This is a genomic window from Paenibacillus ferrarius, from assembly GCF_002027705.1.
GTDB lineage: Bacteria > Bacillota > Bacilli > Paenibacillales > NBRC-103111 > Paenibacillus_E > Paenibacillus_E ferrarius.
On sequence record NZ_MBTG01000023.1, the window covers coordinates 57,672 to 115,342 of the forward strand.

At 47.3% G+C, this 57,671-nt stretch carries 47 protein-coding genes and 3 pseudogenes (2 of these 50 cut by a window edge); 18 read left to right on the top strand and 32 right to left on the bottom strand.

Annotated elements, in window-relative coordinates; genetic code table 11:
• On the bottom strand, positions 1 to 715 hold the 5' portion of the coding sequence (gene ilvA, locus BC351_RS22890) for a threonine ammonia-lyase IlvA (RefSeq protein WP_079415285.1). It extends 542 nt beyond the left edge of the window; only the first 715 of its 1,257 coding nucleotides appear in the window; it begins with the start codon at positions 713 to 715; the stop codon falls past the left edge of the window.
• A gap of 171 nt (positions 716 to 886) precedes the next feature.
• Between ilvA and BC351_RS42790 the strand changes: the two genes are divergently transcribed.
• On the top strand, positions 887 to 1,048 hold the full coding sequence (locus BC351_RS42790) for a hypothetical protein (RefSeq protein WP_167388041.1): 162 nt from the start codon (positions 887 to 889) through the stop codon (positions 1,046 to 1,048).
• A 1,216-nt stretch (positions 1,049 to 2,264) separates the two neighbouring features.
• Here BC351_RS42790 and BC351_RS22895 read toward each other — a convergent pair.
• Entirely contained in the window at positions 2,265 to 4,625 is a 2,361-nt protein-coding gene (locus tag BC351_RS22895) for an S-layer homology domain-containing protein (RefSeq protein WP_158082198.1), read from the bottom strand.
• A gap of 180 nt (positions 4,626 to 4,805) precedes the next feature.
• Positions 4,806 to 5,519, bottom strand: a complete 714-nt coding sequence (rluF, locus tag BC351_RS22900; protein WP_079415289.1) for a 23S rRNA pseudouridine(2604) synthase RluF — start codon at positions 5,517 to 5,519, stop codon at positions 4,806 to 4,808.
• Positions 5,520 to 5,714: 195 nt separating this feature from the next.
• Between rluF and BC351_RS22905 the strand changes: the two genes are divergently transcribed.
• Together BC351_RS22905 and BC351_RS22910 are read left to right on the top strand one after the other, a co-directional pair.
• The gene (locus BC351_RS22905; RefSeq protein WP_079415291.1) at positions 5,715 to 6,044 is read left to right on the top strand and encodes a hypothetical protein; all 330 of its coding nucleotides are present in this window, start codon (positions 5,715 to 5,717) and stop codon (positions 6,042 to 6,044) included.
• 84 nt (positions 6,045 to 6,128) lie between these two features.
• The gene (locus tag BC351_RS22910) at positions 6,129 to 6,749 is read left to right on the top strand and encodes an NAD(P)-dependent oxidoreductase (RefSeq protein ID WP_079415293.1); all 621 of its coding nucleotides are present in this window, start codon (positions 6,129 to 6,131) and stop codon (positions 6,747 to 6,749) included.
• A 238-nt stretch (positions 6,750 to 6,987) separates the two neighbouring features.
• Here the strand turns inward: BC351_RS22910 and BC351_RS22915 are convergent, their stop codons facing one another.
• Together BC351_RS22915 and BC351_RS22920 are read right to left on the bottom strand one after the other, a co-directional pair.
• A complete protein-coding gene (locus tag BC351_RS22915) occupies positions 6,988 to 9,042 on the bottom strand; it encodes an ABC transporter ATP-binding protein (protein WP_079415295.1) in 2,055 nt (684 codons plus the stop codon).
• Positions 9,043 to 9,081: 39 nt separating this feature from the next.
• Complete coding sequence (locus BC351_RS22920; protein WP_079415297.1) at positions 9,082 to 10,827, bottom strand: ABC transporter ATP-binding protein; 1,746 nt, start codon at positions 10,825 to 10,827, stop codon at positions 9,082 to 9,084.
• 512 nt (positions 10,828 to 11,339) lie between these two features.
• Between BC351_RS22920 and BC351_RS22925 the strand changes: the two genes are divergently transcribed.
• Entirely contained in the window at positions 11,340 to 11,522 is a 183-nt protein-coding gene (locus BC351_RS22925; RefSeq protein ID WP_079415299.1) for a hypothetical protein, read from the top strand.
• Positions 11,523 to 12,074: 552 nt separating this feature from the next.
• On the opposite strand, the gene BC351_RS22930 is transcribed toward BC351_RS22925, so the two are convergent.
• The 3 genes from BC351_RS22930 to BC351_RS22940 all read right to left on the bottom strand — a co-directional run bounded on the left by BC351_RS22930 (position 12,075) and on the right by BC351_RS22940 (position 13,987).
• Positions 12,075 to 12,578 (bottom strand): DUF2231 domain-containing protein, encoded by a 504-nt coding sequence (locus tag BC351_RS22930; protein WP_079415301.1) that lies wholly within the window; start codon positions 12,576 to 12,578, stop codon positions 12,075 to 12,077.
• A gap of 147 nt (positions 12,579 to 12,725) precedes the next feature.
• The gene (locus BC351_RS22935) at positions 12,726 to 13,568 is read right to left on the bottom strand and encodes a M56 family metallopeptidase (RefSeq protein WP_079415303.1); all 843 of its coding nucleotides are present in this window, start codon (positions 13,566 to 13,568) and stop codon (positions 12,726 to 12,728) included.
• Positions 13,569 to 13,570: 2 nt separating this feature from the next.
• The gene (locus tag BC351_RS22940; RefSeq protein ID WP_079415305.1) at positions 13,571 to 13,987 is read right to left on the bottom strand and encodes a BlaI/MecI/CopY family transcriptional regulator; all 417 of its coding nucleotides are present in this window, start codon (positions 13,985 to 13,987) and stop codon (positions 13,571 to 13,573) included.
• A gap of 168 nt (positions 13,988 to 14,155) precedes the next feature.
• On the opposite strand from BC351_RS22940, the gene BC351_RS22945 reads away from it, so the two are divergent.
• Positions 14,156 to 14,920, top strand: coding sequence for a pirin family protein (locus BC351_RS22945; RefSeq protein WP_079415307.1), 765 nt, complete (start codon positions 14,156 to 14,158; stop codon positions 14,918 to 14,920).
• Positions 14,921 to 15,351: 431 nt separating this feature from the next.
• Here BC351_RS22945 and BC351_RS22950 read toward each other — a convergent pair whose 3' ends face one another.
• The 7 genes from BC351_RS22950 to BC351_RS22980 all read right to left on the bottom strand — a co-directional run bounded on the left by BC351_RS22950 (position 15,352) and on the right by BC351_RS22980 (position 23,557).
• A complete protein-coding gene (locus BC351_RS22950; RefSeq protein ID WP_079415309.1) occupies positions 15,352 to 15,606 on the bottom strand; it encodes a hypothetical protein in 255 nt (84 codons plus the stop codon).
• Between the two features lie 58 nt (positions 15,607 to 15,664).
• Positions 15,665 to 16,120 carry a VanZ family protein gene (locus tag BC351_RS22955; protein WP_244209145.1) on the bottom strand — a complete coding sequence of 152 codons (456 nt, stop codon included), beginning with the start codon at positions 16,118 to 16,120 and terminating at the stop codon, positions 15,665 to 15,667.
• A gap of 132 nt (positions 16,121 to 16,252) precedes the next feature.
• Positions 16,253 to 18,754, bottom strand: a complete 2,502-nt coding sequence (locus tag BC351_RS22960; protein WP_079415310.1) for a trypsin-like peptidase domain-containing protein — start codon at positions 18,752 to 18,754, stop codon at positions 16,253 to 16,255.
• Between the two features lie 79 nt (positions 18,755 to 18,833).
• Positions 18,834 to 19,670 (bottom strand): formate dehydrogenase accessory sulfurtransferase FdhD, encoded by an 837-nt coding sequence (gene fdhD, locus BC351_RS22965; RefSeq protein ID WP_079415882.1) that lies wholly within the window; start codon positions 19,668 to 19,670, stop codon positions 18,834 to 18,836.
• 5 nt (positions 19,671 to 19,675) lie between these two features.
• Positions 19,676 to 22,030 carry an FdhF/YdeP family oxidoreductase gene (locus tag BC351_RS22970; protein ID WP_079415312.1) on the bottom strand — a complete coding sequence of 785 codons (2,355 nt, stop codon included), beginning with the start codon at positions 22,028 to 22,030 and terminating at the stop codon, positions 19,676 to 19,678.
• Positions 22,031 to 22,250: 220 nt separating this feature from the next.
• Positions 22,251 to 22,616 carry a Na-translocating system protein MpsC family protein gene (locus BC351_RS22975; protein WP_079415314.1) on the bottom strand — a complete coding sequence of 122 codons (366 nt, stop codon included), beginning with the start codon at positions 22,614 to 22,616 and terminating at the stop codon, positions 22,251 to 22,253.
• A 419-nt stretch (positions 22,617 to 23,035) separates the two neighbouring features.
• Positions 23,036 to 23,557: an NADPH-dependent FMN reductase gene (locus tag BC351_RS22980; protein ID WP_244209146.1), complete on the bottom strand. Its 522-nt coding sequence runs from the start codon at positions 23,555 to 23,557 to the stop codon at positions 23,036 to 23,038.
• Positions 23,558 to 23,846: 289 nt separating this feature from the next.
• Here BC351_RS22980 and BC351_RS22985 point away from each other — a divergent pair, with 289 nt between their 5' ends.
• The 7 genes and pseudogenes from BC351_RS22985 to BC351_RS42395 form a co-directional block, all read left to right on the top strand.
• Positions 23,847 to 25,193, top strand: a complete 1,347-nt coding sequence (locus tag BC351_RS22985) for an ABC transporter substrate-binding protein (RefSeq protein ID WP_079415316.1) — start codon at positions 23,847 to 23,849, stop codon at positions 25,191 to 25,193.
• A 90-nt stretch (positions 25,194 to 25,283) separates the two neighbouring features.
• Complete coding sequence (locus BC351_RS22990; protein ID WP_144028499.1) at positions 25,284 to 26,168, top strand: carbohydrate ABC transporter permease; 885 nt, start codon at positions 25,284 to 25,286, stop codon at positions 26,166 to 26,168.
• Positions 26,165 to 26,980, top strand: coding sequence for a carbohydrate ABC transporter permease (locus BC351_RS22995; protein ID WP_079415320.1), 816 nt, complete (start codon positions 26,165 to 26,167; stop codon positions 26,978 to 26,980). Before BC351_RS22990 ends, BC351_RS22995 begins: the two co-directional genes overlap by 4 nt.
• A gap of 108 nt (positions 26,981 to 27,088) precedes the next feature.
• Entirely contained in the window at positions 27,089 to 28,846 is a 1,758-nt protein-coding gene (locus BC351_RS23000; RefSeq protein ID WP_079415321.1) for a sensor histidine kinase, read from the top strand.
• Positions 28,843 to 30,465, top strand: coding sequence for a response regulator transcription factor (locus tag BC351_RS23005; RefSeq protein ID WP_079415323.1), 1,623 nt, complete (start codon positions 28,843 to 28,845; stop codon positions 30,463 to 30,465). The genes BC351_RS23000 and BC351_RS23005 overlap by 4 nt, the downstream gene beginning before the upstream one ends.
• Positions 30,466 to 30,516: 51 nt before the next feature.
• Positions 30,517 to 31,665 (top strand): galactonate dehydratase, encoded by a 1,149-nt coding sequence (dgoD, locus tag BC351_RS23010; protein ID WP_079415326.1) that lies wholly within the window; start codon positions 30,517 to 30,519, stop codon positions 31,663 to 31,665.
• A gap of 119 nt (positions 31,666 to 31,784) precedes the next feature.
• Positions 31,785 to 31,955, top strand: a pseudogene (locus BC351_RS42395) (transposase); the annotation flags it as partial.
• A 195-nt stretch (positions 31,956 to 32,150) separates the two neighbouring features.
• Here the strand turns inward: BC351_RS42395 and BC351_RS23020 are convergent.
• The 8 genes and pseudogenes from BC351_RS23020 to BC351_RS41725 all read right to left on the bottom strand — a co-directional run.
• Positions 32,151 to 33,482: an ABC transporter substrate-binding protein gene (locus tag BC351_RS23020; protein ID WP_079415328.1), complete on the bottom strand. Its 1,332-nt coding sequence runs from the start codon at positions 33,480 to 33,482 to the stop codon at positions 32,151 to 32,153.
• Between the two features lie 38 nt (positions 33,483 to 33,520).
• Positions 33,521 to 34,195 carry an ABC transporter ATP-binding protein gene (locus BC351_RS23025; RefSeq protein WP_079415330.1) on the bottom strand — a complete coding sequence of 225 codons (675 nt, stop codon included), beginning with the start codon at positions 34,193 to 34,195 and terminating at the stop codon, positions 33,521 to 33,523.
• The gene (locus BC351_RS23030) at positions 34,195 to 35,433 is read right to left on the bottom strand and encodes an ABC transporter permease (RefSeq protein ID WP_079415332.1); all 1,239 of its coding nucleotides are present in this window, start codon (positions 35,431 to 35,433) and stop codon (positions 34,195 to 34,197) included. The genes BC351_RS23025 and BC351_RS23030 overlap by 1 nt, the downstream gene beginning before the upstream one ends.
• A 12-nt stretch (positions 35,434 to 35,445) precedes the next feature.
• On the bottom strand, positions 35,446 to 36,573 hold the full coding sequence (locus tag BC351_RS23035) for an ABC transporter permease (RefSeq protein ID WP_079415334.1): 1,128 nt from the start codon (positions 36,571 to 36,573) through the stop codon (positions 35,446 to 35,448).
• A gap of 8 nt (positions 36,574 to 36,581) precedes the next feature.
• On the bottom strand, positions 36,582 to 37,535 hold the full coding sequence (locus tag BC351_RS23040) for a hypothetical protein (RefSeq protein ID WP_079415336.1): 954 nt from the start codon (positions 37,533 to 37,535) through the stop codon (positions 36,582 to 36,584).
• Between the two features lie 86 nt (positions 37,536 to 37,621).
• Positions 37,622 to 38,020: a hypothetical protein gene (locus BC351_RS23045; protein ID WP_079415338.1), complete on the bottom strand. Its 399-nt coding sequence runs from the start codon at positions 38,018 to 38,020 to the stop codon at positions 37,622 to 37,624.
• Positions 38,021 to 38,458: 438 nt separating this feature from the next.
• Positions 38,459 to 38,722 (bottom strand): hypothetical protein, encoded by a 264-nt coding sequence (locus BC351_RS23055; RefSeq protein WP_079415342.1) that lies wholly within the window; start codon positions 38,720 to 38,722, stop codon positions 38,459 to 38,461.
• Positions 38,723 to 38,886: 164 nt separating this feature from the next.
• Positions 38,887 to 39,006: pseudogene (locus tag BC351_RS41725) on the bottom strand (DUF72 domain-containing protein); the annotation flags it as partial.
• A gap of 82 nt (positions 39,007 to 39,088) precedes the next feature.
• On the opposite strand from BC351_RS41725, the gene BC351_RS23060 reads away from it, so the two are divergent.
• Positions 39,089 to 39,637, top strand: a complete 549-nt coding sequence (locus BC351_RS23060) for a hypothetical protein (protein WP_079415344.1) — start codon at positions 39,089 to 39,091, stop codon at positions 39,635 to 39,637.
• A 237-nt stretch (positions 39,638 to 39,874) separates the two neighbouring features.
• On the opposite strand, the gene BC351_RS23070 is transcribed toward BC351_RS23060, so the two are convergent.
• Genes BC351_RS23070 through BC351_RS23080 form a run of 3 tightly spaced genes read right to left on the bottom strand, consistent with a single transcriptional unit; the run spans position 39,875 to position 45,772 of the window.
• Positions 39,875 to 42,184, bottom strand: coding sequence for a glycoside hydrolase family 95 protein (locus BC351_RS23070; RefSeq protein ID WP_079415348.1), 2,310 nt, complete (start codon positions 42,182 to 42,184; stop codon positions 39,875 to 39,877).
• 12 nt (positions 42,185 to 42,196) lie between these two features.
• The gene (locus BC351_RS23075) at positions 42,197 to 44,605 is read right to left on the bottom strand and encodes a glycoside hydrolase family 2 TIM barrel-domain containing protein (RefSeq protein WP_079415350.1); all 2,409 of its coding nucleotides are present in this window, start codon (positions 44,603 to 44,605) and stop codon (positions 42,197 to 42,199) included.
• Positions 44,606 to 44,617: 12 nt separating this feature from the next.
• The gene (locus tag BC351_RS23080; protein WP_144028500.1) at positions 44,618 to 45,772 is read right to left on the bottom strand and encodes a glycoside hydrolase family 88 protein; all 1,155 of its coding nucleotides are present in this window, start codon (positions 45,770 to 45,772) and stop codon (positions 44,618 to 44,620) included.
• 136 nt (positions 45,773 to 45,908) lie between these two features.
• Here BC351_RS23080 and BC351_RS23085 point away from each other — a divergent pair, with 136 nt between their 5' ends.
• Both BC351_RS23085 and BC351_RS23090 read left to right on the top strand, forming a co-directional pair.
• Positions 45,909 to 46,775 carry an AraC family transcriptional regulator gene (locus BC351_RS23085; RefSeq protein WP_079415354.1) on the top strand — a complete coding sequence of 289 codons (867 nt, stop codon included), beginning with the start codon at positions 45,909 to 45,911 and terminating at the stop codon, positions 46,773 to 46,775.
• Positions 46,776 to 46,782: 7 nt separating this feature from the next.
• Positions 46,783 to 47,928: a winged helix DNA-binding domain-containing protein gene (locus tag BC351_RS23090; protein ID WP_079415356.1), complete on the top strand. Its 1,146-nt coding sequence runs from the start codon at positions 46,783 to 46,785 to the stop codon at positions 47,926 to 47,928.
• A gap of 78 nt (positions 47,929 to 48,006) precedes the next feature.
• Here BC351_RS23090 and BC351_RS23095 read toward each other — a convergent pair whose 3' ends face one another.
• The 4 genes from BC351_RS23095 to BC351_RS23110 form a co-directional block, all read right to left on the bottom strand.
• The gene (locus BC351_RS23095) at positions 48,007 to 48,654 is read right to left on the bottom strand and encodes a hypothetical protein (RefSeq protein ID WP_079415358.1); all 648 of its coding nucleotides are present in this window, start codon (positions 48,652 to 48,654) and stop codon (positions 48,007 to 48,009) included.
• Positions 48,655 to 48,718: 64 nt separating this feature from the next.
• Positions 48,719 to 50,137: a sensor histidine kinase gene (locus BC351_RS23100; protein ID WP_079415360.1), complete on the bottom strand. Its 1,419-nt coding sequence runs from the start codon at positions 50,135 to 50,137 to the stop codon at positions 48,719 to 48,721.
• Positions 50,131 to 50,835: a response regulator transcription factor gene (locus tag BC351_RS23105; RefSeq protein WP_079415362.1), complete on the bottom strand. Its 705-nt coding sequence runs from the start codon at positions 50,833 to 50,835 to the stop codon at positions 50,131 to 50,133. Before BC351_RS23105 ends, BC351_RS23100 begins: the two co-directional genes overlap by 7 nt.
• Before the next feature lie 184 nt (positions 50,836 to 51,019).
• Positions 51,020 to 52,681 (bottom strand): glutamine--tRNA ligase/YqeY domain fusion protein, encoded by a 1,662-nt coding sequence (locus BC351_RS23110; protein ID WP_079415364.1) that lies wholly within the window; start codon positions 52,679 to 52,681, stop codon positions 51,020 to 51,022.
• A gap of 84 nt (positions 52,682 to 52,765) precedes the next feature.
• Here BC351_RS23110 and BC351_RS23115 point away from each other — a divergent pair, with 84 nt between their 5' ends.
• Entirely contained in the window at positions 52,766 to 53,995 is a 1,230-nt protein-coding gene (locus BC351_RS23115) for an aminopeptidase (RefSeq protein WP_079415366.1), read from the top strand.
• Positions 53,996 to 54,344: 349 nt separating this feature from the next.
• Here the strand turns inward: BC351_RS23115 and BC351_RS23120 are convergent, their stop codons facing one another.
• Positions 54,345 to 55,160 carry a hypothetical protein gene (locus tag BC351_RS23120; RefSeq protein WP_079415368.1) on the bottom strand — a complete coding sequence of 272 codons (816 nt, stop codon included), beginning with the start codon at positions 55,158 to 55,160 and terminating at the stop codon, positions 54,345 to 54,347.
• Between the two features lie 238 nt (positions 55,161 to 55,398).
• Here BC351_RS23120 and BC351_RS23125 point away from each other — a divergent pair.
• A pseudogene (locus BC351_RS23125) lies at positions 55,399 to 55,614 on the top strand (NAD(P)H-dependent oxidoreductase); the annotation flags it as partial.
• A gap of 142 nt (positions 55,615 to 55,756) precedes the next feature.
• On the opposite strand, the gene BC351_RS23130 reads toward BC351_RS23125, so the two are convergent.
• Complete coding sequence (locus BC351_RS23130; RefSeq protein WP_244209147.1) at positions 55,757 to 57,238, bottom strand: amidase family protein; 1,482 nt, start codon at positions 57,236 to 57,238, stop codon at positions 55,757 to 55,759.
• 145 nt (positions 57,239 to 57,383) lie between these two features.
• On the opposite strand from BC351_RS23130, the gene BC351_RS23135 reads away from it, so the two are divergent.
• Positions 57,384 to 57,671, top strand: the start of a protein-coding gene (locus tag BC351_RS23135; RefSeq protein WP_244209148.1) for a helix-turn-helix transcriptional regulator. 645 nt of this gene lie beyond the right edge of the window; only the first 288 of its 933 coding nucleotides appear in the window; it begins with the start codon at positions 57,384 to 57,386; its stop codon lies off the right edge, out of view.

The following is a 57,671-nucleotide window of genomic DNA, read 5'->3' on the forward strand; positions in this document are numbered from 1 at the left end:
CATCTACAAACTTCTCAATCGTGGGCAACGTCACGACTTTACCTTGCTGCAAGGACTCCGTCATGCTGGCTGCGCCCTCTGGCTCGACCCCGATGATTCGTGTGCGAGGCGACACGCTGTCTACATACGTCGCTACGCCCGCTACAAGACCGCCGCCGCCGATTGTGGCGAATATGTAATCAGGGGTCTCTGACATTTGATTCATAATCTCCAGGCCCACAGTGCCTTGTCCCGCAATCGTCCGCACATCATCGAAGGGGTGAATGAACACTTTATTTTCTTGTTCGCAATAGGCTTTGGCCTGAGCGGAGGAATCATCGAAAGAATCCCCAGTGAGAATAACCTCAACAAAAGAACCGCCGAAGAGCTTCACTTGGGAAATTTTCTGCCTAGGCGTCGTCGTCGGCATAAAAATTTTGCCCTCAATGCCAAGCTGCTTGCAAGAATAGGCTACACCCTGCGCGTGGTTGCCGGCGCTCGCACATACAACACCTGCCTCGCGTTCCTCCGCCGTTAAGCTTTGAATGACATTATAAGCTCCACGAATTTTGAAAGAGCGAACGATTTGCATATCTTCACGTTTGAGATAAACGTTGCATTCATACAAGTTCGAGAGCAGCTCATTGCGTTGCAATGGCGATGGTTCGATCACCTTGCTGAGCACATGATTGGCCCTAATAATATCTTCCAAACCTACTTTTCCGGAAACAACCATTATCTTCTACTCCCTTTCCATCACATCTTGAATAAAGTTTTAAAGTTTATTGTAGCATATCTCCTATCATCTGTAAGGAAATGTTGCTGGAAATACTTGGATAGGGGTGTTTCACCCCATGCTCAGCAGGGTATTAGTTAGCAAGATACCTTCAAAAAAGGAGTGATTCTCATGTCAACACAACCACGTAACATTGATATCGAAGAACGCCATGTGGAGAAGAAATCGGATTCAAGCTTAGTTGCTTCCACCTTTATCAAATATGCCGCTTATATTGTGATTATTTTCGGTATTCTGTACTTCCTGGTACGTTATGTCTTCCCGATGTTCTAGAATGGACTATTCGTGCTTCCGCGTTTATCGGGAACTTGGATTCCATCGAGCGAGGCAGATGGTTCATTAGATTCTGAAAAGCCTGCGATGGGAGGAGAAGTCTGCCATAGGAGGATTCTAAAAGCCTGCAATTGTGCAGGCTTTTTCAAGGAAATCGTGCGAAAAGCGGAAAAGCCTGCGATTGTGCAGGCTTTTTAGGCTTTTTCATCCTTGCAACCAGATTTGGCTTCAAAAGCATGCATTATTGCAGGAATTCCTTGATTTAGGCTATCTCAAGGGCAAAAAGGATGCATAATCGCAGGAATTTCGCGAAATATGCAAGACTGAGGCGGCTCTGACGAAATGCGGCCCGCACATGCGCGTTTATAAGGATGTTGGTCCCATCGAGCAGGGCAGCAGATGGTTCATTAGATTCTGAAGCCTGCGATGGGAGGAGAAGTCTGCCATAGGAGGATTCTAAAAGCCTGCAATTGTCAATTGTGCAGGCTTTTTCAAGGAAATCGTGCGAAAAGCGGAAAAGCCTGCGATTGTGCAGGCTTTTTAGGCTTTTTCATCCTTGCAACCAGATTTGGCTTCAAAAGCATGCATTATTGCAGGAATTCCTTGATTTAGGCTATCTCAAGAGCAAAAAGGATGCATAATCGCAGGAATTATTAGGAATTATGTAAATATGACAAGGTAGAGGCGCTTCTGACGAAACGCAGCCAAAAGCGCTAGCTTGCAGGACTAATCCAACTAACTCTAGTCACTTCAAATCACTTCAGATCACTCAGCTCACTTAGCTCACTCCATCCCACACAGCTCACTTCAGATCACTTCAACTCACTCTATCTCACTCTATCTCACTCTATCTCACTCTATCTCACTCCAGCTCACTCCAGCTCACTCAGATCACTCTGCTCACTTCAGATCACTTCAGATCACTTCAACTCACTCTAGCTCACTCAACTCACTCAAGCCCACCTAACTCACTTCAACTCACTTTACTCACTTCAGATCACTTCATTCTCACTCCAGCTCACTCAGCCCACTCAACTCACTCCGGTTCATTCCAAGCTCACCCAACTCATCCAATCATCATAAAAGCACAAAATAAAAAAACCTCTATCGAGACCACTCAAAGAGAAGCGACCGCGTTAGAGGTAGGTTGTATCGCCAAACAGAGCTGCCCTCAAGTAGATTTCCTACTCAAGGGCAGCCCTGTGTTCAACTTGCTTTAGTAATAAATTCGCGGCTGATCTTGATCCTGAAGCTCGGAACGCTTCTGCAAGAAGCGGTAGAACGCGCTAGCTGCTTGTGCTTTCGTTACTTCCTGCTGCGGCGCGAATTGCCCGTTAGTCAGCGTCATAATGTCCAGCCCCACTACAATGGCAGCGACACCTACCTGTTTGAGCTTGGCAGCATCGGCAAACTGTTGATTAAAGACACCATCGAACTTCGCTAAAGCTTTGTAGCCCAGCGCTTTCACAATGAGCTGCGCCATATCTTCGCGGTCCAGCGTAGCATCTGGGTTGAACTCCGTGCCGCCGTCCAGCAATCCGCGATCAACCGCATTTTCGACATATGCGAAATATGGCGAGGAATTGCTCACATCCGCAAAGGAAGCCTTCCGATCCGCTCCGTAATAAATGCCGCCGCCTCCGCCATTCATGGCGATGACGAGCATTTTGACCAGTTCGCCACGCTTAATCAGTTGATCCGGATTTACCTTGCCGTCCTTCACATCCAAGGCTTGATAATCCAGCATAAGCTGCAGCTCATTTTTAGCCCAATGATTGTCGATGTCGCTGACGACGATTTTGTCCAAGGAGATCGTCTCGCCTGTTTGGCTATTGCGCCAAACTCCGGTTTGTGCGTCCAACAGATAAGCATCACGGTTGTATTTGGGAATGAGCGAGTAGACAAGCTTAGCTACCTTTTTCTCACTCGTAGTCGAAGCAGAAGAAGGCGGAGTTTCTCCGGCTGCAATCATCACGCGATACTTCTCAATCGGTATGCCGCCAATGTATCCAGTATCCTCAAGCGTATAATTGAGCTGTATATCAAACTGTGCGAGCCAGAGATCTTTGGCTTTATTAATAGCCAGCACTTCCGGCTTCTGTTTCGGATACGGCAAAGAACTGATGGAGAAATTATAGTTCGTTATTTGACCGGTTACCCGATCAATACTCACGGACACTTCCTCATTGTTTGCACTGACTCCGTCGATGACACGATTGAAATGAATATCCCAATTCCGCAGCTGCTTCAGCTGCTCTGGCGTATAATCCTTCTCAGACTGCACGCGAAGCACCAACTGATCTGTGTAGGCAGGAAGCTGTTGTTTCACTAGATCAACGGCTTTGGCGACCGCATCCGCGTAGGCAACTTTGCCTTCAATATCTTTGGGAGCATCAGGACCAACTGGCATGTAACTGCTGAAGCTCATAATTTCTCCCGTCTTGCTATTCACATTGGCCCACGCGCTTCTACCTGGAACCTTGCTCACCATATCCTTCTCAGCCTCTATCGTCCAGCTTAAATTCCAGCTCGAGCTTGTTTCTGCTGTTTCAGGATTGGTACTTTCATTGTAGGAAGCATCTCTGAGCTTGAAATCCGCTGGCAGATTAAATACGGAAACTACTTTCTTCACAGCCTCTTCCTTCGTCAAATCCAAATTAGCCGGATGCGCAGCTGCGAGAGGTTTATCAGTCAAAGGCTTAACCCCTTGCTGGCCATTCATTGCTTTAATCGGGCTCCATACCTCACCAGTCTCAGCATTCAGCGAAAATGGATTCAACATATACGAAATAATCGGAAGCTTTTTGCCTCTAGCACTGTACGGAATCTGATACTGCAAAGAAAGCTCAGCCTTATCGTGGAACAATTGGGCCGCCTTCTCTTTGGATATCGGAGTTACCTGGGCCGGGAAAGTGATATCATCCTGCCAATTGTAGTTGTAGCTTGTAACCTGCCCATCCCCGTTAACGCTGACATTAATCCCATTCATGCCAAAAGGAACTCCGCCTACCGAGCGATCGTATCGAAGGTTATAAACATAATTGCCATTCAAAGGCGTGCGAAATGCCTTCTCCTCCGTATCATTATAGACAAGCTCCTTCTGCTTCTCGGGATTGATTTTGGCAATGAACGTGGAAGCCACCTCTTTGGCTGCTTTGAAATCTACCTTTGGCGGATAGCTCGGCTTATGTGCAGGATCATTGTCATTCAAAGAGAATGACATCAGCGTGCCGTCCATACCGTTAATGGACACACTCAGATACCCATAGTTCTGATCCTTCACTTTGCGTGTATACGAAATGTTCCATGTCGGCAAATTCTGACCATTCATGGTGTAATACCCATTCAGGCTGATTGATTGCAAAGCAAATCCATCCGGCAGCGTTATGTATGTCTTAGCTCGCTCCAGCGCTTGCTCTTTCGTAATCTTGGCATCCTGCATCTTGCCATCCCCCGGTGCTAACGGCATAGAAATCGCTTTGCCCTCCACGACCTCGTTCGCCCATACACCTGGAGCAGCGGTTAGCAGCAATGTGGAAGCAAGGACCAACGTTCCAGCTTGTTTGACAATATTCAATGTCATCTTCCTCCTTAGCGTTTGTACGCTTTTACCTAAAAGATATCTACAATCCCCTAACGAAACGTATTGGTAAAATGTTGCTTGGAAGTTGCCTGACAGGCTTTTTATTTTTTATCCAACCGCGCACAAAAAAAAGCACATGCCCGAGCCACCCTTAAGGCGTTCAGACACGTGCACTTATTTACTCGATTTGGAGCTTTCCTGACTAAGCGTCTGCATTAAATCCTGCATTTCGCCTTGCGTCAAATTCCGCCATTTCCCCACTTTCAGTGTCCCTAGATGGATATGCATAATCCGTACGCGCTGAAGTCGCACCACACGGTATCCAAACGCTTCGCACATCCGGCGAATTTGCCGGTTAAGCCCTTGGGTCAAAATGATGCGGAAAACACGGTCCCCAACCTGATAAATCTCACAAGGTTTTGTCATTGTTCCCAGAATACGAACGCCGCTTCCCATTCCTTGCAAAAACATGGGGGTTATCGGCCGATTAACCGTTACAATGTACTCTTTATCGTGATTATTTTCCGCTCGCAGAATCTGGTTCACAATATCCCCGTTATTGGTCAAAAGAATAAGCCCTTCCGAATCTTTGTCCAGTCGGCCTATGGGGAAAATGCGCTCCGAATGCCCGACGAAGTCGACGATGTTGCCTTTGATATGCGCTTCAGTCGTGCTGGTAATCCCTACTGGCTTGTTGAGCGCTATGTAGACATGCTCCTTCTTCTCCCCGATCACCTGTCCGTCAATGCGAACCTCATCGCCAGGCCCTACAACGCTTCCCAATCCGGCGAGCTCGCCGTTAATGGTAACACGCTTCGCCTCCACCCACTTGTCCGCTTCGCGTCTGGAGCAAACGCCGGTTTCACTAATAAATTTATTAATTCTCATACCTGGGAAATTCCCTTCTATGCCGTAATCAGACCACTCAAGTACTTCTTATTATGCTGGATTCGCGCATTCGGTTCAAGTAGCCCTGCCTGGAGAATTGTATTCTATGAAAATAGTATACATAAACTAGTAAATTCATCCACGCGAAATCTTCGAATCTAGCATCTATTAATTCTAGAACAGGAGGGATGCTAAATGAGTATGAAACCTATTAAAAAAACGCGCGCGACTTACAAAAAAGCTGTCGCCACAGCTAAACAAGCTAACCGCAAAACCGATTTGGGCAACGGATTCCAACGTTTCTTTTTTAACCGCACCATCACGCCTAACACGTATTTCACCTTTACCTTCAATGGGGGAAGCTTAAAACCGATTAGTGGCGGATTCTTTATCGCTAATCAGAACTCGTTGCCTGCCTATGCAACCAGCTTCTACAACCAAAGTGATTTTGTTTATGTGATAACCGTCTTCAATCCTACTTCTTTCACTCGTGCCATTTCCTTTACCTTTGTTGCTAAGCAGTAAGGGAGAAGCAGCCTGACACTTTTCTATCTATCTGAACGATGTTTGATATACTAAGAGAAACTATGCATCATCAGGAGGACAATTATGCGCATCCTGCTCTTGGGAGCCACAGGCCGAGTCGGCCAACGAATTATGCAACGGGCCTTGATGGACAAACACGAGGTCACTGCGCTTGTTCGCAGTCCGGACAAGATCACTCTCTCGTCCGATCAGCTCACTTTATTACGCGGAGACGCTTGTCATGCCGATGATATCCATGCTGCTGTCAGCGGCGTGGATGTGATCATAAGCTGCCTCGGAACCGATGGAGGTACCGTGTTGACTGAATTCACGCCCCTGCTGATCAGGGCGATGCAAGCTCACGGTGTGAGCCGCGTTGTCACCGTCGGCACAGCCGGCATCCTGCAGAGCCGGGAACACGCCGGCTTGCTTCGCTACGAAGCCCCGGACTCCCGGCGCTCTTCCACCCGAGCCGCGGAGGAGCACCGCAGAGCATGGGAAATGCTCGCTGCATCGGGCTTACGCTGGACGGTTGTCTGTCCGACGTACCTGCCGGATGGTGAGCCGCAAGGCAGCTTCCGCACCGAGCGGGACTACTTGCCGGAAGGTGGCATGTCGATCACTGTGGGGGATACCGCGGCGTTCACCTATCAAGTCGCCTGCGCGGATGAGTATGGCGAATGCCGGGTAGGGCTTGCCTATTGAGCGACTGCACGAAGTGATAGCCAGTAGCGCCATGACAAAAAAGGATGGAAGCCGATATAACGGCATCCATCCTTTTTTGGCTGCAAGCTCTTTCCTAGCCTCTGCTTCGTTCTTTCGCCAAGGCCGCGATATTGACCAAAGAAATCACAATACCAACAGCACGGAACACAGAGCGGGTTAGCCCGCACGCGCAAAGAGCCAACAGACGCGAAAGCTCCCCCGCGTCTGTTGGCTTCTTTTACAAACCGCTGCGCACTTCGTCTTCAGCGGCCGCTGCTGTTTCTGGATGTCCCTGCTGCAGCTGGTACATCTGGTAGTACCGACCGAGGAGCCCCATCAGCTCCTCGTGATTGCCTCGCTCGACGATTTCGCCGTGGTCGAGCACTAGAATTTGGTCGGCGCTTTTGATCGTCGACAGGCGGTGGGCAATGATGAAGGTGGTTCGCCCCTTCGACAGCACTTCAAGCGCGGCCTGAATAACGGCCTCGGTCTCCGTGTCGATGGAGGCCGTCGCCTCATCGAGAATCAAGATCGCCGGGTCGAACGCCAGCGCCCGGGCGAAGGAAATCAGCTGCCGCTGCCCGGCCGACAGCGTGCTGCCCTTCTCGACCACAGGCTCGTCGATGCCGTGCGGCAGGCCCTTGAACATCTCCGCTGCGCCAACCTCGCGCAGCGCAGCTTCTACCCGTTCCCGGGTGATGGACGGATCATCCAACGAAACGTTGGAGGCAATCGTCCCTGTGAATAGGAACGGGTCCTGCAGCACGATGCCCATATGCTGGCGCAGCAGCTGCTTAGGCATCTCGCGCACCTCGCGGCCGTCGATCGTGATCCGGCCATCGTTCACATCGTAGAAGCGGAAGAGCAGATTCAAGATCGAGCTTTTGCCTGATCCGGTATGCCCAACCAGCGCAACCGTCTGCCCTTGTTTGGCCTCAAACGAAATATCTTTCAGCACATCTTCGCCTTCTTTATAAGCAAAACGCACATGCTCAAACTTAACATTGCCCTTATAACGATCAGATTTCTCCGCAGCGACATCAATGCCTTGCTCATCGAGCAGCTCGAATACGCGATCCGCGGAGACAAGCGCCCTCTCCAGGTTCGGCAGCTGGTTCACGATGCCCACCATCGGATGAAACATCCGGTTCAGATAGTCAACGAAAGCGTACAACACCCCAACCGTAATCAGCGTATTCAAGCTGCTGCCGCCAACATACCAGATAAGACCGAAGAAGAATAAATTCCGAACTACGTTCATCAAATTATGCGAAGTTAGCGAGTTCAGGCTGAGCAATTTGTTTTGATACGACGTATATTCATCGTTCAATTGTTCGAATTCCTGAATCGTTTCCTTTTGCCGGCGAAAAGCCTGAATGATGGTCATCCCTTGAATCGACTCATTAATGATCCCATTGATGGACCCAATCCGCTCGCGAATCTCATGATTGAAGTAAGAAGCAAATTTACGATAAACAACAATCCAGACATAGAGCAAAGGAATGACCGGAAGTGTAAACAAAGCGAGCCTATAATCTAGAATGAATAATGCCGCGATAATGCCAACGATATAAATCGTGCCTGTAAAAAAGTTAGCCAACACCTGGATATACAGATCTTTGACAGACTCCGTGTCATTAGTAATTCGAGATACAATTTTGCCCGCTGGCTGATTATCAAAATAGTTGATCGGCAGCCGCTGAATTTGCGCGAACACATCGCTTCGCATGCGCTGGATGATCCGATTGGCTGCGGACTGAAGTAAATACCGTTGCCCGTAGGTGAAGGCAGCTCCAACTAAAATCAGTAAGAAGTAGAGACCTGCCAATTTCATTAAACTAATAAATTCAGGCTTATAGAATGCATAAAGTTCTTGTACGCCTAGCTTTTGAATATCATATTCTGCTTTCTCTGATCCTTGCGTTATGGTTAGCTTCCCAGTATCTGAAAGCTTGCGTACGCCATCAAATACAATGGGCTGATCCACCCATACGAATTGGCTGCCCACCTGCAAAATGCGAACTTCTTTCCCCTTCGGCTCCCCTTCAGGAAAGTTATCGCCCCGCATATAGAACGTGCCGCCTCTAGGAACGGACTTACCGGTTTGCGTCGCGGACTGCGTCTCATACCACGGCTTCTCGATACCGAGAATATGCGTATCAATCATTTGCCGCGCGATAAAAGGGCCTGCCAGCTCGGTCGCTACGGCTACAGATAAGAAAAGGAGCGCAATAAGCAGCGGCTTTTTGAATAGGGCTGCATATTGAAATAATCGTTTACCTGTTTGTTTCATTTGGTTTCTCACCTTCTTTTCAGCTTTATCTATAATCTGCTACGCCTGTGTTGTCTCCTCAAGCTGCTGACGGTCATACTGCTCTTTGTACCAGCCGCCAAGCGCAATAAGCTGCTCATGCGTGCCTTCTTCCACGATATAGCCTTCATCCAATACGACAATCCAGTCCGCATGCTGAACAGCTGATAAGCGGTGAGTGGTGATGAGTGTTGTTTTACCTGCACGTTCCGAGCGAATGCCGCGAATGATCTCCGCTTCTGTTTTGGCGTCCACTGCCGAGAGTGCGTCGTCCAGCATGAGGATTTCCGGATCTACATAAAGCGCCCGCGCAATGGAAACACGCTGCTTCTGGCCGCCGGATAAGGCTACGCCTCTTTCACCGACTAACGTCTGCAAACCTTCCGGCAGAAACTCAACGTCCTTGCGGAAGGCAGCAAGCTCAAGTGCTTGTTGGAGCTGATCTTCCGATCCTCCGCTTTGACCGAACATAATGTTCTCTCTGACTGTTTTGGAGAAAAGAACCGGTTCCTGCGGCACATAGCCAATCCATCCGAGGACCGTATCAATGCTCAGCTGCTCAATAGGCGTATCCGACAGCTTGATGGCTCCTTGCCCCGGCGGATATTCTCTTAAAAGCTGCTTGAGCAGCGTGGTTTTGCCGCTTCCTGTGCGGCCCACAATGCCAAGCGTTTGACCACGCTGCAAATGGAATGAAATATTAACTAAATTATCAATCGAAGAGGACGGATAACGGAAGGTGACATTTTGAAAGCTGATCGTATTCGGCAGCAAAAGCGTTTTGGCTTGCGGATCTTCTTTCACATCCGGCTTATAGCCAAGCGTCTCGTTTACCCGATCAAGGGAAGCATTCCCGCGCTGCATGATGTTCATCAGCTCACCGATGGCGAACATCGGCCAGATCAGCATACCCAAGAAGGTATTGAAGGAAACCAGCTCGCCGAGCGTCAGTTCACTATGGAAAACCATATAGCCGCCGTAGCATAATCCGATCAAATACGAAATGCCGACCAGAATTTTGACCGTTGGTTCAAAAAGAGCGTCGATAATGGCAACTGCGATATTTTTGCGGAATACATCGTCCGTCATCGTTTTGAAGCTTTGTTCACTCGCTTTCTCTTGCACGAAAGCGCGTATCACTCGAACGCCTGCGATCGTTTCCAGCACGCGGTCATTCATTTGCCCAAAAGCATCCTGTGCCCGTATGAATCTCTCATGAATACGACTGCCATAAACGGTAATCGCAATCGCCATGAAGGGCAGCGGAATAATGGCCGCCAAGGTCAGCTTCCAGCTAATGAAGAAGCCCATCATCGCCAGAATAGTTAACATGAACAAGGTTGAGTCGACGAATGTCAAAATACCGAAGCCCGCCGTCGTCGATACTGCCTGCAAATCATTGGTGGCTCTAGCCATCAGATCTCCAGTACGGTTGCGCTCGTAAAACGTTGGTGTCATGCGGAGCAGCTGTCTCATTAAGCGGGAGCGGAGAATACGCTCTAATACGAAAGCACCGCCAAACAGCTGGTACAGCCAAACATAAGATAGTCCGTAGCCCGCGACGATTAACGCGCCCCAGAAGGCGAGCAATTGCACCAGCTTGCTTCCTGTCAAAGTTCCCATGTGTATGCCATCAATCGCATAGCCGATCAGCTTCGGAGGAATTACGTCAATAATCCCGACGATAATCAGCAGTCCAATGGCAATCGTGTAACGCTTCCAGTTCATTCGAAAGAACCAAGCTAATTTCTTTAATACTGTAAACATCTATCTTTTCACTCCTCTCAAATGGCGCAAACGAATACCTACTTATCCACGCAAAAAGGGCACATCGCACGCCGCGATATGCCTTCTATTAAGCAGAAAAGCGCTCGTCACGAACTTGTTCGTAACCCGCGCTTTCCATTAGCGTTTATGATGGGGATCAGAGACTGAACAGACATTAGGCGTGTGTTCAGGCCAATAAGCGGGTTACTTCATATGAAATTGTATGGTCAAGATTCGGCTTGCCGTGATGGAATAATCGCTTCATAACCATATCAATCATCTTATAACCCCCCTTTTCCCAAAAGTTGTATATTTAAGCTTACAGTGGTGATCTTAACATCCTTCTCAAGTCTGTGTCAATCGGAGAGAAAGACTATAACGGAACTCTCTGAATGAGGAATTTCGGATCGTATTACTCACCTTTAGCTGGAAGCCAAATGTCACACATGTTTCAAAATCTCCCGGCATATTCATAACATATAGGTTCATTGCGCATAGGGGAGTGAATGTCCATGGTCGATAAAGTGTTTGCGTTGCTAGGATGGATCACGGCCTTTGGAATTGTGATTGGAGGCGTTACGGCTGCTATCGCCCGCTTCGTCAGCCGCGATTCAACGAAGTACGATATGGAGTTTCTGTGGGGGCATCGCTATACATTGGAGGAGCTGGAGTTGACGCTGCGGGAACCTGTTTGAGCTGCTTTGCGGCGCTGTGAGATGACAATGATCTGCTGTAAGCACGTTTTTTCAACGCTACAGAGGGGGAGGGCTGCGGTTTTACTCCTTGAGCGGTGCAAAATACCTCGTGATGCTGGGATTGCAACATAACTCTCCCTCGCGAATACAAGATAAGGCCGGACTCACGTTCGTCCCAATGGGAATTTGTAGAATTGCAGAAAAACCCATATGAAAAGGAAATATGATCCGCTATTTGGCTCAAAATGCGATATTCGCAGCTGAAAGGGAAATATGATCCCTTATTTCACCTTTATAAGGTGAATTTCCAGCAATTTAGACAAATTAGCGTACTATAGTTCCGTTTGATCAGCCAAATGGCCGTTGGACGATGAATAAGGGAACGTAGTTGCCTTCGGGCATCATGTCAGCATCCGCAAGACCCTCAACTAACCATGTGGGCTCAACTCCTCGGCAACCTCAAATAGCAAGCTTCGCTCTCCTCACAACATATAAATTATCTATTAAAAAGGGTAATCTGCCAGCTGCTCAGCTTCCAGATCACCCTTTTCTTTACTTGGCAGAGGCTTGTCCATTGGCTGCCGCTGGTGCTCCCACTCCAGAGGCACCTGGACCTTGTCCTGGGCCGGTTCCGGGACCGCTGCCTGGGACGCCGGTCATAGGTCGATGAACCATTTGACCTCCAAGGTGGCCCGTGTAGCTAACGAGAATAACCGCGGCCAGCGCGCCAATCAAATAAATGGGGTTGCGGCCCAATTCGAGCTTTTTCCAAATCAATAAGCCTACGCGAACGATGGCAAGCACAATGGCGAGGAACATAGTAAGGCGTGCATACAGCTCATGCGGAACAACCAGCGGATTGCGCCAAGGCGACGGGCCTGTAAGAACCGCTGCGACGGTACCCAAGGCGCCAACGATCATACACAGCATCCCTGCCGAATGCCAGTCGCGTTTTTTGAAAATCAAAGCAATCAAATCAAAAACAAAGCTAAAAATAAGAAGTGCGATAGGGACATGTGTCACGATGAAATGCAAATTATTCAAAATGTAATCCACTTCGTTTCTCTCCTCTATCTATTTATTACCGTTACACTACATAGTGTAGTGTTTAAGGCCTCTGAAGTCAATATTTACCTCTAAATAGGGTCGAAGTCCGTCAAGTTAGCTGACATGCTTCGACCCTAGGTTCTACAGTCCGTTAGTTTAAATAAGTCCATTAAGTACGATTACGATAAGCAAGGAACTGGCCATCCGTATAAGCGGCCAATGCAGCGACAATTTCATTTGAGGGTCCAAAATATGCTGAATTCTGACATTCATAGATGTTTCGGCAAAAGAGGCGTGGGATAGGGAGATGATCTGCGGTGTCGGCGCCTGTCTGAGCAGCTTGAGAAGGGCGCTGCCTAAATCTAAAGATTGCTTCATCTGGCTGATCGCGTACTTATCCGCTCTAAGTTCTATCATGATTGGATATTTCTCAGCCAGCCAAGCGAAAATAGGGATATACCACATCGCTTTGGATAGGGTAGAAAGCAGCAATCCGGCCAGCGGATCGCGGTAGCGCACATGGCATTTCTCATGCTCAATGACAGCTTTAAGCTCATTCGGCTCCAGCATGTCGAGTAGTCCCGTCGATAACAGAATACGCGGCTTCCATAACCCCACTGTCATCGCAATTGGAGCTTGATACGAAATCATGCTGAGGGCATTTGGACGAAGCCCAAATTGATCTTGATAATGCTGCGATAATGCGGATACTTCAGAGAGCTTCACAATCTTCTTGGCTTTCCATGTATCTCGTGCATGCTGCGCCATCAGCCATATCAGCAACCCGAATGTATGGAGAATCAGCGTATTTATCACGTACCAAGCAAGCGGTGCCGGCACATGCAGCTTTTGAAATAATAAGATGCACAAATCAAAAATATTAAAAAAGGCTCTCCATTTAAAAAGATGCTGGAGCAAATAAAGCAGCATTTGCAATAAAATGGCTCCCGATACGGCCAGAGAAGCGAGATACAACCCCTTGATTCGCGATTCCTTCATCGTTATCGATCCTTTTTGAGTTCTTTGATTTGTTGCTCCAGCTTGTCGAGCAGATCAGGATCTACTTTATCAAGCGCATCCACCATGTGAGTAACAGCCAATGAGCCGAACTCTTCAATGAGGTCAAACGTAAGCTCCTTTGATTGGGTTTCCATGAATTGCTCGCGCGTTACGACGGGTCTGTACATAAAAGAACGAGTAACGGATTTTTTCTGGAGAATACCTTTGTCCACTAGCCGGTTCATGACCGTCATCACCGTATTAAAATTGATCGCTTTATCCTGATCCAGCTTGATCTGCACATCTTTGATCGTCAACTCCGCGGAAGTTCCCCAAAGAATTTCCATAATCTTCGCTTCCAAAGGGCCAAAAAAACGATTAAGCCCGGTTCCTTCATATTTAAAATTTTGCATTTTCATGATCGCTTCACTCCTTACACTACAAATTGTAGTAGGCGGCAAGAACGAAGTCAAGATTTGAAAGACGAATGGACATAATAAGATTTTGACAACGGGAGCGAGAAGCGATATAATACTTACATAAAGTTAGTTATTAATTATTATATAGTTAATAAGGAGGAGTCACACATGAACATTCGCATATATGGTGCTGAACAGCAAGGCGTTGGAGCATTTGACGGAGGTAAGTTTCTGGAGCAGCGGGCAGTCAGCTTCCCAGGCGAGAAAACCGCGGTAGACCGCGTCGGCCCATTATTTTACTGGGCTTGGGGCAAAGCTGCCGATGTTGCCGAAATCGGCATGCACCCCCACAAAGCGTTCGAAATTGTCACCTATGTCATCGAAGGTCTCGTGGAGCATCGCGACTCCCTTGGTTCTCTGGAGACAGTAGCGGACGGCGGCGCGCAAGTGATCCAAGCCGGTTCCGGCGTCTATCACGCCGAGGCGTTCCGCACCGTAGGAAGCGAAGCGATGCAGATCTGGTTCGAGCCTCATCTCAGTGAAACGGTGAAAAAGCCGGCAACTTACCGCCAATATAATCACGAAACATTCCCGAGTCATCGCACCCATGGTTCTGTGGCCAAAGCCGTTATCGGCGGAGAAGCTCCGATTCAATTAGATACCGACGCTAATATGCATGACTGGACGCTTGATCCCGGCGCTTCATTCAGCTACCCTCTTGACCCAAGCCGTCAGCTGGCCTTTCTTATCATTCGCGGGCAGGGTGCCGCGGCATCAGGCGAGCTGCAGACGTTGTCCCATAAGGATTTTGTCGTAGCCCAAGCGACAGAGGAGGGCGAAGTCCTCCGGCTTCAAGCCGATGAGGAAGAGGGCCTTCGTGTCATCGCCATTGATGTTCCTGTAGATCCAGGGTACACCTTGTATCGCAAATAATGGGGTCGAATGGGGCTGAATGATTGCTGACTTGAAGCTAAATACAGCGGCGGATGCCATGTGAAGTGGCTGCTCCCTCATACGAGCAATGCCTGTGCTCACGGATTTCGAAAAGCCTGCGAATGTGCAGGCTTTTTCGAGCAAATCGTGTAAAAACGGCAGAAAGCCTGCGATTATGCAGGCTTTTTAAGCTTTTCCATCATAGAATCGAAAAAAGCTCTCAAAAGGATGCATATTCGCAGGCATTTCACCTGTTTGCTTATTCCCGAGCCGAAAAGGATGCATATTTGCAGGAATATGCGCAGCGCGGCTTACGAACCTGAGGCAACTGCAAGACTATCAGCTTGTACTGCTTGTACTGCTTGTACTGCTTGTGCTGCTTGTGCTGCTTGAGCAACCTATGCAAAACTCAAGCCACAGACGAGTCGCTTCTACTGATTATTTTGCAGTCTTGCTTCTTCCTCTGTCAGCTCTTGAGCGAGTTGCTGCACCGCGGACGAGTCGGAATGCATCGTTGCTTGGTCGACCGACTTCTCCGCTTTGTTGATGGCATTCTGAGCCTCATCCAAAGTCTGAGAAGTCGGGTGAGAAAGCGCGTGGGAAACAGCGCGATGGACGTTTTCCACTGAATTTTGCGCCGATGATATCGGGTTTTGAGATTGACGGCTGGAATCTGACTGCGTCATGATGTTGATTACCTCCTAGGGGCTGATTAGGTCACAATCGCTATCTTGAGGCATTTGGTCAGATTTTATACCAAGCCGCTGATTTCCTTGCTTTCAGCCCACGCTGCAAGCCTGCAAAAACAGCATAAGCAAGACTGGCGCCCAGCGTATTCAGTATCACATCGTCCACATCCAAACTGCCGACTCTAAGCAGCATTTGCAGTACTTCCAAGATGATTACCGAACAACCAAAAAGCAGCAGGAACGCCACAAAGCGACGAGCCCAGAGAAATAAATAAGGCAGCACAAAGCCATAAGGTGTGAAGACACCGATATTCCCCAAAATATTAATGATCCATGTCCGCATCGAAAAAGAATGGCTATGCAGCACATACATTCCAATTGTTCGAAAAGGCACCATGTTGTAGTGATAGGATCCACTCGTACGGATACTGCGCCCAAACCCCATAAACATCCAATACAGCAGACAGCCCGTAAAGCCTAGGAAAAACAGCCAAACCAATACTCTACCCAACCTTCCGTGCCTCCCGCTCATCACCCATTCACCGCTTCCCTTCCCAGTAGCCAAACAAAGCATCCAAACAAAATAACCAAACAAAGAAACCTCCTTCAGTCTCCTGATAAGAGGTCTCTTTGCTCAACAGTTCTATTTTAGAAATGTAAAGGACTCAAATGCTTTCGTTAAGCGAGCTTCGTTAACCTCCGTACGAACAGCTTCATCAATACGAAGCGACACGGTATAAGTAATCTGATTTTGATTAAAAATGTAGATCGTTTCCTTGTAAGGAATTTTGGCAGTCGCATAGCTAATGTCGTATTTCTTCGCTTTCACATTTTGGAATAACGTCACTTCTGAATCCGAATACACATATTCTTTATCATTGGTATGACTTTTCTTTTGGGCAGCATCCTCGTCTTTAATCGCATTGTCGAAGGAGGTTTTGCTGTCTGCGCTAATCGAGAGATCACCGCCAGTGAATACGAAGGTTTTGTTGGCTTGATCCTTATTGTCATATGACTTCATGCTCGTCCAATTCTCTGGAATTTGCAAGGCATACTTATATTTCTCATTCTTGAAAGGAACCACGCGGTCCGGATCCGCAAGCTCGTCCAGATCTTGAATAAAACCAAGCTCTTGATCCATGCGGTCTTTGTCCACTTTGATTGACGAGGTCAAGGCTTTCTCCAGCTCATCCAGCTCAGTGCCCTTATCGTCCTTCGGATAACTGACTCCGATCTCATATTTATACTTGTCCTTGATGAAAAAGAGGGAGTAGCCTGCGTTCCACTTTTTGCCCAGAGTATTCGAGTAGCCCAGCTTCATAGCAGGCACACCAGCGAGCGTCAGCTCCACCGGCTCATCCATCGTGCGATATTTAGGCGCGTACTGCGCTTCAAACTGTTTCGTTTGACGATCTGCCCACGCAGTCAGCGTATCTCCGGAAGAAGCCGAAGTCACACGCACATGTATCGCTTGGGAATAGTCATCGTTAAAGAAAGAGGAGCTGCCGGTATAACCGCCTTGCTGCCAATTGGATGGCAGGGCAAAGGACAAGCCATACTCATTCGTATACGTCGTATTCCCGCTCGAATACACCGAAATATCCCGCAACGACTCATCCTTGGTGTCAAAAGAAAGCTTGAAGCTGTCGAGCAGATCATTATAACTGTTTTGCTTAAAATCATTGTTGTAGTGCTCTTTGGTTACGAATAATTGCACTTTATAAAGCTTGCCCTTATACAGATAGCCGCGAGTCTGAACATATCCTTTGTCCCCTGAACGACTAACGATTTTGGCGAAAGGCTGACCTTCCCGCTTCACATACTGACGCTCCAGAATCGTCGCGGACGACTGATCCGAATACTCATCCTCTTCATCAGAAGCTAAGCGGCTAAGCAGCGCTGATGGCGACAGTTCATCGCTTTGCTTGCTATCCACCGTAATCGACAAGGAGAATTCACCCTTCGCATCGATGAAATTAACCGAATCCCCGTCATCCGATTGACGGCCCTTCACAAGGCCTGCCGGGTATTTCATCGACCATCCGAGATGGCTGTCTCCGATCTTCGTTTTGCCACGATCCGCATCCAAATACGAGCCCTCGGCATCTTCTGTCCATTTCGTTTCCCGCTGCTGCACTTCGCCCAGTGTAACCGATTTGGTTGCTGCCGAACTGCCAGACTGAATCTTGATATCCACTTTATCGCCTGGCAAGTAATGTTTAATCGCTTCGTTGTAATCTACCAAAGTCTTCACATTGGTGGTTCCGATAGAAACGAAAACATCATCCTGCTGAATGCCTGCCCCAGCGGCTGGCGAATCCGGATCTACATAAGCAACCCTTAATCCGGTTGAACTTGGCAAGCCTACTACCGCTTCCCAGCTTTCCTCCAGCTCGAGTCCCAGATATGGCCGTTTGACTTTCCCATATAGCTGGAAATGCTTCAAGACATATTTAACGGTGTCTATCGGTATGGCGAAACCGAGATTTTCCACACCAATTTCCGCATATTTCATCGTATTAATGCCAATGACTTCGCCTTTCATGTTGATCAAAGCGCCGCCGCTGTTGCCTGGATTGATCGCGGCATCCGTTTGGATCAGCTGATATTGCGAGCTAACCGAGCGGTCAAGTCCACTGACGATACCAACCGTAACAGAGTTTCTAAGCGCAAATGAGATCGGCGTCCCAATCGCAGCAACCGTTTCACCTACTTTAATATCGGAAGACGATGCCAGTGTAGCCGGCGATAAGCCGGTAGCATCAATTTTGACCAAGGCCAAATCGCTTTCTTCATCCATATTCGTGGCATGCCCGTTATAAGTTGTACCATTCGAAGTTACGACGACGATATTTTTCATATCCTTGACGACATGCGCGTTCGTGACGATAACCCCGTTGGACTCGACAATCACGCCCGTGCCGTGGGCCAAATTAAAACGGTTCTTCTCCATCGTCTTATTCGAATCCTTCGAAGGCTTGCCAATAATCGCTACAACGGAAGGCGACGTTTTCTCAACAACCTTCGGAACCTCTGAATTCAATTCCGCTGCATAAGAAGGTGCAGGACCTTGCAAGGAAATAAGCAAAAACGCTGTCAGCAGCGCTATCATCCCTTTTTTCGTATATATATTCCATTTCCCCATGCTGCTCTCCCTCTCTTAACAAAATATGGCAGTAGCTAGAATCTAGCATATTTGAGAAAGAGAGACAATATAAAAATTATTAAGAAAGATTTCCGCATTCCATTATCCGCTCTGGGTGTGTGTATATCGTTAATTGGTCTCTGCGAATAAAACCAACCACGGTGATGCCCAGATCATGAGCCAAACGAAGCGCCAAGTCGGTAGGAGCTGATTTGGATAACAGGATGCCCACGCCGATTTTGGCCACTTTGAGGACAACTTCGGAAGAAACTCTGCCGCTGAAAGCGATCACTTTGTCTCGAACAGACACCCGCTGTCTTAACAGATAACCGTAAATTTTATCAAGGGCATTATGCCGGCCAATATCCGCTCTGCCCAAAAGAAGCTCGCTCCCTGTGCATAGCGCGGCGTTATGAAGCCCCCCTGTGGCCTTGAAATCCGCTGATTGCTCCTGCAGCTGGTTCATTAAATGGAAGCACTGTGCAATGGTAAGCTGGAGCGGTGTGCGGACGGTTTTGGCGGTTCGGGCGTCATTATGGAAGTAAAACTGGCGGCTTTTCCCGCAGCAAGAGCCGATGAAGCGCTTAGACACCATCTTCTGGCTTAATTGATGAAGGTTGCGCAGCTTCACATGGGCGAAGCCCCGCTCCTCCTCCAGCGTAAGCGACTCTATTTGATCGATGAAGCGGATAAGGCCCTCCGAGGCCAGAAAGCCTGCAACCAGGTCTTCCGTATCTGTCGGTGTATAGACCAGTGTAGCGAACTCTTCGCCGTCAATACGAATGGTCAGGGGTGCTTCTGTCGCAATTGTATCCTCTTGCGGAATGATTTCGGTCCCATTATAGCGATGAATCGTCCAAGTTGTCGTTGAAGAAAGCGCGGACTCTCTTGGAGCTTTATCCGGTTCGTCTTGCATCGTCTTCACTCCACTTCCATCTCCAGCTCTTGAATGCGCTTCTCGATATAGCGTGTATCTTTGTGTGCATGGTAGGTCTCTGCCTTTTCCACGATAATAGCTGTATTGTATTCCGGGATTCCGGCGTATTGCTCATAAACCCCCTTGGGAATAAGGGAATTGCCCTCAGGCCAGTGGACTTCGATGTTGCCTTGCTTCACTTCGGCACATTTCACTCTGCCGTGCATGCTTCCATAGCTGTTGTAGACAACAATCGCCTCGCCCTCCTGCAGCGAGAGGGCCGCCGCGTCCTCGTGATGGATCAGCACATCGTAGCGATCCGCGTCATTAAACGGGTCGATGTCGCTGTAGATCATCGAATTGAACTGCTTGCCGCGGCGCGTCGTCACGGCGAAATGCCCCTCTGGCTTGCGCAGCTCCGGAAGTTCGATCGGCAGCAGCGCGCCGCGGCCATCCGGCGTCGGACAGACGCCATCCTCGCACAGCCACGCGCCGCCGTATTGAAACACATCACCGCGCTCACGCAGGTGCTGGATGCCGTTATAGCTTGGCGCAGCCAGCGCAATTTCCGCGCGGATCGCTTCTGCGCTGCCGCAGCCAAGCAGCTCGGCGGCCTCGGGCTTCACGCGGCGGGCGAGATCGGCATAGATCGCCCACTCCGCGCGGGCTTCGCCGATTCGCGGTCCGGCGATCTCGGGCGAGAAGTACACCATCCGCTCCGTCGAGGTGGACGTACCGCCCCCGGGCTGCTCGTAGCGCGTCATCGCAGGCAGCACGACCACGGCCTCCCGCGCATCCAGCAGCGTGGAGGTGTTCAGGATGATGTCCTGGTGAACACGGACATCCACGCTCGTCAGGGCTTCGCGGACGAAGGCCGGGTCCGGCATCGTCTCGAGGAAGTTGCCGCCGGAGGTGTAGAACAACCGGAGCTTGCGCTCCTGCTCCTGTGGCAGGAGCGCGTTCTCAAGGGTGACGCCCACGATGTCACCCTGCCAGCTCGGCAGCTCGAAGCCCCAGAGCTGCTGAATGCGCTCGCGGTCGGCGGCGCTGCTGATGTCGCCGCCAGGCAGGCTGAAGGGATCGGCGCCCATTTCGCCGGATCCCTGTACGCCGCTGTGGCCGCGGATGGGCATCAGCCCGCAGTGCTCGCGGCCCAGAAAGCCCCGCAGGAGGGCAAGATTCGCCACCTGCGAGATATTGTCCGTGCCGAAGCGGTGCTGTGTGAGCCCCATGCTCCACACGAAGACCGCACTGGCGGCACGCGCCAGCAGCTCCGCGAACTCGCGCATGCGTTCGCGGGTGAGGCCGGACGACTGCTCCAGCGTCGTCCAGTCCTGCTGCGCCACGTGGGCGCGCAGCTCTTCAAGCCCCTTCGTGTGCGCCTGCACGAACGCATGATCAATCGCGGAGCCAGCCTCGCGCTCCTCCATCTCGAACCACACCTTCATGACGCCGTTCATGAAGGCAATGTCCCCACCGATGTTCACTTGGTATACATCATCGCACAGCTTCGTGCCGAAAACGGCCGATTCGGCAATCGAAGGAATCCAATACTTCTCCATCGACGGCTCGTAATAGGGGTTAATGACAATGATCTTCGTCCCTTTGCGTTTGGCCGCATACATGTACTTCGTAGAAACCGGCTGATTATTCGCGGCTACACTGCCCCAGAACACAAGGACATCCGTACCGATCCAGTCCTTGTAATTACAGGTCGAAGCGCCTACGCCTACCGAGCGCTTCAGGGCCGTCTTCGACGGGGAGTGGCAGATCCGCGAGGCATTGTCGATGTTGTTCGTTCCGAGCAGCCTCGCCACCTTCGCTGCCACATAATACGACTCGTTCGTAATTCCCCGAGCCGTCAAATAAAAAGCCGTTTGCTTCGGATTCGTCGCCTTCATCTTCGCAGCAACCAAATCCAGCGCCTCATCCCATGTGGCTCGGCTGAATCTTCGCTCTCCTTGGCGGCGAATGAGCGGATAAGGAATCCGGCCGAGCTGTCTAAGCTCGGTGCTGTTAAGCCGGCTCAGCTCTTCGATATCAGCGTGCAGCAGATCCTCGCGAATCGCCGGCATGGTATTAAGTCTCAGCACGTTCAGTCGTGTCGTACACAGGTGTGGTCCGGCCAACGTTTGATCGTACAGCCCCGATACCCCCAGTGCACAGCCGTCGCAGACGCCCTGCGTCAAAATCCGGTAGGCATATGGCAGATTATCGCGATTCTGCCAAGCAATCTTGGCAGTTTCACGAATATGCTGCGGTTTAATTTTGCCAATCCCGAAAGGCACCTTGCTGACCCACAGCTTCGGATCCGGCTTCATTGGCAGCTTAATCGGCCCGGTATGTTTCGTTTTTCCCATATCAATAGCTCCTTTTGTAGTTCATTATCAGCCTTCATCCGCTAACATCCGTACTTAGAGTCTATGTGCAAGCTCTCAGCCATATATCCCCAGCCTGCAAAAGCCCAAAAATGCCAAAAACCACCGCAAAACAATCCCCAGACCTCCTCATACAGAGGAAGCCTCAAGTCCCGTTTCACAGTGGTTAGTCTCCGGCAGGTTCGCTACCGAGTGCCAAGCCTTATGATAAATGTTTATACTTCTTTTCTAAATCTTGGTCAAAAACAAACACCGACATCCCAACATCCTGCTCGATATCAATATCTACGAAAAGCTGAACGAATTTAGCGCCTAGCAGCTCTTCCATCTCGACAGGGGGATGCTCCTTGTAAATCTCTTTCACCATTTCCGTGCGCGCCGTGCGGAGCATCTGTCTGCCATCGCCCGTCTTCGCCATAAACTTCTCCACAGGAGACAAGTTGCCTGACATTTCACAGATCGCCCAACACTTGCAAAAGGTCGTAATTACACGTTCCGGCCCTTTGCCCATATGCTTTTTGCGATAGGCCTTTACGAGATTGCTGAATTCGGCCTCCATACGATTCATTGGTCAGCCACCTTTATGTTTGCTGCTTCAATCATAGCAAGAAAGCGCATACCTGACAACCGGATATGAGGACCTCGGGAATATACTCATTTCGAATATGAAGCTGTAACATCCTAGCCATATCTTATCCCTTTTACTCGCGATCCTCTTCGTCCCATTTGCGCGAGTACGCTTTCTTCGTTACCCAGAACGTCGCGCCTATGATAATCACTAGCGCAATAATTCCCAAAATAATGGCACCGGCCATCTCCAAACACACTCCTTCTTTTGCCTTCACATCGTCGCACGAAAGCTATCCTCTTTAATCTCTACTATAGCTGATAGACATTCGAACAAGCAAAGGTCTTTTGCCTTCTCCATCGAAGGAAGACTCTTATCTGAGGGAGCATCAACTACACTTCCAGCCCCTCCAACATCTATCATTTATTTACAGACAAACTGCCAATCAGCCCACTCAACTCACTCCTGAGCTCCTCATCTATCCAAACACCGTCCGCATCCAATTTCTTATTTACATTCCCAATCATGCTTGAGCCTACGATAGAAGCCGTCATCATACGCAGTGTTAAAAGCAGTGAATCATGAGCCTTCTCCGCTCCAGTCGCTAACGGCGAAGCACTTATAACTGCTGTTGGCTTATCGACGAACTCGCCCGATGACACGATCCAGTCTAATGCATTCTTCAGCACACCGGGCACACCATTGGCATACTCCGGTGTACAGAGGATGATTCCATCTGCTGCTTGCAGTGCTTTGCGCCACGCTTGCACGGCTGTCGGAGGCTCATCTCCATCCAAATCAGGATTGAAATGCGGCAAATTGCCGATTCCCTCAAATACGCTTAGTTTGAACTCAGGTGGGGCTGCGTCTTTTAATGCATAGACAAGTTTAGTATTCAGCGACGCCGTTCGAAGGCTTCCTGATATCGCCAATATGTTCACGTTCAGATCCCCTTTCTTTCTCTGTGAATTGTTCTTCTTCTACCATAAACGATAACATTAACGTCAGGGTCAAGGGGATTTTTGTGCCTTTGTCCTGTTGTTGGATGCAGTCTGCTCAACTTTTGAATAATCATCGCTGGTTTGAATCATAATGCAGGCAATAAGCCCGATTTGCTTCAGTCCTAGTTATCCATGTTGAATCTTAGTTATATCAACCGAATAGAGGAATCAGGTACTCTTAGAGATGTAAACACAACCATTTCAAAGTACTTGGGAGGTCACATACGAGATGAAAAAATCATTCAAACAATGGATTGGCGTCGGCACAACGTTCGTCATGGCTGCAACAGTGATCGCAGGATGCGGCAATACATCCAATCAGACCGGGCAATCGACAACAGCGCCAAGCGCTGCCGCAACAGCGAATGCGAAACCCTTCGCAGGCAAAACGATTTCCTTAGTAACGGCCAACCATCCATGGGCAGAAGCCATCAAGCCTTTGCTGCCTGATTTTGAGAAGGAAACCGGCATCAAAGTGAATGTTGAAAGCTTTTTCGAAGATCAGCTCACACAGAAGCTAACTGTACAATTCACTTCCGGATCTGCAACGCCTGACGTCTTTATGTATCGCCCTCTGCAAGAAGGCAAGCTTTTCTACAAAAACGGCTGGGTTCAACCTCTTGACGACTTCGCCCAAAAAGCGAAAGATTACGACTTCAACGATTTCTCCAAATCCGCTATTGGTTCAACGACGGTAGATGCCAAATTAGCAGGTATCCCGATTATTACCGAGCAAGAGATTTTGTATTATCGGAAAGATTTGCTGCAGAAGGCAGGCATTGCTGTTCCCAAAACATTAGACGAGCTTACCGCGGCGGTCAAAAAGCTGCATGACCCCAAAAATGAGATGTATGGATTCGTAGCCAGGGGCCAGCGTTCACCTCTCGTTACACAGGTTTCTTCTTTCTTGTATTCCGAGGGTGCAGACTTCACGACTGGCGACAAAGCCAGCATCAATACACCTGAAGCGCTCAAGGCCTTTACAACCTACGGCACTTTATTAAAAGATTATGCGCCTCCAGGCGTTCTGAATATGTCTTGGCCGCAAGCTTTCGGCATCTTTGCACAAGGCAAAGTCGCTTTCTTAACGGATGCGAACTCTCTCTACCAGAATGCCACTGATCCGGCGAAGTCCAAAGTCTCTGATCAAGTCGGTTTTGCCGTGTTCCCTGGCGGTAAAGCAGGTTCCAAGCCATACAGCATTACATCTTGGGGACTTGCCATGAATGCCAAATCCGCCAATAAAGATGCGACTTGGGCGTTCATTCAATGGGCTACAAGCAAAGATGTTGTGTTGAAAACACAGCAAAAAGGCAATCCTGGCGCCCGTGCTTCCGTATGGGATAAACCGGAAGGCACAACCGGCTTCCCGGCTGAACTCGTGCCAATCATCAAGGAAAGCTCCAAAACAGGCGTTGACCACGACCGCCCTACGGTTATTAGTGTAGGCGAAGCGCGTGATGCAGTTGGCGAAATCGTTCAGAAGGTCATGACGGGTGAAACGAATCTTCAACCTGTTGCGGATAAAGCCAACCAAGCGCTGCAAACGATTATGGACAAAGATAAAACAAGATAATGCTGGATTATACGGGTGAAAAGGGGTCATCTTATGGCCCCTTTCCTCTTTCATACGGCACCAATTAGCATCAGGAAGGGTGAATGCAGCGTGCAATACAGTTGGTTTAACCGCAACTTAAAATGGATTTATACACTACCCGCCGTCATCTTCGTCTTGCTGATGATGTTATTTCCGATCATCTATACCGTTCGGATCAGTTTCTATGAATGGAGCATGTCCGCAACAACGCCCCCCCTTTGGGTAGGCTTATCGAATTACATCGCCTTAATCAAAGATGAACGCTTCTGGCATGCTGCCGGTTCTACCTTTTACTTCACCTTCGCAGCACTTGCCCTTGAAGTGATTCTTGGCATCGCGATCGCCTTGCTGCTTTCCAGGGAATTTCGCGGGAAAAACCTCGTAAAGACCGTTTTCCTTCTTCCTATGGTAGCAACGCCTGTAGCTATGGGCTTGGTCTGGATGCTGATCTACGAGCCTACAATTGGGGTAGCCAACATGATGCTCAAAGCATTTGGTTTGCAGCCGCTTCTCTGGCTCGCTTCTCCCAATCAAGTCATCCCTTCGTTAGTTATCGTCGATGTCTGGGAATGGACGCCTATGATTGCGCTCATTATTATGGCGGGTTTAGCCACTCTGCCAACAGACCCTTATGAAGCTGCGGATGTTGATGGGGCAAGTACTTGGAGAAAGTTTGTTTCCATCACGCTTCCCTTGCTGCGTCCAACCATTATTGTTGCAGCTATGCTGCGTTTGATTGATGTCTTGAAAACCTTCGATATCATCTATGCGACAACGCAAGGCGGACCGAACTTCGCTTCTGAGACTTTGAATCTATATGGTTATGTGCTCGGCTTCCAATACTTTAAGCTGGGAATGGCTTCCTCGCTGCTTGTTATTTTCTTCGCCCTTGTTATGGGACTAACTTTATTTATGATTTGGATGCGCAAACGAATGGAGGGAGCTGCATCATGAAGAAAAAGAAAGGGCCGCGAATTGCCCAAACGCTGCTCACCTTCCTAGTCCTAATCGTATTCGCTTTCCCCTTCGTTTGGATGCTGCTTGCTTCCTTTAAGACGCAATCACAAATCTTGTCGACAGGCCAGCTGTTTATCTTTAAACCGACGTTTCATAATTATGTCAGCGTGTTTAAGGAATATGATTTCATGAAATTCATCTGGAACAGCTTTCTGGTTGCTTTTGGATCAACCTTGCTGTCTCTTATTTTAGGACTGCCTGCTGCTTATGCGATTGCCCGGCATCACCTGCATAAGTTAGGTCTTCTCATCTTAGTTGCGAGAATTATTCCTGGGATTACTTTCTTGATCCCATGGTTCATCTTGTTCTCCAAGATTCATTTGGTGGATACGTATACAGCCCTTATTCTTAGCCATATGCTTGTTGGATTGCCTTTTATTATCTGGATTATGATCTCCTTTTTTGAAGCTCTGCCAACTGAGATTGAGGAGTCAGGGCTAATCGACGGCTGCACGCATCATCAGGTTTTCTTGCGGATTATTTTGCCCATCTCCGGGCCTGGTGTTATTACGGCATCCCTGCTGTCTTTTATCTTCTCGTGGAACAACTTCATGTTCTCGGTGATTCTAGCCGGCGACAAAACAAAGACGCTTCCGATTGCCGTATTTAACTTCATGTCGTATTCCGAAATCAACTGGGGCGCCTTGATGGCAGCCGCTTGCATCATCACACTTCCGGTTCTCATCATCGCATTAGTTTCTCAGCGTTATGTGGTAAGCGGACTTTCCGCCGGTGCTGTTAAAGGTTAACAGCGAGAATAGCTTATATGGGAGCCACTGCCTTTCATTTGGATGTTATCTCTCGTATATTAATTTCTAAGTTGGTTAGCTTAGCAGATACGTGGAAGGTGACATCCTATGCCCTATAAACTGAATATTTTCAGCAAAATCTTAATTTTGTTAGTTCTGCTCCTTATTCCTATCGTCTTGCTCTACAGCTATACAAATCATATTACGAACAACGTTGTTCAGGATCAGATTCAATCTTCCAACTTGAACCAGCTGTCCTTTTTTATGCACCAGTTGGATGGGGATGTTGAGCGGTTAGCCATGTCTCCCGTGATCTTGGGAAGTGATCCCTATGTGCGTGAGTATATAGATAGGAACGATTCTCCCAGTTATGACATGCTGAAGGAGCAATCCCGCATGATCCAGAAGCTTAGCCTGCAAAGCGTCTCCAGCGGGTGGGTGAATGAACTCACTATTGCCATTCCCAAAGGGAAGCAAGTGTTGTCATCCAGTATTTTCGTAAATGGCACGGATACTTGGCCATGGCATAGGAAGATTCAGCGAACATGGACGTATGAGGTACGGGAGAGCGATAAAGGTGTCGGATCGTTCATCAGAGAAATCAGTGAGCCTATTCGTGCACAGACTGTGGATCAAACAAATGTGCTGTATCAAGTAAGATTTAGTGTTCAGAATATGGTTCAGCTGCTGGATGTTTATAAGAAAGATAAACGAAGCGATCCTTTCCTAGTAGATGGCGGGCAAGGGTCTATTCTCAACAGCTCTTCAGATCCAGCCATAACCGCTTCTATCAAAGAGCAATTAATCGGATCTGATTTACCGCTTTCGGGGCAAATGCAGACTCAAATCAATCAACAGCAGTATTTGGTCAGTTATGTGAAATCAACGCAATTAGGCTGGTATTTGGTTGATTATGTGCCGGTTCAGAAGATCCTGTCTCCCATCACCATGACCCGCAAATTATTTTACATCACGATCGGACTCCTGCTCGTCATGAGTGTGTTAGCTTCTTTCTTACTGTACCGAAATGTACAGATTCCTATCGGCAAAATGATCCAAAGTGTACAGAAGGTGAAACGAGGCGACTTATCTGCACGAATCGATTATAAAGCCAAAAATGAGTTTGATTTCCTGATTCAACGTTTTAATGAAATGGCCACGCAAATTCAAGTTCTGGTCGAAGACGTGTATGCAGAGAAGATACGCTCGCGCGAAGCCACTTTGAAACAGCTCCAATCGCAAATCCACCCGCATTTTCTGTACAATTCCCTATTCTTCATTATCAACTCGGCGGAGATGGATGATAAGGAATCGGTGGTGGCCATGTCGCAAAATTTGGCCGAGTTTTATCGCTATACCACAAGGGTTGAGAAGCAGGCAGTAAGATTGCAGGATGAGCTGAATTTAGTCGTTCACTATTTAAACATTCAGCAGCTTCGTATTCATCGACTGACCTATGAGATCGCCATTCCGAATGAGATGCTGGACGAATCCGTGCCTAGACTGATTCTCCAGCCGCTCGTGGAGAACGCCATCATTCATGGCATTGAGCGCAGTTTGGAAAGCGATCATATTGCAATCAAAGGGGAGCAGGATGCGGAGTGGAACCGTGTCATTGTCGAAGATAATGGCCGTGGACTCAGCCAAGAAGTGTTAACCAAGCTGGCGAAGCAGCTTGAGCAGCCGATGTCTGATGACATTGGCTGTGGCACATGGAACGTTCATCACCGGTTGTTTTATCAATTTGGCGAAGGATCCGGACTTACTTTTCAAATAGGGGAAAAAGGGGGCATGAAGGCCGTGTTGACTTGGAAGCGAGATACGCAGCAGGAAGCCCTTCCTGCTATCCAGGAGAGTAGACCATGATTCAACTTCTTATTGTTGATGATGAAGCGCATGTGGTGGACCGGCTACATGCCACGATCGATTGGGCATCTCTTGGTATTGAGCAAATTTTCAAAGCTTATTCGGGACAAGAAGCCTTGGAACTGCTCGAGCAATTTTCCATTGATATTGTCATTACAGATATTCAAATGCCCGGTATCACAGGCCTGCAGCTGATTGCCGAAATTAACCATAGATGGCAGAAAACCAAGTGCATTCTCTTATCGGGTTATTCGGATTTCAGCTACGCCAAAGAAGCTATCCTTCAAGGTACTGAGGACTATCTGCTTAAGCCCGTCACCGAGAAGGACTTGCTGGCTACAGTTGGTCGAGTGATGGATAAGCTTCAAAAGGAATGGCAGGAAGTCTTTTCTTCGCAGCGGCTTGCCTATACGTTCAAAGAAAATCTGCCTCTGCTGCGAGGGAATTTGCTGAATGATCTCCTGCAGGGCCGTAAACTATCCGGGCTCTCTCTTCGAGAGAAAATGCATATGCTGGAACTGCCGGACTTTCATGATCAAGCCTGCGTATGCATGATGATTCGGCTTGAATCCGATTTCCTTGAATACGATATGGGGCGTCTATCTTTAATGGAATATGCCATCAGCAACATGGTTGAGGAGCTATTCGCAGAGAAATTCGACAGCTGGCCTACGAAAGATGCCCATGATTATTTAGTTTTTATGATGAAACGGAAGCCGGTAGCTTCTGAGAAGGAAGACCCTGCTTGGCTTGAACGAACAGCAGCTGTCCTCCAGTCCGCTGTAAATAACTATTTGAAGGGTAAAATCTCCATTTTACTCAGCAGTTGGGGAGAGTTTCCCGCTGATATCACAACCCTGTACAACGCTTCGTTAAGTGCCTTTCGCAAGCGAATTGGCAGTGAGCATGAATTGTTGATGGTGCTTGGCGATGAATCCGCCCAGACGGAGCTTTCGGCTTTGCAAAGACTATATGAGCCCCCTACGCTCAACCATCTTCTCGAGGCAGCCCGCTGGGAGGATACGGAAGAGAAGCTTTCCTTGATTTTCGACGAAATGGAAGCGAAATTTTCTGAGTCGCAGGAACATCTCCTAGAAGTTTACTTCTCTGTCGCGTCTGCGTTTGCTTATATTGCTCATAAGAATGGCCGACCCTTGCACCAGCTTATTGGCGGCGATTATGAGAAAATGACCGAAGGCATCCCCTTTCGCAGCGTGAACCAACTGCGTGATTGGTCCATCCGCTCCCTGCATCGCATGAGGGAGGATATGGATCAAGAGAGAAAAGATAGCCGCGTCTCGCTCATTAATGACATCCGATCCTTCATTGAGCAGCATCTTGCCAGCGATGTCTCCTTGCAATCCATAGCCGATCACGTATATCTCCATCCTGTTTACGTATCTAAGATCTATAAGCTGGAAACCGGCGAGAACTTAAGCGATTATGTCAATCGAGTACGTATGGATAAAGCAGCCTATGTACTGAAAAATGGTCACGACAAAATTTATGAAATCGCTACACGACTGGGCTATCAGCGTCCACATTCCTTTAATCATGCTTTCAAAAAGCATTACGGAATGACCCCGCAGGAATATCGCGATCAATATTCGCAGCGGTAAAGGGAGTCAGTCCGTTGTAAACTATGGTAGATACAGGAGAGGATGAATACCATGAAAATTACGAAGTTAGAGCTGTTTAAGGTGCCGCCAAGATGGTTGTTTTTGAAAATTGAAACGGATGAAGGCATCACAGGCTGGGGGGAACCTGTCGTTGAGGGGAAGGCGGATACCGTTGCAGCGGCTGTGATGGAAATGAGCGACCAGATCATCGGGAAAGATCCGATGCGCATCGAGGATATGTTCCAAGTGCTGTACCGTGGCGGATTTTATCGCGGGGGCCCGATTCTTTCGAGTGCAATCTCTGGTATTGAACAGGCCTTATGGGACATTAAAGGCAAGTTTTACAATGCCCCTGTTTACGATTTATTAGGCGGTGCCTGCCGTGACCGTACACGTGTCTATTCCTGGATTGGCGGAGACCGCCCGAGCGATGTAGGCCAAGCTGCCAAACTGCAAGTTGAGGCCGGCTTCACCGCGGTGAAAATGAACGCTACCGAAGAAATGCACTACATTGATTCCATCCGCAAAGTAGATGAAGCTATTGCTCGTATCGCAGCCGTGCGCGAAGCTGTTGGCAAAGACGTCGGGATCGGCATCGACTTCCACGGGCGCGTTCATAAATCCATGGCCAAAATCATCGTCAAGGAACTCGAACCCTATCGTCCGATGTTCATTGAAGAACCTGTTTTGCCTGAAAATAATGAAGCGCTGAAAGAAATCGCCCGCTACACCTCCTGCCCCATCGCGACCGGGGAGCGCATGTACACGCGTTGGGGCTTCAAAGAGCTATTAGCACAAGGCATCGTCGACATCATCCAACCCGATCTTTCCCATGCTGGAGGTATCCTGGAAACTCGCAAAATCGCCGCCATGGCCGAAGCCTACGACATTGCTATCGCACCGCATTGTCCACTAGGGCCTATCGCGCTAGCTTCCTGTCTACAGCTGGATACCTGCTCCCCGAACGCCTTCATTCAGGAGCAAAGTCTAGGCATTCATTACAATCAAGGCAGCGATTTGCTCGACTATTTGAAAGATCCTTCTGTGTTCCAATATGAAGAAGGCTTCGTGAAGAATCTAACCGCTCCCGGTCTAGGGATCGAGATCAACGAAGAGAAAGTCCGCGAAATGGCAGCCATTGGGCACAATTGGAAAAATCCCGTTTGGCGTCAAGCGGACGGCACCGTGGCCGAGTGGTAGGAAAGCACTTCTACATTGCATAAACCAGAGCCTGTCCATGCATGCTTGTGGTGTGAACAATCTATACGGAAGTTCTCATCACAAGCTCATGGGGAAGCTTTGCAGCCTGAAACGCAACCGAACGCACCAGCGTTGAAAGATGCAACTCCAGAATGAAAACCTATCTTACTGCAGACTACATGTATGTCTGGGGTATCCAGAAAGTGATGATTCACCAGTATCTGAATGCCATCGTGCTGCTCGTCTCCCCGTTTTCTGTTGCTTGTAGAAAGAAACAAGTAGCAGCTTAAAAAATTGCAAAACGTAAAATTTCTGCAGGTCTGCCCATTTTTAGAGTCGAGCCACTCATTAAGCTTTGATTGCTATTAGATCCTGCTGTCTGTTAGCCAAAAACGGATTTATGCAAAATGCCTATTTAGGTAAACTTCTCCATTGATTCTTTGAATTTTAACTGATTTAGCAGAAATGGGGAGATATTACTAATGCTATTTATTCGAACGCAGTAGTATGTTACCTTCATTACTCCATTCTTCTAGTGCATCTTTTAGAGGCTTGTTAGAAAGGAAAACTTCATCCATTTTTTCCCTTCCAATTTCAAAAGTCGCGCCTATATCCCTGTTTTCAAATACAATCCTATCATTAAATGGATTGGAGGGGGGAGTCATTTTAAAAAATGCGTCAATATTATAAGTTTCTTTAGTGGAGATATATTTCTTCCGTGATACTAATTTATTTGTATTTTTGGATTTTAAACTTGCCCATTCATCACCGTTAATTAGTTTAATAAATTGCCATGCATTCTCAGTGTTAATTGCTGAACTATTAATTGCCATCATTGTGCTTAATGCTAAGCTTCCACCTACTCCAGGTTCCTCATTGTGAGAGGGAACCGTTACAACATCCCATTCAAATTCTTTATTGTTTTCTACTGATTTCATAAACTCAGTTAGCTCATTATAGGATGATATTGACATAGCTACTTTCTGAGATTCAAATAAATTCTCTGTTGTAGCACTAATGTTTGTAGCAGGCGGAGGTATCACTTTATTTTTGCAAAGTGACAAAATCACACTCCACGTTTTTAACCATGCTTCCGTGTTCACAGTCATATGTGATCCATTCTCGTCAAATATTCTCAAATTCAGCGGACTCATATAATTGTAGATACTACTGTAAAAGAGATTATTCGACCCTTTCATATTGAATGTAAACCCGAACCGTTCGTGCTGACCGTCATGTATAGCCAACTGGCTTGCAAGCGAAAAGATTTCCTCCCACGTCATATTATCTTTAGGAAATGGAATATGTGCATCTGAAAATATTTTTTTGTTGTATATTAACGCGGTGGATTGAAAAGTAGGAGAAAGTGCGTAAATTTGATTATTTCCTAGCCTTTTTATGCCATTTATTACTGTTGGTACTATACCAGATATGTCAAACTTATCTCTATTAATGAAACTATCCATTGCAAGAAACAGATTTTTATTTACAAGAGCAGGGAAGAAGTTAGAGTCTAACAAAATAACATCAACAGAGTTATTTTTTGTTAGTACATTGGTAATTACATCCAGAGGATTTTTATTTGGGCCTTCCAACATATCTTTTGTTAGTAATGGAATAAGCTCAATTTTTATAGAAGGAAATTTGCTTTCGAAAAGTTCCACATATTGTGTTCTATAATAATCTTCCTCTCCTAAATTTAAATAACCAATATGTAATTCACCAGAATGTTTAGATTGTGTATCTGATGATGAACAGCCTGCCTGAAAACATACTATTAATACAAGCAGGCTGACCATACACTTATATAGTTTCATTTGACTTCACTTCCTCTTCTTTGATACATTCCGCTGCTTTATATATTAGCTACTATTTCACCATCGACTATTTTTACTATTCTATTACACTGTGAGGATACTTCATGATCATGTGTCACAATAATAATTGTACTCCCAGCATCAACTAGATTTTTTAAAAGCCCGAGTACATGTCGACCTGTGTTTTGATCAAGGGCTCCTGTAGGTTCATCAGCCAGAATAATAGATGGAGTTCCTACCAGGGCTCGAGCTATTGCAACTCTTTGCTGCTGTCCACCAGATAATTGGTGTGGGTACTTTTTTGCTTGGCTTTCCATACCTACCAACTTTATAACATTTAAAGCCATTTCTTTACGATCTGACTTTCGAATTTTCCTATATTGTAGAGGTAGTTGGACGTTCTCGAGTACATTATAAGTAGATAACAAGATATTGTGTTGAAATATAAATCCAATTTCCCTATTTCTTAATTGAGCTAATTGAGACCTTGAAAGTTGTTGGGGCGAAACACTATTTAATGTATATTTACCCTCACTTTGTACATCTAAACAACCAAGTATATTTAACAGTGATGATTTTCCTGAGCCTGAAGGTCCCGTAATTGCAACCATTTCTCCTTGCTCAACGCTCATATGAATATTTTTTAATGCATAAGTCAAGTTCTCACAATTCCTATAAATCTTGCTTAAGTTTTGAACTTCAATTAGTGCCATTAGGATTCACCTCTTAACATATTAACGGGTTTATCTTTAAATGCTTTCATTAGCGGGGGGGCAGATACACTTATAGTCAAGAAAAAAATAATAATGATGGAATAGGTAATTGCTTTCCCTTGAAATTTATGTATACCTGGAATGTGAACAACTTCAATTAGTAAGTACGTTATACCTATTGCAGTAACAGCTGATATTCCTATTAACAAAGCAGACTCACTGAAAACAAGGAGTATAATAGAAATTGGAGATGCGCCTAATGCTTGTCTGATAGCGAATTCTTTTCGTCGCTTAGTAACACTATATAATTGCATACCAATAAGTCCAATAAATGAGAGAGAAATCAACACAACTGAGAGAGCCAATGAAAGCAATATTGGACCTTTCCTCAAGTTCTTTAAAAGTTCTAATTGTTCTTTTATCGTGCTGATACTCCCTGTTACTTGCAGTTGCTTCATTTTTTCTTGTGTAATTGATTTGAATTTATCGAAGTCGTTGATATTATTCAGTGTAACCAATACATTTGTTGATATTCTATCCAATAATTGATTTCCGTATAGTTGCTCCTCTTGAATAGGTGCGATAAAAAATGCATCGCTTTCCAAAATTGCACCGTCTAATGATGTTGTACCACCATTCCAAAACACTTGATTTTGTTGCAAAACTCCAATAACTACAAATTTTTTGAATACGATTGTCATTTGACGATCGTCGGGTACACCACTAGATAATATTGAGCCAATAGGAAACTGAAGGGATAAATTATGACTTATTAGAATGGGTATTTCCTCTGTAGGCGTGTCTTTGATATCATTTTGTTCCAGCGTTCTTCCGCTAGAGACTGGAAAGACCTCCGATTGTAGATACAATCTATCAACATAACCAATCTTTATTCTCCCTGTATTTGAATCGGGGGCATTTAAGTACGGGTTATTTAATAGTTCTTTAAAAGGGGCATCTTGGACTAAAAAGCTTCCAACATTTTTAACGTATGGATTACTACATAGTGACGAGTAATACTCGTTTAATTTATCCGTACCTGGTGACTCGATACTTTTTATGACTGGGCGTACGGTATCTAGTGAAGATAATTTAAGCACACTGGAATTAAGTTGTTCATTTGCAAATATATAATTAAATCCAAAGAATAGGCATAAGAATCCCACAAGCAACTGGAAAATACTAAGTACAGGTTGAATCCCTTGCTTAAATAACGTGTTTTTCACAAAGGTAAACATAATTGATCCCTCCTACCTCTTATTAAGAATTTCGCTCGGCTCCATTTTAAGCGATAAGCGAAGTGGTCCTATCAAGGTTGTTAATCCACACAGCATAGCTACCGCAGTAGAAGAAATCCAGTTTAGATACGTAACTCGTATATTTATATTGAAGTTTTTTTCGAAATCGAGATAGTTTAACAGAAGTATTTGTATAACTATTGCTATAGTTGAAGCAATAAAACTTAGCAAAAAAATTTCTTTTGCAATTAATAGGATAATATCTCTGTCTGTAGCTCCAACAGACCTCCTGATCCCAATTTCTTTTCGACGATCTACAGTCCAAGCCAATGTTAAATTAACGACGTTGACAATGGCGACGAAAAGAATAAGTCCCGACAATACGATTGTGGCGACGATGCTGTTTCGTAGTTGATCCGAATAATCATCTGTATTTAATTTTCCATATTGATTTTTTAGTAATGGATACTTTTTTTCGAATTCGGAAATAAGTTTGAGTACAGTATCATCAGGAGATCCCTTCGTTTCTCGTATCATAAACTGAAAAGACGATTGTTGGGTATTCCGCAATGTTTCTGGTAGTGAATCGAGGGTAATAATAGTGCCTTTGTCCCAAGGTGTTACATACTCTTTATTCCCCATTTTTCCTATGATTGAATAAGTTAAGTTGTTTATTTCAATTGAATTGCTACTTAACAAAAGGGGAGGCACATCTAATAAAACTTGTTTTCCTATAATAACGTTATATTTTTCTTGTAACATCTCTTTAGTTGATATATGGCTTCCGTTAATCAAAGGAAACTTCCAATGAGATGTTTTATTAAATATTCCTGCATATAGAGGATAGGGTTTCCCATTTATGATAGATGTGGTTATTTTAACTAGTATGTCTGCATGTTCAGACTGACTAATAAGAGGATCAACCAATTCATTTAAATTAATTAACCCATTATGTAGAGTAATATCTAGTATTCTAATATGTTCTACTTCACTTGTTGAAAATACTTTATGTTTGGCCCAAGTTTCGTTAATGATACTTACTCCAAAAGATAATATTAAAATTCCAATAACATATCCAATCAGTAACAACAGTACTCCTAATGGATGTGATCTCCATGCAACGGTGAAATCTTTTATCATAAGATTTTTCACTCTACTTTCAATGTAAATCGATGAGAAGTATACGTGCTTATATCTTGGAAAAATCCATCATCTAACTGCTTGAATGGATTGGGTGTCATATATGCAGCTATCTCATATTCTCCTGGTTGTGTTGGGGCCTTAAATGTTATAGGTGTGTACATTGATTCGTTTTTTGGGATTCGGAAGAAAAGAAATGCCTTTTCATCGAAAGCTTTTATTTGTTTCCAATCAACTGTTAGCCAAACGACATATTCTTCATTTGGCGTGCCGCCACCACGCAATGCAAGTTCAATCATGCCCCCACTTTTTGCTGTAATTAATTTTTGTGGTGTAAGGAATTTCTCTTTTTGATTTCTATCTTGATTAATAAGTAACCCGGAATATGTATTTTGCTTGAACGTATCCTTAATAATTTCAGGTGTTAATGCGATCCCGGTTTGTTTGTTTGCATTTAGTCTCAAATTAAATCGTCCTGAGATTCCGAATGAATCAGTCACTACATCCAAAGCGGATGCATGTTTGTCGGATCCAGCGATTATAGAAAAAGTTAGAGCATGGGTTCCTTCTGCTAGGTCATCTGTAGAAAATTCCAGCGGAATTAATATAGATTTATCTTGTTCTAGAGTAAATTGATAAGCGTATTCATTTAATCCATTTGTGTCTGCTTTAAATGGGATTTGCTGATAGTTTAAATATACTAAAAGAGAGAAAGTACTTGTTCTACCAGAACTGTTCATAAACATTATCTTATGATTAAAAGTGCTCCCTTGTGTCATATCTATAATATAACTTTGATGAAGTTGATCATTAGGAGTGTACACCTGTAAAGCATATCCTTTCATATTTACGTTTGTCTGTGAAACGCTTGATGTAGAAGCGGAGCCATTTTTGAATAAAAATAGAAGTGTGGTTAGGGTTATAAGTACTAGAATTATTGAGTAGATACGAATTAAACGCAAATATTAACACTTCCTTTAGAGAAATAAATTAAAACAGTAACTTATACATAGGTATAAGTTACTGTTTATTTCGAAAACATTAAATACTAAAAATAATAATATGTTGAAGCATACCAATAGCCATATTTGCTGTCGGTAAACTCATGTCCGCCATCAAATTTGACATTAGTAGATGAATAAGTGTTTGCATATTGTGTGCCAGTCTCTATCTGAGTTGTATTTGTACCGGTGCTTGTTTTAGAGTCGGTAGTGCCGTCCGAATTCGTAACTTTAACAGTAGCCTTCAATTGGTAGCTTTGCAGTGATGCAGTATTTCTGGCATAACCATTAGGATTTAGAAAATTACCAATTATAAGTTCAGCTTTCAGGTCGAAACCCTTTAAATTGGTTGTTTTTTCTGTATCTTTATTCACCGCTGCAAATGCAGAACTAGTGAAGCTCAAGCAAAGTACAGCTGTTAGCAGAATAGCGGCTTTCTTTTTCAATGCTAAATCAACTCCTGTAATATAATGGGATTTGGCCAAATCACTAGAATCACTCTACCATAATAAGGAAAATATTTCAATTACCATTTTTAAAATAAAATTGGGATTTTTTGATTATATTTATTTAACTACCTTCCAATGAAATAAATCCGCGAAGAGTACAATTCTTCCGTAAGTTATCTAAAAGTTGTTTTTAAGCGACTTTTTTTCATAAACAAAATTAACACTATCTGAACTAAACAAAGCGCGTTTCAGTCTTGTTAATTTATGTCTTGATTCAAGTGCCCAATTTATCTTATCAGCCCGAAACTCCGTACATTGGAACGATTCTTTAATCTCGTCAAGTTCATAATATTTCTCACGAGTCTCTAATTGTTTTTCATGAAACCTATCAATCTGTGTTTTTAAGAAATTACTTTTGGAATCCACTCGGACGCCCTAAATCTTCTCCTCACGTAATACGGCATTGAGTGATCCCCCAGGTAATTTCAAAATTGTCATTACTTCAGACCTATGATAATAATTTTCTAAGTTTATACTCAATTTCTCTTTCAATAATTCGATGTGCTGACGCTTATAGAAAACCCGAGCTATTGTAAAGGTAACCGAAGTAACTATTCCTTTTTTTACTGCCGCAGCTAGTTGTAGTCCTGTCAATCCATACTTGTTATAAGCGTCCTCCCTTGAAATAAAGTCATCCAAAAATTGATTCAAGCTCCTTCGACTTATAAAATAAATCTGGTTGTTTACAAATTAACCCATATAATAAAATCTGTGCTCAATGCAAAGTTCGCATTGAGCACAGATAAATTAAGACTTCCACCCCACTTAACTCACATTAATTTAATAACAACCCACCGTCCCCATATGGCATAAAAAGAGCTATCCAGCTCCACAATGGGAAAGTGTGCGCCGTACTCTCTCAGCTTTCCCTTGCTGCCGCCCAGCTCATGGTCCCCCCAACCGGCTAGACCGATGTTAATCATCATAAATCCTCCTCCCAAATTTCATCTATTTCTCAGAAAAGTAAGATATATTATTCCTATCTTGACAAAGGAGGGGATCACAATGCAACTCTTTAACTCATTAACAAAAAAAATGTCATGGATCCCTCAGAAAGAACGTATATGGGTACTAGTTGCAATATCGGCATCCTTCCTGCTTGTAGTATGGCAATTATGGAGCCTGCTGCATCTTCCAACCGCTGCTTTGCACGACCGCCGATTCGAGCACACGTTTAAAAATTACGGCTCGAATGCAAGATTGGCGCTGTTTTTCGTGCTGGCCAATTATGTGCTGGCTGCTATTATCAAACAACGTGTATGGGATCGATGGAGTTACTTGAAAAAGGGGATCGTCACTTTGCTTCGGTACGTAAAACGATGGCATACCCCTGCTGCTATAATTGCGATCTCCCTAATTGTCCTTCATGTTGTCGCCGTCTTCCTGTATGGATTTAAATGGGACTTCAATAATATCAGCGGGCTCCTTGCGCTCCTGGTCCTGCTCCCGGTGCCAGTTTCCGGCTTGTTTCGCTACAAACGAATAGACCGCAAGTGGCATATGCGGTCCGGCTTGGCCTTTGCTGTGTTATTTTTGATTCATGCTTTCTTATAAGCAGAAGCGTCGGGGAAATTCCTTTATGAGCCTTGGTCCACTGCTTAACCCATGCGTGGATTCTGCATGCCAGGAAGTGTCTGACTGGATAATTTCTTCGCGTGCTGAGACGGCCTTTTGGCAGGCTCTGGGCACTTTTGCGGGGACTATGCCTGCTTCCCCAGCCGAGACGGCCCCTTCCACCCAAAAAAGAAGCAAGCCTGCTAAATATCCAGCAGGCTTGCCTCCATATCTACTCTAGCCAACAACTTGATAAATCTTGCCGCTCTGCACCTTGAAGCTCGTTAGCAATCCTCCGCCGGAGCTCGCGATCTCTTGTCCATCCACCATCACGACAACTGGTGATTGGGTGCGCACGGTACAAATGCCATCCCCTGCTGCATGGATTGCTGCTTCGGTTAATTGTCCCTTGTTCCAAGCTAGATCCACTTCGTAGCCACCGCGCGCTCTTAATCCTTTGATGTAGCCAGTCTCCCAGACACTCGGCAAGGCTGGCAGCAGGTTAAGCTCGCCCATGTGGCTCTGAAGCAGCATCTCGGCAATGCCCGCTGTCGCTCCAAAGTTTCCATCAATCTGGAAAGGCGGATGCGCATCAAATAAATTCACATACGTGGATTTCTCAAACAGATTCATCACATAAGCGAAAGCAGAGTCCCCATCGCCTAGACGGGCGAACATGTTGATAATCCAAGCGCAGCTCCAGCCCGTATGGCCTCCGCCGTTATCAAGCCTTCGACGCAAAGTCAGCTTCGCTGCTTCAGCCAGCTTCGGTGTCGCATGAAGGTCAATCTGATTGCCAGGATGAAGCGCAAATAAGTGGGAGATATGCCGATGGCCCGGATCAACCTCTTCATAATCCTCGCGCCATTCCATCAGCTGGCCATTGGCTCCTACCTGAGGCTGCGGAAGTTTCCCCATTCGCTCAGACAACTGATCGCGGAAGTCTGCATCGCATTGCAATAGTTGGCTGCTTTGGATACATGCTTCAAATAAGGCATGCACAATTTGCGTATCCATAGACGGCCCCATACATAGCGCACCTTTACCGCCGTTTGGCAGAAGGAAGCTGTTTTCAGGGGAAATGGAAGGTCCTGTAACCCAAGTTCCATCAGGAGCTTCTGTCAGATAGTCCACAAAAAATTCTGCTGCTTCTTTCAAAATGGGGTAAGCCCGCTCGCGCAGAAAGTCCTCATCCTTGGTATAGGCATAATGCTCCCATACATGCAGGCTGAGCCAAGCGGCTCCCATCGGCCAGATTACACTGGTCGGCAAAATCCCTTCCGGTCTGGTTTCGGCCCAAATGTTTGTATTATGGTGAGCGACAAACCCGCCGCAGCCATAAAGCGTTCTTGCCGTTATTCGCCCCTTGATCCGCATCCTGTCAATGAGCTCGAACAACGGTTCATGGCATTCGGATAATCCGCATACCTCGACAGGCCAATAGTTCATTTGTGTATTGATATTAATCGTATATTTAGACTCCCACGGTGGGGTAAAGCTTTCATTCCAGATCCCCTGTAGATTGGATGGGAGGCTGCCGGGACGGGAACTGGCAATCGTCAAATAACGGCCATACTGAAAATACAACTCCGTCAGCATTCTTCCATGCTCCTGACTGCCTCCTTCAACGGCCTTCAGCAGCTCATCAGTTGGAATAGACGCTGCTGCCTCCACCGAAGAAGACAAACCAAACTGTACGCGTTGGTACAAGGAACAGTAATCCTCTATATGCCTTTGCTTCAATTCCGAGTAGGTATAGGCTGAGGCCTTTTGAAGCTGCAACAAGCTTGCTGCCTTCGGATCGGGCTCGCGGAAGGAACTATTTGCGGCAAACAGCAGGGTCACTTCGGAAGCGCCTTCCACGGAAATGAAATCACCAATCGTCTGTATGACTCCGTCAGCAGCTGTTGCCTTCAGGATACCGGAGAAGGTCACGCCATCCTTGCCGCATTCCCCGTTCATGACAACACTGTCTGTGGAAAGCGCATAACTCTCCCCTTCAAAAGGGCGCCGATTCAAATTCACACTGAAGGTAAGACCGCCCGGCTTGCTGCAAGTCAAATGAATCGACATAACCTGATCGGGATAGCTTGTAAATAGTTCCCGGCTATAGCTTGTATCGCCAACCTTGAAGGTTGTCCGTGCTACGCCTGTTTGCAAGTCCAACTCACGATGATAGGAATGAACTTCCCCTTGAAGATCACTGAAAAATAGCTTCATCTCCCCAAGAGGCTGATACGGATTATAGTATTTCGGCGAAGAAAACAGGGACATTCGTGCTAGATACGTTGCCTTCTGCACATCGCCGTCAAAAAGCAGCTTGCGAATTTCCGGGAGATATTGCGGTGCGTCCGGATTTTCACCTTCCTTTGGCCCACCATACCAGATCGAATCCTCGTTAAGCTGAATTTTCTCCTCCGCAACGCTGCCGAAAATCATTCCGCCTAAACGACCGTTGCCAATCGGCAAGGCATCCGACCACTGACTCGCTGGCTGGCGGTACCATAATTTCAGATGTTGAGTTTCCTCAGAATTATGATTTCCCATAAATCCCCCTCGTCAAATTAATTGGCCATATTTAGGAAGCATCACCATTGCAGTCTTCAAGCCATCAGAGGTAACCGCTGCACTTCCTTCAGCATCTTCCCGACATTCAACATAAATCCCTGCCCGCCCGTTAGCTAGCTGAACATACCGGCTTCCAAGCGCAGTGCCAAGGTTATCCAGCAATCGCCCTTCTCCGGATACGGAAAAACGAACGAAATTGGACGCATCAGGACAGTAGACCTGATTCACGTCGTAAGCTTTGGCCTCTAAGAACACCTTATTTTCCGATAGCCTAGTAGCTGTGAGCTGCAAATTGTTGGGCGAGAGCCATTTCTCCACTTGATATTCCCAGCTTACCTCATCCATGACCACTACATCATCTTTGCGGGCAACGACCTTCAGGCGGTTGACTCCTTCGGAAAGCTCAATATCCCAACGAAGACCCGCACAAGGGAAATTCTGCGAATCCCTCAATTTGATGCCTTGGCTGACCCCATCCACGAACAATTCTGCCTCCGGACAGTTGGAATACACACGCACCCGCTTCTTCTCGCCAGGCTGACCCCATCGGACGTTCCACGAGTGTCCATAGATTCTCACCATCGGCTCTTTGCTCCAATAGGATTGGAAAACGTAGAAGGCATCTTTCTTCGTAAAATCCCGCTCTACTACGCCCTTTTGATTGACGTAGGGGACAGGATTATCCGGACGGACTGGTGTAGAGAAATCCTTGAACACCCATTGAGCCGTACCCGTCAACCACTCCATGGTTTCCTGTGACTTCAGATGCCAATCCACAAGATCGCAGAAATACGTTTCCGACCAGTCTCCCAGAACAGATACCCTCGGCTCTCCCCCAGACATCAGGAAGTCGCCGTCACGCTCCTCTGCGGTTGATCCTTCCGTTATATCTCTGAACCCGGTATACGGCTTCTCGACATGCCGTCCAGCCATATTGTCCGCGCCCCATTCCATATGGAAGAATCGGTCGGTATTCTCGAACTCATTGCGGCTGTACGTTTCATATTGAGTATAAATGCCACGATACCAACCTGCCCAAATCGATGGCGAGTACACGTCTACAATATCTTTGCAAAACTCACAACGACGAATAGCGGTTACACGCTGAGGATCGTGTTCATGTGCATAATCATGAAGCTCCTTCATGAACGAGCGGATTGCATCTTTATCAAAATAAGTGAAGTCGCCTTCCCAATCGTTTTCATTCCCTAATCCCCACAGGATAATTGAAGGATGATTATAATGCTGATCAATCATCGCTTCCAGCATATCCTTGCTTTGCTTCTGATAGTCCTGATTGCCAAGGCCACCCCTGCACCAAGGAATCTCCTCCCAGACGAGCAAACCCAACTCATCGCATAAGTCCAAGGCCAATGCGGACTGTTGATAGTGGCCCAACCGGACAAAATTGGCCCCCATCTCTTTAATCAACAGCAGTTCGGTGCGAATCATTTCATCCGTCATGGCGCCGCCTACACCGGCATGATCCTCATGGCGCTGAGTACCGTTCAGCAGCAGCCTTTTGCCATTCAGCGTAAAAGGACCCTTTTTCATAAATTCAAAGTAACGGACACCAAAACGCTCCGTCAGTTCAGTTGCCCCATGAACGCTTTCAAGGAGAACGGTGCATGTATATAAAGCCGGATGGTCAGGCCCCCATAAAGCAGGAGTCTGAATCACCTTCAGGGCTGTCTCTCTCATCCCCTGCCAAGGCTCACAAATCTCTTCAACACGAGCTATTTCTTGACCTTGCGGATTTCGTAAAAGCGTAGTTATCTTCAACTTCTCCGCAGAGTTCATTGGGTTATATAGTCTGGCGTTCACCTGAATTCGGGCCTGTTGCTCAGAAACCTCGCTAACCTTAACATGGACCCGATCCAAAGAGATCTGGGGCACATACATCAGATGCACATTCCTGTACAGGCCTCCGTACAAATTAAAATCGCTGATATCTGAGGGTATCGTTTGCAGATCACGGGAATTATCCGCTTCAACAGCAAGCGGCGTACATGCATGGTAAAGCGGATTCCCCTTCACACGCTCCGAGGCTTCTGTGATATCTACGCAAAATTCATCGTAGCCCCCAACATGTCTATGGATCAGCTCATCAAACACATAGATCGCTGCCTTTTGCCCTACGCCTTCGAAGCGAAGCCGTGTCCGGCCTCCGGGATACGGATTTCTAAGCTCGAGCTTATGGCGATACCAGCCCGGTCCTTGATAATATTTCACATCGGGATCGACGGTGTCTGCGCTGTTATAACAATGAGGAAGCGTGACCGTTTCCCAGGGTAAATGATAAAAGCTGTTCGGCAGCTTTTCTTCGCGCCAGACTTCCCAAGCGCCCCCCAAGCTGCCTTTATAATGCTCCCAGCCTTCTACAAGCTTGATCGATTTCATGATGACCCTCCGTTAAAAAATTCTGTTTTTCCAGCCAAGCAGCTTGGCCAGCGTCTCTACATAGTAGTAATCACCATAGATGAGCGATACATCGATATTGGAATCGGCAGGCTTGTTGCCAGTGCCGCAAGTAAGAATAGCTTCGTAATCAGGTTTGTCCCACACCCCATAGTGGCGAGTGAGTCCAAGCATGATTCTCTCCGCTGCTTCCCGATAAGGACGACCTTGCACAGGAGGCAGCGCATCTGCCAGCTCCAGCAAGCCCGAAGCCGCACAGGAGCCTGCGGAAGTATCACGCGGTTCGTCCACAAGCGACTCTGCCGCACGGAAGTCCCAATGAGGGACGGAATCCTCTGGCAGCATCGCTAGGAAATAATGAGCTACCCGTTGAGCTGCATGCAAATACTTCTTATCTTGGGTATAACGGTAGGTATTCGCCATGCCGTGCAGCGCCCAAGCAGCTCCTCGGCTCCAACTAGAATCCGGTCCAGCTCCCTGACCGCCAAGTGATTCGATAACCTCACCTGTATAAGGATCAAAGCTTACTATATGATTAACGGAACCGTCTGGACGTATAAAATGCTCCACAACGGTATCGGCATGAGCTCTGGCAATCATGTCAAATCGCGGGTCCTTGATTTCCTCGGCTGCCCAGAATAGAAGAGAGAGATTCATGGAGCTATCCACGATGGACCAACCAGTTTTATCTTGATTCCAAGCGCGCAGGAACTTGCCAGCCATGTTATAACGTCCCGCCAAGAAATTGGCAGCTGCCAAGCCGCGTCTTCGGCCCGCTTGATCCCCGGTCAGCTTATATTTCACGACAGCGGTAGGCAAATATTGAAAACCGACATCATGATGAAAATTATTGTCCTGAACGGATTTTTGCTCAAATCGCTCATCCCAGCTCCAAGCTTTCTCGCGGTAATGCGGCTTTCCTGTCAGATCGTACATAATCCACAAGATGCCCGGCCAAAAGCCCGCAGTCCACCAATCGTGACGCATATCATCGTATTTACCTGTATCAGGAGGAGCCACATGCGGCGATTTGTCACCGATCTGAATGATCATTTGGTCCACCTTAGCTTGCATCGCTTCCCACAGCGACGGCATGATTTCCTGCCAAGTCCCCTCTTGCAATCGCTTACTCAATTCCTTATTATTCATCCTCATAGCCTCCTCGGATTAACTGCTCCATATAAGATTCTTCTTACAGGATAGCTTAACAAATCCAGAAGCCTTTATGTTTGGTCTGGTTATGATAAAATGTTGTTATATTACGATTTTCCAATGAGGTTCTTCCATGAAAATTCTCAATTACTTAAATTTGAACCAGCACCCGATACAGTGCTCTTATAGCTTCGACCGAACGCATGATTTCAAAGAAATCTATCACGCTCATCAAGGCATGGAACTGCTGTACGTTCACGAAGGACAAATCAGGGTCATCATGAACCAACAGATTTTCGACTTAAAGCCCGGCGATTTGGTGTATTTCCAGCCTTTCCAGCTTCACCGCATTCAATTGAAGCTGGAAGATGATTCCCGTTATGTGCGAACCTTATTCGTATTTGAGCCGTCAGCGATTGAACGTTATGTGGCTCCGTTTCCTGCGCTGCTCGCTTTTTTCCATCGACTGTGGAAAGAACCTTTGCATATGCAGGTATTCACACATCTGCCTCAGGAACTAACGCTCCGCAAGCTGAACGACTTCAAGAATCGAATGGACCATGCTTCAACAGAGCAGCTTCTGGAAGAACAGGCGTTATGTCTGCTTGAGCTGCTTCACCACCTCAAAGCCTTTGAGGACACTTCGCTGCAGTCCCCGCCGCCGAACAGGCCCAGCTCCTTCGTTGCCAAACAAGTGATGGAATGGCTGGAAGAGCATTACAGCGATGATTTCCAATTGAATCAATTAGCCAAAGCGATTCATCTTTCACCGAATTATGTATCCGCTGTCTTCCGGCAAACGATTGGTACAACCATTACCGAATACTTGACCGCCCTCCGAATCCGTCAGGCTTGCTGGCTGCTCAAGACCAGCAGTTTGAGCATAGAGGAGATCGGCCGTTCTATCGGCTTGCACAACGCTTCCTACTTTTCTCAAATGTTCAAGAAGCACGTCGGCCTTAGTCCCTACCGTTACAAGAATATCTCCTCCAAAGGATAGTGCTGCGATGACCATTTCGAAATCAAGATCAACCGGACAGACACCAAGCCAGCCCTTGAGCGCGCGCGCCCTTAACCGGGCCCTTCTCGCTCGGCAATTGCTCTTAAGCCGCTCGGACCTGTCCGTCCGCGAAGCGGTCCGGCATCTCGTCGGCCTGCAGGCACAGGCTCCCAACCCGCCCTACGTGGCGTTGTGGGCTCGACTGCGGCAGTTCCGGCATGAGGAGCTGTCTGCGCACCTCATGGAGAGAAGCATGGTACGCATCGCTCTCATGCGCTCCACCCTCCACCTCATCACGGCAGACGACTGCGTGACGCTGCGCCCGCTCCTGCAGTCGGTGCAGGAGCGAGGCTTGAAGGGCTCGTTCGGCAAGAAGCTTGCCGGACTGGACCTGGATGCGCTCGCCGCTGCGGGGCGAGCGCTGCTGGAGGCGCAGCCGCTCACCTTCAGTGAGCTCGGCAAGCGCCTCCAAGCCCTGTGGCCGCATGGCGACGCCACAGCGCTATCCCAAGCGGTGCGCTGCCGCTTGCCGCTTGTTCAGGTGCCGCCGCGCGGCATCTGGGGCGTCAGCGGACAAGCCGCCCACACGACCGCGGAGGCGTGGCTGGACCGCCCGCTGGCGGAAGATCCAGACCTGGAAGCCATGCTGCTGCGCTACCTGGCGGCTTTCGGACCTGCATCTGTCAAGGATATGCAGGTCTGGTCCGGCTTGACTCGGCTGCGCGAGGTCGTCGAGCGGCTGCGCCCCAGCCTGCTCGCTTTCCGCGACGAGCAAGGAAATGAGCTGTTCGACCTTCCGGGTGCCCCTCGGCCGGACCCGGCAACCCCGGCTCCGATGCGCTTCTTATCGGAGTTCGACAACATGCTCCTGTCTTACGACGATCGCAGCCGCATTCTGCAAGATGACGATAAGCATCTGGTCTTCACAGACAATGGCATCATTCGCGCCACTCTGCTGGTGGATGGCTTCGTCTGCGGCATTTGGTCCGTGACACAGAAGCGCAAAGCGGCGGATTTAAACATTTCGCTTTTCCGCCCCATCTCGGAGGAGCAGTTGAATAGCCTCCGAGAAGAAGCAGGGCTGCTATTCAATTTTGTTGCCCCTGATGCGGAAACGAGGGATATTCACCTCACCTATTCCCGAAATTTCTGAACATCCCCTTCATCCTCAGCCTGCAAACACAAACAAACCCCAAGGCTGCCCTTGAGGTTTGTTCCTGTATGCCTATAATTACTTTTGGGCTTTCTTGTCCCATTTTGCTTTCAAAGCACTTTCGACTTCAGCGAATACTTGCTCTGTCGTTTTGCCATCAGTAGCAATACCCAGCTTCGCAGCCTTCTTGTTCACAGCCGCCGCCTTCTTCGCATCATGGCCTGCTTTCAACGCTGCGCGAATCTCTTTGGCTGTCAGTCCGTCTGCAGCAATCCCCGCTTTGGTCGCTTTGTCTTTCAGCTTCGTCAACGCCGCTGCTTTCAGATCCGCTTTGATTTCCTTGTTCGTTTTACCTTCCGTGCTAATTCCCTGCTTCGTGGCTTGTTCTTGCAGCTTCGCTTGAACCACGGCTTGGATATCAGCCTTCAACTGCTCAGTAGTTTTCCCGTCTGTGCTAATACCCAGCTTCGCAGCCGCTTTATTCAAGCGCTCTGTGTTCTTGGCAGCAAGCGCAGCTTTGATCTCTGTTTTAATTTGTTTGTTGGTTTTGCCTTCCGTGGTAATCCCAAGTGCTTGCGCTCTATCTTGCAGCAGCTGCTTCAGCGGGTGAATAGTGCTGGCTGTTGAGGCAGTGGTACTCCCTTGAGTTTCCTCGGCAAATGCTGCCACTGGAACGGATAAAGCAATAGCACCTAACAACGCTAGACTTGTTAATTTTTTCAACATAAGTATTCACTCCTCAAATGGTTTCGTCTATAACTTTCCTTACGAACCTTATCTTAGTCAATAGTTATGTCATAAGTTTGTCATGCGGCAAAACATCTGCGATCGGTAGGAAAACTTTAAAAACAGTCCCCACTTGAAGCTTGGATTCTACGCGTATCGTGCCCCCATGCGCTTCAATAATATGCTTGCTGATCGTCAAGCCTAGGCCTGCCCCAGACTGGTTGCGGCTTTCATCTGATTTGTAGAAGCGATTGAAGAGCTGCGGCAGTTTCTCAGGCGCTATGCCTGGACCGTTATCCCACACTTCGATCCAGCGCTCATTTTTGGCCGACTTCACCCGAATCCCCGCTTCCGATCCCGGCTCAATATGATTGATGGCATTGTCCAGCAAATTGATAAACACCTGTCTAAGCCGATCAACATCCGCGTACACCATATAAGGTGAAGCAGCCTCAGAACTCAGCTCTATGTCCATGCCTTTGGCTTTCATCTTGAGCTGGGTCACGACAAGGCCAATAACGTCTGTGACATCAATATGCTGGAAGTTCAGTTTCACCTGCTTCTCCTCAAACGATGACAACTCCATTAAATCATCCACCAAGCTGCTCAGACGAAGCGTTTCTTGTAACGACACTTGAATGAAATCCTTCGCATCCTCCGGTTCCACGACACCATCGGTAATCCCCTGTAGAGACGCCCGAATCGTCGTCAGCGGTGTTCGCAGCTCATGAGATATTTCGGAGAGAAACCGTTTGCGGCTTTCTTCCACCTTCTGCAGCTTGCCCGCCATCCGGTTCAGCGAACCCGATAAAGAGGCGATTTCGTCATTCCCTCTAACAGGAACTCTCCCGCTGAAATCCCCTAAGGCCAGTGCCTCCGCTGTCTTGCTCATGAGCTGTATCGGCTTTACGAAATGCCGGGAGACGAAGTACAACACCGCCATGGCCAGCAGCGCAATCGATATTGCGGATATTAAAATCGCCCGATTGATCCCATCAATTGTTCCTTCAATGCTCACGATTGGTGTATATAGGAAAATACCTCCGATCACACTCTTGTCCTGTAAGACCGGTCTTCCTACGATCAACATCTGGACTGTGCTGCTCTGTGCAAAATTACTCCGTACGGTTACCTGATTGCCCGACAACACTTTATCTACCCATACCTTGCGTGCAGGAGTCTCACCAATGGACTGAACTTTATCCAGATTCACTTTAGGGTGCTTAACGACAGCAACGTGAACGTTGGACGACTTCTCGATACTGTTGATTTGTCTTCGGAAATCCTTTGACTGTGTCGAGCCATCAAGCAGCCCCTTGGCCAGCTCATCCACTTGCTCCACCTTCTCAAGCAGCAGCTTCTCGCTGCGATCATAGGTTTTCTGCTGCATGGAATAGCCAATCGTTCCCGATATCGCTAGAATGGATACAATCGTAATGGACATATATACGAATAAAAGCTTTCTATAAAAGGAGTTCAGCATGCGTCAGGGCCCTCAAACTTATACCCCACACCCCAGACAGTGCGAATTACCCAATCTACTTTGCGTTCAGTCAGTGCAGACAGCTTCTGCCTTAAGCGTTTGATATACAGATCCACGACACGGTCCTCGCCTTCAAAATCCCAACCCCAAATCTTCGCAATCAAATCTTCTCGTGTAAACACTTGATTCGGATTGCGCACGAAAAACAGCAGCAGCTCATACTCCTTTTTGGGCAGCGCCACCAGTTGTCCTTCCACCGTCACATCATGAGACAACACATCGATACGCAGGCTGCCAATTTCATAAATATGCGCTGGTGCAGCGGCCTCTGCGCGAAGCAGCGTCCTGCGAAGAATCGTCGTGACACGAGCAACCAGCTCATTCGGATCAAAAGGTTTCACCAAATAATCGTCAGCGCCCATCTGCAAGCCTTCGATCCGCTCGTCCACATGACCTCTTGCTGTCAGCATCAGAATGGGGACATCGCTCTGGGCCCGAATCATCTGACAGATGGACCAGCCATCCCGTTTGGGCAGCATAATATCCAGCACGATGAAGTCAGGGCTCAGCTGCCCGAACTGCGTTAGCGCCTGCTCCCCATCATGAGCTGTGAACACTTTATACCCGCTCTTCTCCAAATACAGCTTCGTAATCCGGCAAATATTATGATCATCATCAACGACCAAAATGGTTGTCATCCGGGCAGCACTCTCCTAAGCGACATGTGTCTAATCTCCTACAAGACTTCGGGTCAGGAAGCTTGTTTTCGTCCCACTATAAGCAAATAGTACAGCAATTTTCAGCAAAAAGCATGCAGTAAATAAGACAAAAAAACGCCCAGCCCACTTATTCAGTGAGGCCGGACGTTTATCACACTATCGCTTACACTTCGAACGAGCTTTTCAGCGAAACAATCAAGTTAAACACCAATTGCTCGCTAGTCGTATATTTGGGATCTACATTGAAATAGCCATGACGGAAAAATTGGAACTTATCCAGCGGCTTCGCTTGCTTCATGTTGTCTTCGACGAAACCTTTGACGATTTGCAAAGAGTTCGGGTTCAGGTTCTCTAGGAACGTAGCATTTTCGTCCTCTGAGTCATCCAAGATGAGCGGCTCATACAAGCGGAACTCCGCAGGTACAGCGCTTTTCGCATCCACCCAGTGGATCGTTCCTTTGACTTTACGGCCTGTGAAGCCGCTGCCGCTTTTCGTTTCCACGTCGTACGTGCAGTGAAGCTCAACGACTTTGCCGTTCTCATCTTTCACGAAATCATTGCATTTGATGAAATAAGCATGCTTCAGCCGCACTTCGTTGCCGGGAAATAAACGGAAATATTTGTTCGGCGGATTTTCCATGAAGTCGTCTTGCTCGATATAGATCTCGCGGGAAAACGGAATTTGACGATTGCCCATTTCCGGATTCTCGGAGTTGTTCTCAGCTTCCAGCATCTCGACTTGGTCTTCCGGATAGTTCGTGATGACCACTTTCAGCGGGTTCAATACCCCCATGGTGCGAAGGGCTTTCAACTTCAAATCCTCACGAATAAAATGGTCCAGCATCCTCGCGTCTACCGTGCTGTTGCTGCGGGCAACGCCGATTTCGCGGGCGAAATTGCGGATTGCTTCCGGCGTGAAGCCTCTGCGGCGCAAACCGGAGATAGTCGGCATCCGCGGATCGTCCCAGCCATCGACAGCTTTCTCATCAACGAGCTGCTTCAGCTTTCTTTTGCTCATCACCGTATTCGTTATATTCAAACGGGCAAACTCATATTGTTTAGGCACATTCGGCATCTCGCATTCGCGGATCACCCAGTCGTAGAAAGGACGTTGATCTTCGAACTCAAGCGTACAAATGGAGTGCGTAACGCCCTCAATCGCATCCTCAATCGGATGAGCGAACGCGTACATCGGATAGATGCACCAAGTATCACCTGTATTATGATGATGCGCATGCACCACACGATACAGAATTGGATCACGGAAGTTAATATTCGGAGAAGACATATCGATCTTCGCGCGAAGCACTCGTTCCCCGTCTTTAAATTCACCTGCGCGCATACGCTCGAATAGACTTACGTTCTCTTCTACGCTGCGATCGCGGTGCGGACTGTTCGTACCTGGCTGTGTTAAAGTACCACGGGCTTCACGGATTTGATCCGCTGTTTGGTCATCCACATAGGCCAAGCCCTTGCGAATCAAAACAAGCGCACGTTGATACATCTCTTCAAAATAGTCCGATGCAAAGAACAATCCGTCCCATTGAAAGCCAAGCCAAGCCACATCGGCTTTGATCGATTCCACATATTCGGTATCTTCCTTGACCGGGTTCGTATCATCAAAGCGGAGGTTCGCTAGCCCCTTGAATTCATTCGCAAGTTCAAAGTTAAGACATATCGATTTGGCATGCCCTATATGAAGGTAACCGTTCGGCTCCGGGGGAAATCGGGTAACGACCTGGCTGACTTTGCCTGTTTTCAAATCTTCGATTACAATGTTCTTAATGAAATTGGATGGAGTGCTTGTTACGCTCTTCGTTTCCATATTCCGCCAGCCTTTCTCCCACAGGTTAAAGTTTTATTTTCTATCATACACTAATTCTTAGTAAAATATAAAGGAGCCAGTCAGATGGAAACATTCGAGCATTATTTAGACAAATATGCAGAACTCGCAATACGAGTAGGATTAAATGTTCAAAAAGATCAAACCGTCGTCATCATGACCCCCATCGCCTGCGCTGAATTCGTGCGAAAGCTAACCAAAAAGGCGTATGACGCCGGCGCCAAAGATGTCGTGATTGACTGGGATGACGATGAAGTCAAAGCGCTTCGCATGAAGCATGCACCGGAATCCACACTCCGTGAATACCCGATGTGGCGCGCGAATGGCATGGAAGAAATGGCCCGGGATGGCGCAGCCTTTTTACAAATTTATGCGCCTAACTCTGATTTGCTTAAGGACGTAGATCAAGAGCGCGTCGCAATTTCCAGCAAAACGACAGCCACAGCACGCGAAGGCTTCTTGAAGTATTTGCGCAGCAATCAGGTCAATTGGCTGATGGTCTCCTATCCGACAGCAGAATGGTCCGCCAAAGTTTTCCCTGAACTTAACGAACAAGATCGCATCATCAAGCTATGGGAGCAAATTTTCAAGCTGACGCGGGTGGACAAAGCAGATCCGTTAGCCGCTTGGAATGAGCATATTGCTCTGCTGACAGCGAAACAAGATATGCTGAATACGAAGAAATTCAAGCAATTGCATTTCAAAGGGGAAGGCACCGATCTGTATATTGAACTGGCTGCCAAACACCTGTGGGTTGCCGCGGGAAGCGAGTCGAAGGCGGGGACTTTCTTCATTCCGAACATTCCCACTGAAGAAGTATTCACCATGCCTGCCCGTAGTGGCACGAACGGAATCGTTCGCAGCACCTTGCCGCTGAGCTACCAAGGCTCCTTAATCGATGGCTTCTCCTTGAGATTCGAGAACGGCCGAGTCGTGGAAGCTACTGCCGAAGTTGGGCAAGAGGTGCTGAACAAAATGCTCGATATGGATGAAGGCGCTCGATATTTGGGTGAAGTAGCGCTCGTACCGGACGATTCTCCGATATCCAATTCCGGGCTTATTTACTACAATACGTTATTTGACGAAAATGCGTCATGCCACATTGCACTCGGCAACTCTTATCCGTTCACAATTGATGGCGGAACCCAGATGAGCCCTGAGCAATTAGCCGAAAATGGCTATAACAAAAGCTTAATCCATGTTGACTTCATGATCGGCTCTGCCGATATGTCAATTGATGGCCTTTATGCGGATGGGACCCGCGAGCCTTTGTTCCGTAAGGGGAACTGGGCGTAATGACTGCGATTCACTAAGTAGAACGATAATCACTGGCGAATGGCACGAACATCGACGTGATGTTGGACTTTAAGGTAAACCTGCGATTATGCATCTTTTCACATGTTGGCGCAGCCTTTTCTTTTAAATGCCTGCAATTCTGCATGCTTTTGAAGCTTTTTCTCGATTAGAGGATGGAAAAGCTTAAAATTCATGCAGAATCGCAGGTATTTCCATTTTCCACACAATTTCGAGGAAAAAACCTGCACAATCGCAGGAATTTTCACTTCGTACGCGAATCAAAAAAACGCCTCCATCCCCACGAAAGATGTGGTTTGGGAGGCGTTTTTGCTCGTTATTTGAGATTCGTTTAACGTGGGCTAGGCTGCAGTGTTTTAGTGATGGTAGCTTCTTTCAAGACCCATTTGCCTTTTTTCCATTTCCATATGGAATTTGCATAACCAATTGTATCGGCGTTGGCAATGCCGGTAATACGCTGAATACCCATTAATTCACAGATGCCATCCCGATCCTTGTCTATGGGCTTAAGCGCCCCATACCCGTCAACATTGACAATAAGAGGTTTGATCACCTTGCCGTCTTTGTATATCCCGAATTTCTCGTAATCGTCCTTGCGGTCGATCAGATCGATTTTGAAGGATTTGCCGGTCTCTTCGATTTTCAGCAGAACCTTGTAATTTTTCTTAAAGGTCGATTTGACGCGAAGCGGTTCGGGCAAGGGTATTGCGGTCGGGACATTATTTTTCAGGGAGTAGATGTAATAATAAGAGAGTCCTCCGCTGCCCCCGGTTTCGGCGGCCACATAAATCTGCGGAAGCTTGTCCCCGATGAAATCGCAGAACTGCATGTGCGGATTGTAGCCGCCCTCCAACGGGATAACAACCTGCTGCTGACCTTGACCAGACACAACAATGTACAGTTTATCGAAGTATGGACTATTAGGGTCCGACTTCGAACCAATCAGCGCTACAGTTTCAGGTTTGCCATCTCCCGTGACATCAATTTCCCTTGTTTGCACCAGCTGACCTTGCTGCGAAGTTTGTGGTGATGGCGGAGGAGGAAGCTCTTCCGCGGAGGCTAAGCCTCCTCCCCCTAAGAGAAGACTGCTGATGAGCAAGCTTATTGCTGCTCTGTGCAGAGCAATTGGGGTGATTTTTCTAAACATGATGATCAGACGCCTACCTTTCATTTTGAATTCGCTTTATTATTTCAAATGTTTCCATTTCATATGCGGAGCGGCCGTTGGCTTTTGGCTAATGAATCCTTAGAATCAATATTCCTCAATCCCCTTGTCACAAAACGCTGATTACAGCAGTCCTGGTCTGCTTGTATAAATTCACAAAACTTGAGGTATTCTGTTAGATTGCAAGAAGAAGACTCAATGATCAAAGGAGAGCACCACTATGAAAATCCTAGTAGTCCTAGCACATCCAAACCTTGCCGAATCCCGCGTTAACCGCCGATTGGCCCACGAAATGGAACAACAAGAGAACGTCACTGTGCATCGCCTGTACGATGTATATTCCGATGAGCAGATTAATGTGGCAGCAGAACAACAGCTTTGGGAAGCCCATGATCGCATCATTTTGCAATTCCCTTTTTATTGGATCAGTCCACCAAGGCATATGCAGCATATGCGCTGGACCCAGAGACTTCGCCGCGGTTTAAAGCCGGGAAATGATCATCAACTGTCCGATCCTATAAAGGCAAAAAACCTCCAATCCCTTGGCTAGCAAGGGGTGGAGGTTTTCGAATTCTCGATTATAACACCGGCGGCCGCCGATAATGCGTAGCCTGCTCAAAAGCATAAGCCAGCTTAATAAGCGTCGGCTCACTATAAGCCCCTGCGGCGAACATAACGCCCATCGGTCCTTCAGCCGTATAACCAGCAGGAACGATCAGCAGCGGATAACCGGCTCTCGCCGCAATATCTTCTCCCTCATCGCATGGGAACAAGAGGGCATCCAGTTGATGCTCCGCTATTACATGGTCAATCCCTTGGGCTCGAGTGAACTTCTGATAATGATGCAGACTTTCCAAATAATTGGTCTCTGTCAGGGTACCGCTCGTTTCATCAGACCAAATAAGCATATTTTGTCCATAGACCAGCGCTGCATCCACATGCGCGCGATTGAACGCGATAACCTCCTCCAAGGAATGCACGGGGACGGAGGCTGCTAGCTTGGCTAGATAATCGTTGAGATCTTTCTTGAATTCGTAGCGTAGCACATCGATATTCCACGCCGCCGCTTGCTGCTCACAGGGCAGCGAGACAGGATCAATCAAATCCGCGCCCTGCTCGCGCAGGACCTTCATCGCATTCTCGGCTACGAGTCGCGCCTCTTCGTTCAAGTTCTGGTAGAACCAGCGAGGGATGCCGATTCTCGCACCTTGCAGCCCTTTTGCATCGAGAAAAGAGGTGTAGTCTTGCAAGCCTCTTCCCTCACTTGCCAAGCTCATCGCATCTCGCGCATCGGTCCCTGTAAGTGCGCTTAGCAAAACAGCTGCATCCGCCACTGTCCTTGTCATCGGTCCCGGCGTGTCTTGGCTGTGAGCGATGGGGATGATGCCTGTTCGGCTAAGCAAACCTACAGTTGGCTTCAACCCAACCAGGCTGTTATGATGAGCCGGATTCACAATGGAACCCGACGTTTCAGTGCCAATCGCAGCTGCTGCGAAGCTGGCAGCCACTGCCGCGCCTGACCCTGCGCTGGAGCCACCGACATCGAACTTGCCGGGCCCATAAGGGTTCCAAACCTGCCCACCTCTGGAGCTATAGCCGGAGGGCATCGCTGCCGACATGAAATTGGCCCATTCCGTCATATTTACCTTCCCCAGGAGAACGGCCCCCGCTTTCCGCAATTGCATCACGATAAAAGCATCTTCAGCAGCAACCGAGTTCGCTAAAGCGACAGATCCTGCACTGGTATGCATACGGTCGGCTGTATCAATATTATCTTTGAGGAGAATCGGGATGCCGTGCAGTGGTCCGCGGCTGCCTTGACTCTGTCGTTCCTCATCAAGGAGTCGAGCCAGCTCCTTTGCATCTGGATTTATTTCTAATACGGCGTGAATCGCATGATCATAAAGCTCGATTCGCTCGAGGTACAACTCAACCAGCCCTAAGGAACTGACCTCTCCCGCTTCCATCGCCTTCTGCAAAGTATGGATATCCACTTCCACAATCCACTCATTTAGCTTGGCATTCACAGGTTGACCGCCTCCATGCTTCATTTTCTTCATTATGTAAGTAATTCCCTTTGCCGATCGTTTTTCCTTCGTTCCGATGCGCAACCTGACAAGTTATTCCTCTTGCCTAGAAAAGGAATTTCCTCTCTATCAATCGAATGTATGTTTGTAATGATTATGAGTGGATGAGGTGTCTTTTTTGAAAATAGATCGCTTGCTTGCGATTACGATGCTGCTTCTGAATCGCAAGAGAATCAGCGCGATGGAGCTGTCGGAACGCTTCGAAGTTTCCTTGCGAACCGTGTACCGTGACATCGAAGCCATTAATCAAGCCGGCATTCCTATCGCCTCTTACGCTGGTTTGAACGGCGGCTATGAAATTATGGATCAATATCGACTGGAACGTCAGTATTTGTCCTTGGAAGAGCTTCAATCCATCATTATTGGGCTCAAAGGCATACGTTCCACCGTAGGCGATCAAGAAGTC

Excerpts from the sequence above, each read along its gene's own strand:
- BC351_RS42790 (WP_167388041.1), top strand. The coding sequence starts at position 887 with ATGTCAACACAACCACGTAACATTGATATCGAAGAACGCCATGTGGAG.
- rluF (WP_079415289.1), bottom strand. The coding sequence starts at position 5,519 with ATGAGAATTAATAAATTTATTAGTGAAACCGGCGTTTGCTCCAGACGC.
- BC351_RS22905 (WP_079415291.1), top strand. The coding sequence starts at position 5,715 with ATGAGTATGAAACCTATTAAAAAAACGCGCGCGACTTACAAAAAAGCT.
- BC351_RS22910 (WP_079415293.1), top strand. The coding sequence starts at position 6,129 with ATGCGCATCCTGCTCTTGGGAGCCACAGGCCGAGTCGGCCAACGAATT.
- BC351_RS22915 (WP_079415295.1), bottom strand. The coding sequence starts at position 9,042 with ATGAAACAAACAGGTAAACGATTATTTCAATATGCAGCCCTATTCAAA.
- BC351_RS22920 (WP_079415297.1), bottom strand. The coding sequence starts at position 10,827 with ATGTTTACAGTATTAAAGAAATTAGCTTGGTTCTTTCGAATGAACTGG.
- BC351_RS22925 (WP_079415299.1), top strand. The coding sequence starts at position 11,340 with ATGGTCGATAAAGTGTTTGCGTTGCTAGGATGGATCACGGCCTTTGGA.
- BC351_RS22935 (WP_079415303.1), bottom strand. The coding sequence starts at position 13,568 with ATGAAGGAATCGCGAATCAAGGGGTTGTATCTCGCTTCTCTGGCCGTA.
- BC351_RS22940 (WP_079415305.1), bottom strand. The coding sequence starts at position 13,987 with ATGAAAATGCAAAATTTTAAATATGAAGGAACCGGGCTTAATCGTTTT.
- BC351_RS22945 (WP_079415307.1), top strand. The coding sequence starts at position 14,156 with ATGAACATTCGCATATATGGTGCTGAACAGCAAGGCGTTGGAGCATTT.
- BC351_RS22950 (WP_079415309.1), bottom strand. The coding sequence starts at position 15,606 with ATGACGCAGTCAGATTCCAGCCGTCAATCTCAAAACCCGATATCATCG.
- BC351_RS22960 (WP_079415310.1), bottom strand. The coding sequence starts at position 18,754 with ATGGGGAAATGGAATATATATACGAAAAAAGGGATGATAGCGCTGCTG.
- fdhD (WP_079415882.1), bottom strand. The coding sequence starts at position 19,670 with ATGCAAGACGAACCGGATAAAGCTCCAAGAGAGTCCGCGCTTTCTTCA.
- BC351_RS22970 (WP_079415312.1), bottom strand. The coding sequence starts at position 22,030 with ATGGGAAAAACGAAACATACCGGGCCGATTAAGCTGCCAATGAAGCCG.
- BC351_RS22975 (WP_079415314.1), bottom strand. The coding sequence starts at position 22,616 with ATGAATCGTATGGAGGCCGAATTCAGCAATCTCGTAAAGGCCTATCGC.
- BC351_RS22985 (WP_079415316.1), top strand. The coding sequence starts at position 23,847 with ATGAAAAAATCATTCAAACAATGGATTGGCGTCGGCACAACGTTCGTC.
- BC351_RS22995 (WP_079415320.1), top strand. The coding sequence starts at position 26,165 with ATGAAGAAAAAGAAAGGGCCGCGAATTGCCCAAACGCTGCTCACCTTC.
- BC351_RS23000 (WP_079415321.1), top strand. The coding sequence starts at position 27,089 with ATGCCCTATAAACTGAATATTTTCAGCAAAATCTTAATTTTGTTAGTT.
- BC351_RS23005 (WP_079415323.1), top strand. The coding sequence starts at position 28,843 with ATGATTCAACTTCTTATTGTTGATGATGAAGCGCATGTGGTGGACCGG.
- dgoD (WP_079415326.1), top strand. The coding sequence starts at position 30,517 with ATGAAAATTACGAAGTTAGAGCTGTTTAAGGTGCCGCCAAGATGGTTG.
- BC351_RS23020 (WP_079415328.1), bottom strand. The coding sequence starts at position 33,482 with ATGAAACTATATAAGTGTATGGTCAGCCTGCTTGTATTAATAGTATGT.
- BC351_RS23025 (WP_079415330.1), bottom strand. The coding sequence starts at position 34,195 with ATGGCACTAATTGAAGTTCAAAACTTAAGCAAGATTTATAGGAATTGT.
- BC351_RS23030 (WP_079415332.1), bottom strand. The coding sequence starts at position 35,433 with ATGTTTACCTTTGTGAAAAACACGTTATTTAAGCAAGGGATTCAACCT.
- BC351_RS23035 (WP_079415334.1), bottom strand. The coding sequence starts at position 36,573 with ATGATAAAAGATTTCACCGTTGCATGGAGATCACATCCATTAGGAGTA.
- BC351_RS23060 (WP_079415344.1), top strand. The coding sequence starts at position 39,089 with ATGCAACTCTTTAACTCATTAACAAAAAAAATGTCATGGATCCCTCAG.
- BC351_RS23070 (WP_079415348.1), bottom strand. The coding sequence starts at position 42,184 with ATGGGAAATCATAATTCTGAGGAAACTCAACATCTGAAATTATGGTAC.
- BC351_RS23075 (WP_079415350.1), bottom strand. The coding sequence starts at position 44,605 with ATGAAATCGATCAAGCTTGTAGAAGGCTGGGAGCATTATAAAGGCAGC.
- BC351_RS23080 (WP_144028500.1), bottom strand. The coding sequence starts at position 45,772 with ATGAATAATAAGGAATTGAGTAAGCGATTGCAAGAGGGGACTTGGCAG.
- BC351_RS23085 (WP_079415354.1), top strand. The coding sequence starts at position 45,909 with ATGAAAATTCTCAATTACTTAAATTTGAACCAGCACCCGATACAGTGC.
- BC351_RS23090 (WP_079415356.1), top strand. The coding sequence starts at position 46,783 with ATGACCATTTCGAAATCAAGATCAACCGGACAGACACCAAGCCAGCCC.
- BC351_RS23095 (WP_079415358.1), bottom strand. The coding sequence starts at position 48,654 with ATGTTGAAAAAATTAACAAGTCTAGCGTTGTTAGGTGCTATTGCTTTA.
- BC351_RS23100 (WP_079415360.1), bottom strand. The coding sequence starts at position 50,137 with ATGCTGAACTCCTTTTATAGAAAGCTTTTATTCGTATATATGTCCATT.
- BC351_RS23105 (WP_079415362.1), bottom strand. The coding sequence starts at position 50,835 with ATGACAACCATTTTGGTCGTTGATGATGATCATAATATTTGCCGGATT.
- BC351_RS23110 (WP_079415364.1), bottom strand. The coding sequence starts at position 52,681 with ATGGAAACGAAGAGCGTAACAAGCACTCCATCCAATTTCATTAAGAAC.
- BC351_RS23115 (WP_079415366.1), top strand. The coding sequence starts at position 52,766 with ATGGAAACATTCGAGCATTATTTAGACAAATATGCAGAACTCGCAATA.
- BC351_RS23120 (WP_079415368.1), bottom strand. The coding sequence starts at position 55,160 with ATGTTTAGAAAAATCACCCCAATTGCTCTGCACAGAGCAGCAATAAGC.
- BC351_RS23130 (WP_244209147.1), bottom strand. The coding sequence starts at position 57,238 with ATGAAGAAAATGAAGCATGGAGGCGGTCAACCTGTGAATGCCAAGCTA.